This window comes from Suttonella sp. (genome assembly GCF_056855035.1).
The window spans coordinates 1-48,547 of the sequence record NZ_JBXGGR010000007.1 but is presented as its reverse complement, the minus strand read 5'-3'; the positions used below and the strand labels follow the sequence as shown (position 1 = coordinate 48,547).

Annotated in this window: 41 protein-coding genes and 4 pseudogenes; 14 read left to right on the top strand and 31 right to left on the bottom strand. The window is 46.3% G+C overall.

Going from position 1 to position 48,547, the window contains the following annotated elements:
* From ACJHVI_RS00970 to ACJHVI_RS00945, 6 genes and pseudogenes are all read left to right on the top strand, one after another.
* Nucleotides 1-137 (top strand): annotated as a pseudogene (locus tag ACJHVI_RS00970) (IS1595 family transposase); the annotation flags it as partial.
* Between the two features lie 286 nt (nt 138-423).
* Nucleotides 424-1,581: an alpha-hydroxy acid oxidase gene (locus ACJHVI_RS00965; protein WP_483182711.1), complete on the top strand. Its 1,158-nt coding sequence runs from the start codon at nt 424-426 to the stop codon at nt 1,579-1,581.
* Between the two features lie 151 nt (nt 1,582-1,732).
* The gene (locus ACJHVI_RS00960; protein ID WP_483182710.1) at nt 1,733-3,328 is read left to right on the top strand and encodes an L-lactate permease; all 1,596 of its coding nucleotides are present in this window, start codon (nt 1,733-1,735) and stop codon (nt 3,326-3,328) included.
* Nucleotides 3,329-3,532: 204 nt separating this feature from the next.
* Nucleotides 3,533-4,195, top strand: coding sequence for a BON domain-containing protein (locus ACJHVI_RS00955; RefSeq protein ID WP_483182709.1), 663 nt, complete (start codon nt 3,533-3,535; stop codon nt 4,193-4,195).
* Between the two features lie 21 nt (nt 4,196-4,216).
* The gene (gene ilvD, locus ACJHVI_RS00950) at nt 4,217-6,061 is read left to right on the top strand and encodes a dihydroxy-acid dehydratase (protein WP_483182708.1); all 1,845 of its coding nucleotides are present in this window, start codon (nt 4,217-4,219) and stop codon (nt 6,059-6,061) included.
* A 65-nt stretch (nt 6,062-6,126) separates the two neighbouring features.
* The gene (locus ACJHVI_RS00945; RefSeq protein ID WP_483182707.1) at nt 6,127-6,672 is read left to right on the top strand and encodes an NADPH-dependent FMN reductase; all 546 of its coding nucleotides are present in this window, start codon (nt 6,127-6,129) and stop codon (nt 6,670-6,672) included.
* On the opposite strand, the gene ACJHVI_RS00940 is transcribed toward ACJHVI_RS00945, so the two are convergent.
* Genes ACJHVI_RS00940 through ACJHVI_RS00900 form a run of 9 tightly spaced genes read right to left on the bottom strand, consistent with a single transcriptional unit; the run spans nt 6,669 to nt 15,892 of the window.
* Nucleotides 6,669-8,141, bottom strand: coding sequence for a DHA2 family efflux MFS transporter permease subunit (locus ACJHVI_RS00940; RefSeq protein ID WP_483182706.1), 1,473 nt, complete (start codon nt 8,139-8,141; stop codon nt 6,669-6,671). The genes ACJHVI_RS00945 and ACJHVI_RS00940 overlap by 4 nt on opposite strands.
* Complete coding sequence (locus ACJHVI_RS00935) at nt 8,142-9,326, bottom strand: O-succinylhomoserine sulfhydrylase (RefSeq protein ID WP_483182705.1); 1,185 nt, start codon at nt 9,324-9,326, stop codon at nt 8,142-8,144.
* An 8-nt stretch (nt 9,327-9,334) separates the two neighbouring features.
* Nucleotides 9,335-10,165, bottom strand: coding sequence for a CvpA family protein (locus tag ACJHVI_RS00930; protein WP_483182704.1), 831 nt, complete (start codon nt 10,163-10,165; stop codon nt 9,335-9,337).
* Nucleotides 10,166-10,173: 8 nt separating this feature from the next.
* Nucleotides 10,174-10,878, bottom strand: a complete 705-nt coding sequence (locus tag ACJHVI_RS00925) for an SPOR domain-containing protein (RefSeq protein ID WP_483182703.1) — start codon at nt 10,876-10,878, stop codon at nt 10,174-10,176.
* Nucleotides 10,871-12,160: a bifunctional folylpolyglutamate synthase/dihydrofolate synthase gene (locus ACJHVI_RS00920; RefSeq protein WP_483182702.1), complete on the bottom strand. Its 1,290-nt coding sequence runs from the start codon at nt 12,158-12,160 to the stop codon at nt 10,871-10,873. The genes ACJHVI_RS00925 and ACJHVI_RS00920 overlap by 8 nt, the downstream gene beginning before the upstream one ends.
* Complete coding sequence (gene accD / locus ACJHVI_RS00915) at nt 12,157-13,242, bottom strand: acetyl-CoA carboxylase, carboxyltransferase subunit beta (RefSeq protein WP_483182701.1); 1,086 nt, start codon at nt 13,240-13,242, stop codon at nt 12,157-12,159. Before accD ends, ACJHVI_RS00920 begins: the two co-directional genes overlap by 4 nt.
* A gap of 10 nt (nt 13,243-13,252) precedes the next feature.
* Nucleotides 13,253-14,059: a tryptophan synthase subunit alpha gene (trpA, locus tag ACJHVI_RS00910; protein ID WP_483182700.1), complete on the bottom strand. Its 807-nt coding sequence runs from the start codon at nt 14,057-14,059 to the stop codon at nt 13,253-13,255.
* Nucleotides 14,060-14,066: 7 nt separating this feature from the next.
* Nucleotides 14,067-15,272 (bottom strand): tryptophan synthase subunit beta, encoded by a 1,206-nt coding sequence (gene trpB, locus ACJHVI_RS00905; protein ID WP_483182699.1) that lies wholly within the window; start codon nt 15,270-15,272, stop codon nt 14,067-14,069.
* Nucleotides 15,269-15,892, bottom strand: coding sequence for a phosphoribosylanthranilate isomerase (locus ACJHVI_RS00900; RefSeq protein WP_483182698.1), 624 nt, complete (start codon nt 15,890-15,892; stop codon nt 15,269-15,271). The genes trpB and ACJHVI_RS00900 overlap by 4 nt, the downstream gene beginning before the upstream one ends.
* A gap of 142 nt (nt 15,893-16,034) precedes the next feature.
* Here ACJHVI_RS00900 and ACJHVI_RS00895 point away from each other — a divergent pair, with 142 nt between their 5' ends.
* From ACJHVI_RS00895 to ACJHVI_RS00870, 6 genes and pseudogenes are all read left to right on the top strand, one after another.
* Nucleotides 16,035-16,499 carry an invasion associated locus B family protein gene (locus ACJHVI_RS00895; RefSeq protein ID WP_483182697.1) on the top strand — a complete coding sequence of 155 codons (465 nt, stop codon included), beginning with the start codon at nt 16,035-16,037 and terminating at the stop codon, nt 16,497-16,499.
* A gap of 68 nt (nt 16,500-16,567) precedes the next feature.
* A complete protein-coding gene (locus ACJHVI_RS00890) occupies nt 16,568-17,236 on the top strand; it encodes an HAD-IB family phosphatase (RefSeq protein WP_483182696.1) in 669 nt (222 codons plus the stop codon).
* Nucleotides 17,233-17,448, top strand: a pseudogene (locus tag ACJHVI_RS00885) (helicase HerA domain-containing protein); the annotation flags it as partial. The gene ACJHVI_RS00890 and the pseudogene ACJHVI_RS00885, both read left to right, overlap by 4 nt.
* Before the next feature lie 36 nt (nt 17,449-17,484).
* Nucleotides 17,485-17,598 (top strand): annotated as a pseudogene (locus ACJHVI_RS00880) (IS30 family transposase); the annotation flags it as partial.
* 10 nt (nt 17,599-17,608) lie between these two features.
* Complete coding sequence (locus ACJHVI_RS00875; RefSeq protein WP_483182695.1) at nt 17,609-17,992, top strand: hypothetical protein; 384 nt, start codon at nt 17,609-17,611, stop codon at nt 17,990-17,992.
* Between the two features lie 118 nt (nt 17,993-18,110).
* The gene (locus ACJHVI_RS00870) at nt 18,111-19,832 is read left to right on the top strand and encodes an ATP-binding protein (RefSeq protein ID WP_483182694.1); all 1,722 of its coding nucleotides are present in this window, start codon (nt 18,111-18,113) and stop codon (nt 19,830-19,832) included.
* Nucleotides 19,833-20,223: 391 nt separating this feature from the next.
* On the opposite strand, the gene rlmB is transcribed toward ACJHVI_RS00870, so the two are convergent.
* The 20 genes from rlmB to ACJHVI_RS00770 form a co-directional block, all read right to left on the bottom strand.
* The gene (rlmB, locus tag ACJHVI_RS00865; protein ID WP_483182693.1) at nt 20,224-20,955 is read right to left on the bottom strand and encodes a 23S rRNA (guanosine(2251)-2'-O)-methyltransferase RlmB; all 732 of its coding nucleotides are present in this window, start codon (nt 20,953-20,955) and stop codon (nt 20,224-20,226) included.
* A complete protein-coding gene (gene rnr, locus ACJHVI_RS00860; protein WP_483182692.1) occupies nt 20,952-23,315 on the bottom strand; it encodes a ribonuclease R in 2,364 nt (787 codons plus the stop codon). Before rnr ends, rlmB begins: the two co-directional genes overlap by 4 nt.
* A 66-nt stretch (nt 23,316-23,381) precedes the next feature.
* On the bottom strand, nt 23,382-25,265 hold the full coding sequence (locus tag ACJHVI_RS00855; protein WP_483182712.1) for a polysaccharide biosynthesis protein: 1,884 nt from the start codon (nt 25,263-25,265) through the stop codon (nt 23,382-23,384).
* Nucleotides 25,266-25,267: 2 nt separating this feature from the next.
* Nucleotides 25,268-26,449, bottom strand: coding sequence for a DegT/DnrJ/EryC1/StrS family aminotransferase (locus tag ACJHVI_RS00850; protein ID WP_483182691.1), 1,182 nt, complete (start codon nt 26,447-26,449; stop codon nt 25,268-25,270).
* Between the two features lie 17 nt (nt 26,450-26,466).
* Nucleotides 26,467-27,210, bottom strand: coding sequence for a Fic family protein (locus tag ACJHVI_RS00845; protein ID WP_483182690.1), 744 nt, complete (start codon nt 27,208-27,210; stop codon nt 26,467-26,469).
* 24 nt (nt 27,211-27,234) lie between these two features.
* Entirely contained in the window at nt 27,235-28,479 is a 1,245-nt protein-coding gene (locus ACJHVI_RS00840; protein ID WP_483182689.1) for a NeuD/PglB/VioB family sugar acetyltransferase, read from the bottom strand.
* 3 nt (nt 28,480-28,482) lie between these two features.
* Complete coding sequence (locus ACJHVI_RS00835) at nt 28,483-29,625, bottom strand: glycosyltransferase family 4 protein (protein ID WP_483182688.1); 1,143 nt, start codon at nt 29,623-29,625, stop codon at nt 28,483-28,485.
* Nucleotides 29,612-30,685 carry a glycosyltransferase gene (locus tag ACJHVI_RS00830; protein WP_483182687.1) on the bottom strand — a complete coding sequence of 358 codons (1,074 nt, stop codon included), beginning with the start codon at nt 30,683-30,685 and terminating at the stop codon, nt 29,612-29,614. Before ACJHVI_RS00830 ends, ACJHVI_RS00835 begins: the two co-directional genes overlap by 14 nt.
* Nucleotides 30,682-32,058 (bottom strand): O-antigen polysaccharide polymerase Wzy, encoded by a 1,377-nt coding sequence (wzy, locus tag ACJHVI_RS00825; RefSeq protein ID WP_483182686.1) that lies wholly within the window; start codon nt 32,056-32,058, stop codon nt 30,682-30,684. The genes ACJHVI_RS00830 and wzy overlap by 4 nt, the downstream gene beginning before the upstream one ends.
* A 10-nt stretch (nt 32,059-32,068) precedes the next feature.
* A complete protein-coding gene (locus tag ACJHVI_RS00820) occupies nt 32,069-33,142 on the bottom strand; it encodes a glycosyltransferase family 4 protein (RefSeq protein WP_483182685.1) in 1,074 nt (357 codons plus the stop codon).
* 8 nt (nt 33,143-33,150) lie between these two features.
* Complete coding sequence (locus ACJHVI_RS00815; RefSeq protein WP_483182684.1) at nt 33,151-34,431, bottom strand: oligosaccharide flippase family protein; 1,281 nt, start codon at nt 34,429-34,431, stop codon at nt 33,151-33,153.
* A 3-nt stretch (nt 34,432-34,434) separates the two neighbouring features.
* Nucleotides 34,435-35,607, bottom strand: a complete 1,173-nt coding sequence (locus tag ACJHVI_RS00810) for an LPS O-antigen chain length determinant protein WzzB (protein ID WP_483182683.1) — start codon at nt 35,605-35,607, stop codon at nt 34,435-34,437.
* A 15-nt stretch (nt 35,608-35,622) separates the two neighbouring features.
* Entirely contained in the window at nt 35,623-36,915 is a 1,293-nt protein-coding gene (locus ACJHVI_RS00805) for an adenylosuccinate synthase (RefSeq protein WP_483182682.1), read from the bottom strand.
* A complete protein-coding gene (locus ACJHVI_RS00800) occupies nt 36,912-38,012 on the bottom strand; it encodes an ATP phosphoribosyltransferase regulatory subunit (RefSeq protein WP_483182681.1) in 1,101 nt (366 codons plus the stop codon). The genes ACJHVI_RS00805 and ACJHVI_RS00800 overlap by 4 nt, the downstream gene beginning before the upstream one ends.
* A complete protein-coding gene (locus ACJHVI_RS00795) occupies nt 38,009-38,203 on the bottom strand; it encodes a DUF2065 domain-containing protein (RefSeq protein ID WP_483182680.1) in 195 nt (64 codons plus the stop codon). Before ACJHVI_RS00795 ends, ACJHVI_RS00800 begins: the two co-directional genes overlap by 4 nt.
* Nucleotides 38,200-39,087, bottom strand: a complete 888-nt coding sequence (gene hflC / locus ACJHVI_RS00790; RefSeq protein WP_483182679.1) for a protease modulator HflC — start codon at nt 39,085-39,087, stop codon at nt 38,200-38,202. The genes ACJHVI_RS00795 and hflC overlap by 4 nt, the downstream gene beginning before the upstream one ends.
* Before the next feature lie 9 nt (nt 39,088-39,096).
* A complete protein-coding gene (hflK, locus tag ACJHVI_RS00785; RefSeq protein ID WP_483182678.1) occupies nt 39,097-40,428 on the bottom strand; it encodes an FtsH protease activity modulator HflK in 1,332 nt (443 codons plus the stop codon).
* Nucleotides 40,429-40,437: 9 nt separating this feature from the next.
* Entirely contained in the window at nt 40,438-41,727 is a 1,290-nt protein-coding gene (gene hflX, locus ACJHVI_RS00780; RefSeq protein ID WP_115218819.1) for a ribosome rescue GTPase HflX, read from the bottom strand.
* A gap of 67 nt (nt 41,728-41,794) precedes the next feature.
* Nucleotides 41,795-42,094, bottom strand: coding sequence for an RNA chaperone Hfq (gene hfq / locus ACJHVI_RS00775; RefSeq protein WP_115218818.1), 300 nt, complete (start codon nt 42,092-42,094; stop codon nt 41,795-41,797).
* A 147-nt stretch (nt 42,095-42,241) separates the two neighbouring features.
* The gene (locus tag ACJHVI_RS00770) at nt 42,242-43,111 is read right to left on the bottom strand and encodes a prohibitin family protein (RefSeq protein ID WP_483182677.1); all 870 of its coding nucleotides are present in this window, start codon (nt 43,109-43,111) and stop codon (nt 42,242-42,244) included.
* 176 nt (nt 43,112-43,287) lie between these two features.
* On the opposite strand from ACJHVI_RS00770, the gene ACJHVI_RS00765 reads away from it, so the two are divergent.
* Both ACJHVI_RS00765 and ACJHVI_RS00760 read left to right on the top strand, forming a co-directional pair.
* Nucleotides 43,288-43,956: a 4'-phosphopantetheinyl transferase family protein gene (locus ACJHVI_RS00765; protein WP_483182676.1), complete on the top strand. Its 669-nt coding sequence runs from the start codon at nt 43,288-43,290 to the stop codon at nt 43,954-43,956.
* Between the two features lie 48 nt (nt 43,957-44,004).
* On the top strand, nt 44,005-44,391 hold the full coding sequence (locus ACJHVI_RS00760; RefSeq protein ID WP_483182674.1) for a DUF4878 domain-containing protein: 387 nt from the start codon (nt 44,005-44,007) through the stop codon (nt 44,389-44,391).
* A gap of 102 nt (nt 44,392-44,493) precedes the next feature.
* On the opposite strand, the gene putA is transcribed toward ACJHVI_RS00760, so the two are convergent.
* Entirely contained in the window at nt 44,494-48,096 is a 3,603-nt protein-coding gene (putA, locus tag ACJHVI_RS00755; protein WP_483182673.1) for a bifunctional proline dehydrogenase/L-glutamate gamma-semialdehyde dehydrogenase PutA, read from the bottom strand.
* A 178-nt stretch (nt 48,097-48,274) separates the two neighbouring features.
* A pseudogene (locus ACJHVI_RS00750) lies at nt 48,275-48,547 on the bottom strand (IS30 family transposase); the annotation flags it as partial.

Sequence of the window (48,547 nt, the reverse complement as noted above, 5' to 3'; positions counted from 1 at the left end):
GGAGTTTTACCAAAAGAAGACTTGCAAAATTTAACGGTGTAAGCAAAAATTTCGAATGGCATTTGAAAGAATGCGAATGGCGCTGGAAGCAGAGTATTGATGATTTAGAAAAACATTTATGGTCGCTTCTGCAATAAATTACATCAATCGCTCTGCTAGTCTAGAGCCTTATTATAAACCCTATCACATTCTATTTCTTAGTATTCAATTGATTAAAATATATATTTTCATATCGTTATTAACAAATTCAAATAAGTATAAAAAATAGAATAAATAAACACTTATCATGCAATTTAAACAAAACAACATTAATTTGAACAACCTGATCCTACAGATTTTCTGCCAAGCTTATTGTTTTTTCCCAATGATTGCGTAAAAATGAATACTTCTCAAGTTTAACTCAATAACAAAAAAGGAAAAGCAATGGCTAAAGACCTTAGAAAAATCACAAACATAGAAGATTTGCGCCGCATTGCCCGCCGCAAAGTGCCAAAAATGTTTTTCGACTACACGCGCTCAGGCTCATGGACGGAAAACACCCTGCGCCATAACAGCCGCGATTTCGACGAGATTAAATTCCGCCAGAAAATTTTAGTCGATATGACCAACCGCAGCTTGGAAACGACTATGGTCGGTGAAACCGTCAAAATGCCGGTCGCCATTGCGCCGACTGGCTTTACCGGCATGATGCATGCCGACGGCGAAATTCATGCCGCGCGTGCTGCGGAAAAATTCGGCATCCCCTTCTGCTTATCCACCATGTCTATCTGCTCGATTGAAGATGTGGCAGAAAATACGGAGAAACCGTTTTGGTTTCAGCTATATGTTATGAAAGACCGCGAATTCATGCAAAACCTCATCAGCCGCGCCAAAGCCGCGCAGTGCTCGGCTTTGGTCTTAACTGCCGACCTGCAAGTACTCGGACAACGCCACCGCGACATCAAAAACGGTTTATCCGCACCGCCGAAGCCGACTTTGCTCAATATGATGGATTTGGTCCTGCGGCCTGAATGGTGCCTGAAAATGCTCGGTACGCAACGCCGCACATTCCGCAATATTGTCGGGCATGCGAAAAACGTCAGCGATATGTCCTCGCTTTCTTCTTGGACGGCGGAACAATTCGACCCGAAACTCAGCTGGGATGATGTTGCAAGAATCAAAGATTTATGGGGCGGAAAATTAATCATCAAAGGCGTGATGACGGCTGAAGATGCGCAAAAAGCGGCACAAAGCGGAGCGAATGCCTTAATCGTTTCCAACCATGGCGGTCGGCAATTAGACGGCGCACTCTCTTCCATCAAAGCCTTGCCGGAGATTGTTTCCGCCGCCGGCAATGATATAGAAATTTGGCTCGACAGCGGCATTACCAGCGGACAAGATGTGCTGAAAGCCATGGCTTTAGGCGCCAAAGGTACCATGATCGGCAAAGCCTTTTTATACGGCTTAGGCGCCTACGGCGAGGACGGCGTCAGACGCTGTTTGGAAATTATCTACAATGAAATGGATATCACGATGGCATTCTGCGGCCATACGGATATTAAAAAAGTCGGAAAAGAAATTCTCGTCCCCGGTACTTTCTAAACAACAAAAAAGCATTTTATTAGCAACAATAAAATGCTTTCCCAATTTTTCTATGATTTAAAAAAAATAACAGCAAATTATTTTACAAAATAAACACGGTTCAATTTTTTTAAAGCCTAAAAATTTTATATTCTAGCAAAGGATAATTCTCATGGATCTCGCACTCAGTATTTTTCCGATTATACTATTAATTTTTCTGATGATTAAGAAAAATGCAATGCCGTCTTATCATGCGTTGCCCTTAATTGCCGCTTTGGTATTTTTGATTCAGCTCTTATATTTCCAATCCAATTTTATCGAATTAAGCGCTTATGTCGGCGCCGGCATCATTAATGCAGCCACACCGATTACGGTTATTTTCGGCGCGATTTTCTTTAACCGTATGATGGAGGAAACCGGTTGTACCAATAATATCCGCCATTGGCTGAGCAATATCAATCCCAATCCCGTTGCGCAATTAATGATTATCGGCTGGGCATTTGCCTTTATGATTGAAGGCGCTTCCGGATTCGGTACTCCTGCCGCCATCGCCGCACCGATTTTAATCGGTTTAGGCTTTAATCCTTTCAAAGTCGCCGTCTTCGCCCTCGTCATGAACTCCGTGCCGGTATCTTTCGGCGCCGTCGGCACGCCCACATGGTTCGGCATGAAGCCCTTAATGACCGCGCCTTACAGCATCAACATGGAGCACATCCTTGAAATCGGACAAAAAACCGCATTAATTCATTTTGTTGCAGGCTTTATTATTCCTATCATTGCCTTACGCTTTATTGTTTCGGGCAAGCAAATAAAAGAAAACATCGGCTTTATTTATATTTCCATTTTAAGCTGCACCATTCCTTATGTTATTTTGGCGCAATTTAATGAAGAGTTTCCTTCATTGGTTGCCGGTGCTATCGGCTTGGGTATTTCGGTTTTTGTTGCCAATAAAGGCTGGGGATTAAGCAAAGAAGGGCAGGAAAATAAAACCTCTCCTTTGGCATTAAATATTGTCTTAAAAGCGCTGTTTCCTTTGATTATGCTGATGGCAATCTTAATTCTTACCCGTATCAAGCAATTGCCGTTCAAAGATATGCTCAATGACAATACGCCGATTTGGGGATTTTCTATTAACGGTTTATTTGATTTCCAATTAAGTCAGGCGCTGATTTTCAATTTCAACAATCTGTTCGGCACCAATATCAGTGAAAGCTATAAATTCTTATACGTTCCCGCCTTTATTCCGTTTGTCGTTACTGTCTGGGCATCTTTGCTTTTCTTCAGAACTAATATGAAAAGAAGTTTTCATGTCTATATCGGCACCTTGTTCCAAACCTTCAAACCCTTGATTGCATTAATCGGCGCATTAATCATGGTCAAGCTGATGATGGCGGGCGGGGATAAATCGATGGTTAAAGTCATCGGCAGAGAGTTCGCCGAATTGACAAAAGACAATTGGATATATTTCGCCTCTTATCTGGGCGCTATCGGCGCGTTTTTCTCCGGCTCGAATACGGTATCCAATTTAACCTTCGGCACGATTCAATATGAAATCGCCCAACAGACCGGTCTGAATCCGACGACCGTTCTTGCGGCGCAATCCGTGGGCGGAGCGATGGGCAATATGGTCTGCATCAATAATATCGTTGCGGTTTGCTCGGTATCGAACGTCCAAAATCAAGAAGGCGCAATCATCAAGAAAACCATGATTCCAATGCTGCTCTACGGCATCATTACCGCTATTTTCGCTTATCTCTTTTTAACTTAATTTAAATCTCATCGATTGCAAACCGGCTGCTTTTAACAGCCGGTTTTTTAATATCACTGATGAACTCATCTCAGGTATCATGTCTTAAAAATCATATTTTGCTGTTATCATTTAAAAAAACCTGCAATGTGTTTAAAAAATGTTAAATACACATACAGCCTGCAAAATCGTTATAATGCGGACTTTTGGCTTTAGGAGAATGAAATGAAAAATATCGCTTTATTTGCTGCGCTGGCGGCAGCGCTTTTGCAAGGCTGCGCTCCTTTGGTCGTGGGCGGAGCAGCAACCGGTGTCGCAATTGCCGACGATCGCCGCAGCACCGGCACAGTCATTGACGACAAAACCTTGCAGCTTTCTATCGGCAACCGTATCGGCAGCATTCCGCGCCTTTCTGAAAACAGCCATGTGAATGTGAATACTTTCAACGGATTGGTTTTGCTTACCGGCGAAGCGGCAAATGAAACCATTCGCCAAGATATTGAAACAGTAGCGCGGGCAATGGAAGGCACGGTCAATGTAAACAATCATATTATTATCGGTCCGAGAAGCAGCTTCATTAACCGCAGCTATGATACCGCGCAAACGGCTAAGGTTAAGACCGTGATGTTGGATGTCAAAATTGCCGGCTTTAATCCCAACCGCGTCAAAGTCGTTACCGAACATGGAGTTACTTATTTAATGGGCATTGTAACCCAGCAAGAAGCGGCGGCAATTGCCAATGTCGCCAGCCGCGTTTCAGGTGTAGCGCAAGTGGTGACGATGTTTGAAATCAATAATCAAATCAATCATCCCAATCAGCCTTTTGCCAATGAGCAAATCTCTAATGTGCGTCGCTACGACAGCCAACATCTTCAAAATCAACCATAAATCATAAAGTAAGGATACATCATGAGTCGCAAAATTCCTCTCCGCTCGCTCACTTCCACCGGCGGACGCAATATGGCAGGTGCACGCGCCCTATGGCGCGCCACCGGCATGAAGGACGAAGACTTTAAAAAACCCATCATTGCGGTAGTCAACAGCTTTACCCAATTCGTTCCCGGTCATGTGCATTTGAAAGACATGGGACAGCTGGTTGCCAGAGAAATCGAGGCGGCAGGCGCGGTAGCAAAAGAATTCAATACTATCGCGGTAGATGACGGCATCGCCATGGGACATGACGGCATGCTGTATTCCCTGCCCAGCCGCGATATTATCGCCGACAGCGTGGAATATATGGTCAATGCGCATTGCGCCGATGCCATGGTCTGCATCTCTAACTGCGACAAAATCACCCCCGGCATGCTGATGGCGGCAATGCGCTTAAATATTCCCACCATTTTCGTCTCTGGCGGCCCGATGGAAGCCGGCAAAACCAAATTATCCGAGCATAAACTCGATCTAGTCGATGCTATGGTTTATGCCGCCGATCCCAATGCCGATGATGCGGTAGTGGACGAATTTGAGAAAAACGCCTGCCCGACCTGCGGCTCCTGCTCGGGCATGTTTACCGCCAATTCCATGAACTGCCTTACCGAAGCCATGGGCTTATCCCTGCCCGGCAACGGCACGGTGCTCGCCACCCACGCCGATCGCAAGCAATTGTTCCTACAAGCGGCACGCCAAATCGTCGCCCTCTGCAAACGCTATTATGATGAAGACGACGAGAGCATCCTGCCGCGTAGCATCGCCACATACGAAGCCTTCAAAAATGCGATGACACTCGACATCGCCATGGGTGGCTCCACCAATACCATTTTGCATTTACTCGCCGCCGCGCAAGAAGCGCAAGTGCCTTATACCATGCAAGATATTGACGCCCTGTCGCGCAAAATTCCGCAACTGTGCAAAGTCGCGCCCAATGTGCCGGACTACCATATTGAAGACGTACATCGCGCCGGCGGCATCATGAACATTCTCGCCGAACTCAACCGCGCCGGTCTGATTCATGCCGATTTGCCGACCGTACACAGCCGCAGCCTAGGCGAAGCCATTGCGCATTATGATTTGAAAAACCAACCTAGCGCAGAAGTAGTCGAATTTTATAAAGCAGGACCGGCGGGGTTGCGCTCACAAACCGCCTTCTCGCAGAACTGCCGCTACGACAGCGTCGATGACGACCGCGCGCAAGGCTGCATCCGCAGCATCGAACATGCCTATTCCCAAGAAGGCGGGCTGGCAGTGCTCTACGGCAATATTGCCGAAAACGGCTGTGTGGTCAAAACCGCAGGCGTGGACGAAAGCATCCACCGCTTTAGCGGCAAAGCCATTGTTTTTGAGAGCCAAGACGATGCCGTGCAAGGCATCTTAAAACGCAAAGTCCAAGCCGGCGATGTCGTCATTATCCGCTACGAAGGACCGCGCGGCGGGCCGGGCATGCAGGAAATGCTCTACCCAACCAGCTACCTGAAATCCATGGGACTAGGCAAAGACTGCGCACTGCTGACCGACGGACGATTCTCGGGTGGCACCAGCGGACTCTCCATCGGACACGCCTCCCCCGAAGCCGCAGCAGGCGGCGCCATCGGCTTGGTACGCGACGGCGACACCATTCACATCAACATTCCCGAACGCAGCATCCATTTGGACATCAGCGAAGAAGAAATGGCGGCGCGCCGTGCCGAACAAGACGCCAAAGGCTGGCAACCCGCCGCGCCACGTCCGCGCAAAGTCTCCACCGCATTGAAAATCTACGGACACTTCGCCACCAGCGCCGATAAAGGCGCAGTACGCGATCTCAGCCGGCTTAAATAAACGCCGAGCAGCTGCGCCTCATCGGGCAGCTGCCTCATTTTTAACCCTAAACAAGAGAGAAAACTATGACTAAGCACATTGCGGTTCTGATTGGCTCGACCAGTAAGACTTCTTTTAACCATCTGGCAGTCAAGCATCTACAAAAAATCGCACCGGAAAATCTAGAGCTTAATATCGTGGAAATCGGTGATTTACCGCTTTATGACCGCGATTCGGACGAGCAGGAAGTACCGGTCTATACGCGCGTACGCGAAGCGATCAAAGCCGCCGATGCCGTGATTTGGGTCAGCCCCGAGCATAATGGCAGCTATTCTGCGATGATCAAAAACGCTATTGATGTGGTCTCACGTCCGGCAGGACAAAGCCTGTGGATCGGCAAACCTTTAGGGCTGATGAGCGTCAATGCCGGCGGCAGCAATCGCGCCGTCGACGCCCTGCGTACCATTGCTGCCAGCACCTATGTCAATATGCCGGTTGCGCCCTTTGCCGCCGCAATCGGCGACATCTTCGCCGGCGCGTTCGATGAAAAGGGCGAATTGGTCAGCGAAGCGGCAAAAGCCACTTTGCAGGGTTTTATCAATGCCTATGCGGAATTCATCGCAAAATTCTAATTTTTAGTCTTTCCCAGCCTTTCATTGCAAATTTGTTTTGCAATGAAAGGCTGCCGCCATTTCGCCCCTACCAAACTCGAACCGTCGCGCGGATGCAAAGCGCGGAAGACCCAGCTGGAAAGAAAGGTAACGCCGCCTAAAATCATAAAGGTATAGCGAAAAGCCTGCGGCAAATTATCCTGAAAAGACGCATGCGCGCTTAACTGATTCAATAACATCGCACCAAAGGCGATGCCGAAAGCAATCGATAATTGCTGATTGACCGCCAAAAGGCTGTTGCCGCTGCCGGTTTGCCAAGCGCGCAAATTGGATAAGGCAATGGTATTCATGGAAGTAAATTGAATGGAGTTAGAAGCGCCCATGATAAAAAGCAATATGATTGCCGGCACGATCGGCGTATCCGCATCCAAAAATGCCAGCAATGCGATAAGCAGACCCAATAAACGGGTATTCATAACCAAGACGCGACGGTAGCCGAAACGCCGCATTAAGGGCTTAATCAGCGGTTTTGTCAACATGGTGGCAATCGCCATCGGCGCCAACATCCAACCGGAGGCGGAGGCGCTATAAGCAAAGGCGACTTGAAACAGCAGGGGTAATAAAAAAGGAATGGCGCTTATGCCCAAGCGGCTGAGCATATTGCCCAATAAGCCGAGGCGATAGGTGCGTACTTGCAGTAAATTCAGATGATAGAGCGGCTCGGGATCGTGATGCGCGTGCCGCCAATAGGCATATAAACTGGCAATGCCGAGCACAAACAGTATCAAAGCGTACATTCTAAACATCGGGTATATGAAGATTTCCGCAGCAAAAGTCAGTCCGGCAGCAGCAAAAGCAAAGAGCAGGAAGCCGCTGATATCTAAGGGATGAATCCGCCCGACGACATAGAAATCTGGCATGATTTTAAAAGTCAGGAACAGTCCGAACAGCCCTATCGGCACATTAATCAGAAAAATCCAATGCCAGCTGGCGTAATCGACCAAATAGCCGCCGACCAAAGGTCCGAGAATAGGCCCGACCAAAGCCGGCATAAGCATAATATTGAGAATATTCAGCAATCTGTCTTTACTATAGGCACGCATCATAATCATGCGCGGCACAGGCAGAAGCATCGCGCCGCCAATGCCCTGTATGACGCGGGCGCCGACCAGCATAGCCAGATTCTGCGCCGCCGCACAAAGCAAGGAGCCTAAAACAAAGACGAATATCGCGCCGCCGAAAATGCGCTTTGTGCCGAAGCGATCGCATAAATAACCCGAAAGCGGCATGATAAGCGCCAAGGTCAAGGCATAGGAAATCACGGCGGATTGCATGCGCAGGGGCGATTCCTGCAAATCCGCGGCAATGCTGGGTAAGGCGGTATTGAGAATGGTGGCATCCAACATCTGCATAAATGCCGACACCGCTAAGAGATATGGCAGAAAGCGGTGCGGCGCCGACGGATTTGATGCAGAGGCTTTAGCCGGCATTTAGGCGAGCAGTCCTTGGCTGAGTGCGGCTTGAATGTCTTCGACATGCTCTAAGCCGATCGATAAGCGGATAATGCCGCCGGTGATGCCGACACGGTCTTTTTCTTCTTGGGCAACACGAAAATGCGTGGTGGTGTCGGGATGGGTAATTGTGGTACGGGTATCGCCCAAATTACCCGTAATCGACAACCATTGGCTGTTGTCAATCAGATGCCAAGCGGCTTCTTTGCCGCCTTGCAACTCAAAGCTGACCATGCCGCCAAAACCGCGCGGCATTTGCGCTTTGGCTAATTGATGCTGCGGATGGCTGGGCAAGCCCGGATAGAAGACGCGCTTCACCGCCGTCTGCTCTTCCAGCCATTGGGCAATTTGCAAAGCATTGTGGCTGTGTTTGTCCATACGCAGCGCCAAGGTTTCCAAACTTTTGACGAATAACCATGCCTCAAATGCGCCCATCGTAGTGCCGCAGCTACGCATGAGTTGATAAATCTTTTCGCCGTCTTCTTCGGTTTTGCTGATAATGCAGCCGCCTAAGGCACGCCCCTGCCCGTCAATGTATTTGGTGGCGGAATGCACAGAATAATCCGCCCCTAATGCCAAGGGCTGCTGCAAATAAGGCGTTGCCAAGCAATTATCCACTACGACTTTAATCCCATGCTGATGCGCCAATGCGCTTAATGCGGCAATATCGCCGATATCCAACAAGGGATTGGCAGGAGTTTCTAAGAAAAACAGTTTGGTATTGGGGCGAATCGCTGCCTGCCATTCCTCAAGGCTCTGCAAGTCCACCAAGGTGCTTTCCACGCCGAATTTGGCAAAGGTTTTTCCAATCATGTTTAAGGTCGAACCAAAGCAATTGCGCGAACAGACCACATGATCGCCGGCGGATAATTCCGCCATCAGCAAGGTTAAAATCGCGCCCATGCCGGTTGAAGTGGCGGTGGCCCTTGCGCCGCCTTCCAGCAAAGCCATTTTTTCTTCGAACATGCTGACGGTCGGATTGGCAAAACGGCTGTAGCTGAAGGTGCGGATACGTTCTGCAAAAATATCAGCGGCATTTTCCGCATCGCTGAACACATAAGACGAGGTCAGATGCAGGGCGGGCGAATGCTCGTTAAAAGCGCCGCGCTGCTCGGCTTCTCGAATGGCGCGGGTTTCAAATCGGGCTTTGTTCAGTTTGCTCATAAGATTTCCTAAGGTTGCAGCGATTCTAATTGCAGCGGTGCGATGCCGCTTTCGGCTTCTTCAGGCACTTCTTCAATCTCGCCTTCATAATTCTGATCTTGCAGGGATTCCAAACGCAGACCTGCGTTTTCCGCTGCGGGACCGGCAATATTGGACAAAGCATTGCTTTGCGCGCTTTGCTGACGGGCTTGCTCGGCACTCAATTGAGGACGCGCCGCCTGAGAATTTTCAACGGCATTAAGCGAAGAGAGTTCGATCGTCGCAGGATGATTTTGTCTCTCTGTGTTCGGCGTTTGCGCAGGTAAAATCACTACTTCATTCGGATTCATCCATGAGTCGGCATAGGCGCGCACATGTTCGGGAATGCGCTTAATCCCCCAATTGGCAAGATTGGAAAAACCCGGCACCAATTGCGATTGCTGCCAAGAAGGCAATTTTTCAATCCCGGGATATAAACGCGCGAAAAAGATTAGCACCGCGCCGATAATCGCCCCGCGCGCCAAGCCGAAGAGCATACCGAGCAGACGGTCGAAACCGCCTAAACCTGTGGCTTTGAACAAGGAAGTGATGAATAAATTCAACAGCCCGATTAAAAATAAAGCCACTAAAAATACGGTGCCGAAAGAAGCGATATAGGCAATATGTTTATCGCTAATGACTTGCTGCACGAACTGCTGCGAGACCGTTTCCGAAAAAGTAAACGCCGCCCATAAAGCCACCACCCATGCGATTAAGGACAACATTTCGCGCAGCAAGCCGCGTGCCAGTCCGATGATGGCGGAAATAACGACGATTCCGCCTAAAACGACATCAAATACATTTAAACTTTGTAAATCCATAATGTTCCCTAACGATTAATCTGTCGCGCATTCACACCCATCGCCGATAAGCTGCTCAAGGTATCAGATACGCGGTTGCTGGCAATCGGTCCGACATAGACGCGATGATAGGTTTTGCCGTTAACCGTCGCCGCTTCGACAACGGCAGGCAAACTCTTACCGCGAATATTGGCTGCTAAACGGTCGGCATTGGCTTTTTCGCCGAAAGAGCCGGCTTGAATCCATGTCGAACCCTGTGCTTGCGCAGACGGAGCGGCAGTTGGCTTGGCGGGAGCCGTTGCAGGCGGTGTTGCCGCCCTATTATTGCTTTGAGCATTCGCCAAGCTTTCTAATTGAATATTGTTATTTTGCGCTGTCGGTGCGCTTTGATTGCTCTGTGCTGTCAGCGGCGGCGCATGAGTTTCGGGCACATTCGAGCTGCTATCCGTGCTTTGATTCGGACTTGCCAAGACCGGCGGCGCACCTCTATCGCTTTCCATATCCTGCAAAGAAGTCAGGGAAATCTCGGGCTGCGGCGGCTGAGCGGTTTCGGAAGGGCCTTTTTGTTCCGCTGGGGTTTTGCGTCCCTCAGGCGTCAAGGCGATTACCTCTTCGTTTTTTTTACCCTCCAATATTGCAGGCGGCACTTTCGGATGAAACCAGCCGTCGAAAAAAAACACACCTATAACCGCGAGAATTATCACGCCTAAAACGCGTGCCAACCAGTTATTCATTGCTCTCCCATTGAGTTAAGACTTCAGTTACCGTCACAAAAGACCCCATTATCACAATCGCATCATTCTTTGCCGCCTGCTGCTGCGCCGCCGCCAATGCGCCTTGCACATCCTCATATGCCGCGACGGTTTTGCCGATTAAGAGCGACGCGACTTGCGCGGCAATTTCCGCCGCATCGCTGCCGCGCGCGCCTTGCAAAGAGGCAAAATACCAAGCATCGCCGACTTCTGCAAGATGCGCCACAATCGCGGCATGATCCTTATCTGCCAACATACCGCAGACGATATGAAAACGCTCCTGCGGACGGCGGATACTGCGTAAAAAAGCTGCCAATACTTCGGCGCTGTCCTGATTATGCGCCACATCAATCACATAACGCGGACGCCCATCTTTAAGCATCAGACGCGCGGGATTATACGCCTGTCTTAATGTCTGACTCAGCACCGCCCGATTCAGCGGCAGGCGGTCTGCCAAAGCGCTCGCAACCGCGGCAAAATGTCCGTATTGATGCACCCCTTGCAATAAAGCCGGCAAGGGCAAATCTGCAAATACCGCCTGCGGCAAATGCAAAGACAGACTATCTGCCGCCGCTTGCACGCTGAAATCGCGCCCGTATTGCATGACCGGCGTATGCAAGGCTTGCGCGGCATCAAACAAAGCAGCAGGCGCATTGTCATCGGCAAAGAAGATTTTTTGTCCCCGCCGCATAATGCCGGCTTTTTCGGCGGCGATTTCCGCCACCGTTTCACCCAGCCATTGCTGATGATCCAAGCCGATCCGCGTAAACACGGCGGCATCCGCATCAATCAAATTGACCGCGTCCAAACGCCCGCCTAAGCCGACTTCCAAAATTGCGACTTGCGGTCGCTTTTGCGCCATCAAATAAAAGGCTGCCAAGGCAGACCATTCGAAATAGGTTAAAGAAATCTCGCCGCGCGCAATATCGACCGCGTCAAAGGCGGCACAGAGTTCCGCCGCATCGACCATTTGTCCGTCAAAACGAATCCGCTCGCGATAATCAAGCAAATGCGGCGAGGTAAAACTCGCCGTAGAAACGCCTGCCGCTTGGCAGAGCGCCTCCGCCCACGCCACACAGGAACCTTTGCCGTTCGTGCCAGAAACACTGAGGATATAATCGGCTAGACGCGGCGCGCCCAAAGCCTGCCAGACCGCCCCAATTCTGGTTAATCCCAAATCCCAGCTTTTCGGATGCGCCTGTTCCTGCCAAGCCAGCCAAGCCGCCAAATCATTTTGTCCGCGCGGTGCGGCTACTGTGCTCATGATCTCTCTTCTGTACCGTTCTCATTGCCAGATGCAGCTGCTTCTTGGCTGTGCTGCTGCGCAGCGGCTTCTGCCGCCTCTTCGCGTACAGGATGGGCAATGCCGCCGCTGTCTGCCGCCGTTTCCTGCAAATCATTCGGCGCGCTTTCCGCCGCAGCATTGTCTGCTACAGCTTCGACAATCGTTTCTGTCGTACTGACCGGCTCCGGCTCAGAGACATATTCCGGCGCCGCCTCATTAAGCAACATAGCACAGATGCTTGCCAATTCTTCGCGCATGCGGCGACGGTCGACAATCATGTCAATCGCGCCTTTTTCAAGTAAAAATTCGCTGCGCTGGAAGCCTTCGGGCAAGGTTTCGCGCACCGTTTGCTCAATCACGCGCGGACCGGCAAAGCCGATTAAGGCGCCCGGCTCGGCGATAATCAAATCGCCCAACATGGCAAAAGAAGCGGACACCCCGCCCATCGTAGGGTCGGTTAAGACCGAGATAAAGGGCAATCCCGCCTTATGCAGCTGCGTTAATGCGGCGGAGGTTTTCGCCATTTGCATCAAAGAGGTCAATCCCTCCTGCATCCGCGCGCCGCCGCTGGCGGCAAAGCAGACAAAGGGCGTTTTATGTGCAATGGCATGTTCCACCGCGCGCACAAAGCGTTCGCCCACCACAGAGCCCATCGAACCGCCCATATAGGAAAATTCAAAAGCCGCCGCCGTGAAATCTCGCCCTAAAATTTTACCTGCCATGGCAATCAGCGCATCGCTTTCGCCGCTGGCCTTATTGGCTTGGCTAATCCGATCTTTGTAGCGTTTGCTGTCTTTGAATTTCAAAAAATCAATCGGCTGCAATTCTTTGGCAATTTCTTGGATTTCCGTATCCGCATCAAAGAGATTCTGCAAACGCTCGCGCGCGCTGATGCGCATATGATGCCCGCATTCGGGGCAGACATATTGCGCGTTTTTCACATCTTGCCGATACAAGGTGCGGCTGCAACTGCTGCACTTCAGCCATAAACCGTCTGGAATTTGCTGATTTTTATTTTTGGTTTTGATGCGCGAGGGCATCAAATTATCAAACCAACCCATGTTTTTCCTCTCAATTATCCAGAGCTTGTCGGATAGTTTCTACAAATGTTCTTGCCGCCTGCGGCACATCCTGCCCCTCTTGCGCGGCCTGCCATAATTTGGCGACCAAAGCCGAGCCGATAATCACACCGTCGGCAAATGCCGCCATTGCCTTGGCGGTTGCGCCGTCGCGAATACCGAAGCCAATGCAGACAGGCGTTTTTGTTTGGGTTTTGATGTCTTCTACCGCATGACGAATCGCTTCCGCCTGTGCTTCCTGTTTGCCCGTTACCCCGCGCAAAGACACATAGTAAATAAAGCCTTCTGCGGCGGCGATAATTTTATGTTGCCGCTCGGCGCCGGTGGTAGGCGCCAGCAATTGAATCGCGGTCATATTATTCGCGCTCAAGTCCGCCGCATAATCCGGCAAAGCCTCAATCGGGCAATCGACCAAAATGACCGCATCCACGCCGCTTTGCGCCGCCGCCTGCATACTCTGGGCAAAGCCGCGGCGCTCAAAACTGTTCAAATAACCCATTAAAACAATCGGCGTTGCACTATCTTGCTGACGAAATTCCGCCGCCATCGCCAAAACATCCGGCAGACTCACGCCGCGCGCCAAAGCACGCTCATTGGCTAATTGAATCGTTTCGCCGTCTGCGGCAGGGTCGGAGAAAGGAATGCCCAATTCCAGAATATTCGCTCCGCCCGCCACCAAGGCATGCATCACGTTCACGCATTGTTCCGGCAGCGGATCGCCGGCAGAAATATAAGGAATCAATGCTTTGCAGCCGTTTTCTGCCAAAGCGGCGAAAACCGCTTCCATTCTCTTACTCATGCTTACCTCACAAAGTGATGCCGTCTAAGGCGGCAATCGTATTAATGTCTTTGTCGCCGCGCCCTGAGAGATTGACCACAATGCGCTTACCCTTGCCCAATTCTTTTGCCAATTTCATCGCATGCGCCAAGGCGTGCGAGGATTCTAAAGCAGGGATAATCCCTTCCAAATGACATAAATCATGGAAGGCCGCCAAGGCTTCCTCATCTGTCGCCGCCACATATTCAGCACGACCGCTGGCTTGCAAAAAGGCATGCTCGGGTCCAACGCCGGGATAGTCCAAACCGGCAGAAATCGAATGCGTTGCGGCGATTTGTCCGTCTTCATTGCTCATAATCCGCGTGCGGTTGCCGTGCAGCACCCCAATGGGCGCGCCGACGCTTAAAGGCGCGGCATGTTCGTCCGTATGCAAACCGCGTCCCCCTGCTTCCACGCCGACAATGCGCACGCCGGCATCGTCATAGAAAGGATAGAACAGCCCGATCGCATTCGAGCCACCGCCTACGCAAGCCACTACCGCATCGGGCAAAGCACCGAATTGTTCTTGACATTGCGCTTTGGCTTCCTCGCCGATAACCTTTTGAAAATCGCGCACCAACATCGGATAAGGATGCGGGCCTGCCACCGTGCCGATGATGTAAAACGTGTCGTCAATGTGGGCGACCCAATCGCGCATCGCCTCGTTCATCGCATCTTTGAGCGTCCGCGAGCCGGATTTCACCGCCACCACTTCCGCACCGAGCAATTTCATGCGATAGACATTCGGCGCTTGACGCTGTACGTCATCAGCGCCCATATAGACCACGCATTCCAAGCCCAAACGCGCGGCGACCGTCGCCGTTGCCACGCCGTGCTGCCCCGCACCGGTTTCGGCAATCACGCGCCGTTTTGCCAAACGTTCCGCCAACAAGGCTTGCCCAATGGTATTATTGACCTTATGCGCGCCCGTATGATTCAAATCCTCGCGTTTGAGCCAAATTTCCGCACCGTCTACGCGTTCGCTCAAACGTTTGGCGAAATACAAAGGCGAGGGACGCCCGACATAATGGCGCAATTCCTCGCGATAACGCTGCCAAAAAGCCGGCTCATTGCGCGCGCTTTCATAAGCGTCCTGCAATTCCAAGACGGCCTGCATTAAGGTTTCGGCAACAAATTGCCCACCGAATTGGGCAAAATAACCGCGTGCATCAGGATATTGATAATAATCTGTCATAAAGCTGCTGCTCTTGCTTGAGAAATAAAAGCCTGCATTTTAGCAAATGATTTCCGTGCCGGCGCACTTTCCACACCCGAAGACACATCGACCGCCCAAGGGCGCACCGCTTTTACCGCCGCCGCCACATTCTCGACATCCAAGCCGCCCGCCAAAATCAGCGGTTTAGACATCTCAGGAATCTTCTCCCAATCAAATACTTTCCCGCTACCGCCGCTGGATTGCGCCCCGAAAGCATCCAATAAAAAACCGTCCGCCTGCGCATAAGTGCTGCAATACTGCGCGACCGCGGCGCTGTCGGGCAAATCCTGCATCGGCACCGCCTTAATCCAACGCCGCCCGAAACCGGCGCAAAACGCCGCTTCTTCCTGACCGTGAAATTGCAAGACCTCCAGCGGCACTTTATCTAATACCGCCTGCACAAATGCCGCTTCAGGATTTACGAATAAGCCCACGCTTTGCACAAAAGGCGGCACCGCCGATAACAATGCCGCCGCCTGTTCAATCGAAACCGCGCGTTTTGAAGGCGGATAAAAGACAAAGCCCAAAGCATCCGCCCCCGCCGCTGCCGCTGCCTGCACATCTTCCGCGCAGCTTAAACCGCAAATTTTTATCCGCATGAAGCCCCCTGAAAATGGCATATCTTAGCATAGGCGCAGTGCCCCGCCGGGCTGTCGAAAACATTGCGAAATGAAAATCTGCTTGCCTAAGACAATATACTTGCTAAACTGATACAAATTTTCATTTATATGGAGAGGAACCATGAAATTCAAACAACTCTTGATTGCCGCCGTTTTAGGCACCGGTCTTGCCGCCCAAGCCGCCGTTACTAACGGACAAAAATACGGCGACTGGCAAGGCGTTTGCCAAGAAGGCATGTGCGGCATCATGCAAGAAGCGAAAAACCAAGCCGGTACCGTTGTCGGCTTATTAGCGATTAGAAAAGTGCCTGAAGCCAATAATCAGGCGGTTTTATTCATTACCGTGCCTTTAGGCGTAGTCCTACATGCCGGCATCGGCATTGCCGTTGATACGAAAGAAGTGAAAAGTGTCCCCTTGGATTACTGCTCGCCGGGCGGCTGCCATGTTGCCGTTCCTTTAGAAAGCGATATATTAAATAAAATCAAAGCAGGTAATAAATTGCAAATCGCCACCTTCGCCGGCGGTCAGCAGCAAACCGTAGAATTTTCCTTAAAAGGCGTTACTTCAGGCATTAACGCACTCTAATGCCATCATAAAAAGCCGGATAAAACCGGCTTTTTTATTGTCCGCTTTTCTCTCACACAGGATTGACCATGCCCCTTTTTCCCCTGCCGCAAGCCCTTATTTTTGATTGCGATTCCACCCTAAGCACGATTGAAGGCATTGACGAACTGGCGGCGGCAAAAAATTGTCGTGCCGAAATCGCCGCCCTTACTGACCGTGCCATGAACGGCGAAGTGCCGCTAGAAGCCGTTTATGCCAAAAGGCTGGAGATTATCCGCCCGAGCCGCAGCGACGTGCGGGCAATTGCGGATTTATATGTCGCCAATCCCTGTCTGCATACGCAAGAAATTGTGCGGCATTTGCAGAACAAAGGCGTACGGATCGGCATTGTCAGCGGCGGTTTGCTGGACGCGGTGCTGCCCTTCGGACAATCGCTGGGCATTGCCGAGGAAGATATTTTCGCCGTTGCCTTGGATTATGATGCGCAGGGCAATTATCGCAGCGTGCCGCCCAGCCCCTTAACGACCGCCGCCGGCAAATTCGAGGTCGTAGCGCAATGGAAAGCCCGTCATCAATTCAAAAGTCTGCATTTGGTCGGCGACGGCATGAGCGATGTTGCCGCGCTCGGAAAAGCGGCGGCAGATGTGGTTATCGGCTACGGCGGCGTCATTGCCCGCCCCGCCGTACGCGAACAAGCCAGCATTTTTATCGAGCAGGCGGATTTGCTCGCATTACTCGCCTTATGGGAGGACGCATGAATCAAATTCCTGAAAACATCGGACAATTTTATCTGGGCAATGAAATTAAGCCGGAGCAACGCCCCCTGCTCTACGATGCCGCGGATTTATGCACTCATGCCGTGATTATCGGCATGACCGGTTCGGGCAAAACCGGATTGGGCATCAGCCTCTTGGAAGAAGCGGCATTAGACAATATCCCCGTCATCGCCATTGACCCCAAAGGCGATTTATAATCAAGGAATCCAAAAAAGGTTACACTAAAACTTATGGCATATAGTCGGAGAAGTGAAAAAGTAGTACATGGCGGCGAGCCGCAGACAGTACAAGAGCGTACGGCAAGGCGAGCCAACGCCGTAATACTTTTTCTATTCTTTGACTATAGGCAATCTCTTGCTCAATTTTCCCCGTTTGCAGGCAGAAGATTTTCTGCCTTATGCCGATGCCGACGTCTTAGCCCAACAAGGCATCGATGCGCCGATATGGGCGGAAAATACCGCCAAGCAATGGCGGCAAGGTATTGAACAATCAGGACAAAGCAGCGAACGCATGCAAATGCTCAAAGCCGGCAATCCCGTGCATCTCTACACACCGGGCAGCAGCCTTGGTCTGCCGCTGGCACTAATCGGTGATTTCCCGCCGCCGCCCGCCGAAATTCAAGCCAATCGCGAAGCCTATGCCGACTATCTTGACAGCAGCGCGGCAAGCCTGCTTGCCTTGCTCAAGCAAGACAATGACAGTCTGTCGCCGGCGCATGTCTTTCTCACGCACATATAGTCAAAGATTTCAAAAAGAGTTACAGTTTTGATTCATTTTGCTGTACTCTCTATAACGCTCGCAGCTTGATATTTTGTGTCACTTTTTCAGTTCTTCGACTATATTCAATCATTTCTGGATGCAGCAGCAAAGCATCGACTTGGGTGGTTTGATTGCCGCCATCAGCCGACCGCCTTTTGAAAAAATCGGCATCTTGCCGCTTTCGCAAGTCTTTCCGGAAAAATCGCGCCAATCCCTTGCCTTGGGACTGAACAACCTTCTTGCCGCGCCGGGCTTCGCCCAATGGCGCAGCGGCAAAACGCTGGATTGCGAAAGCCTGTTTTACAGCCCTAAAAAACGCGCCCAAACCAGCATTTTAAACATCGCGCATTTAAGCGACAGCGAAAGAATGTATTTTGTCAGCCTGCTGCTGGCGAAACTGATTGCCTGGATGCGCCGCCAACAAGGCACTTCCACCCTGCGCGCCATTCTCTATATGGACGAAATCGCCGGCTATCTGCTGCCGCCTAACAGCAATCCCGCCAGCAAAGCTGCCTTCCTGACCTTGCTCAAACAGGCGCGCGCCTTTGGTCTCGGACTCGTTCTGTCCACGCAAAACCCGATTGATTTGGACTACAAAGCCCTTTCCAATGCCAGCACATGGTTTATCGGACGCCTGCAAACCGCGCAAGACCGCAAGCGTCTGCGCGAAGGTCTGCTCAGCGCGGGCGAAGCCGGCTTAAATGCCGCAGAACTCGACCAATGGTTCGACCAACTGGGCAAACGTCAATTCCTCATGAAAAACATTCATGAAAATACGCCCTGCATCCTGCAAACCCGCTGGGCAATGAGCTATCTGGCAGGACCGCTCGGCGCCGAACATATCCGCCGACTCAGCCAAAATACCGATGGCGCCGATAAGACTTCAAAAGACAAACATCCTCATTCGGCGCATCAGCATCCCGCCCTGCTGCCCAATGGGATTGCCACCTATTATGTGCCCGGCGGCAAAAACGACGCGCCGGCGCATTATTTTCCGATCCTGCTTGCCGCCGCCAGCTTGTTCTATCAAGACGCCAAAGCCGATATCCGCACTGAAAATAAAATCTTACTCAATGTCGCCCTAGAGGAAAATGGCGATATCGATTGGACGCAAGCCGCTCCTCTGGCGCTCAATCTCGAGCAATTGCAAAGCAGCCCGACACAGCCGGCACATTTCCACCCTGCACCGCCAAGCCTAGGCGACAGCAAATGCTGGACGGCATGGGAACGTAGCCTCAAAACCGCTTTGCGCCAATTCAACAGTCTGGAAATTTTCTATGCGCCGGATTTTAAAATTTACAGCGAAGCTGGCGAAAGCGAACAGACCTTCCGCAACCGCCTCAGCACTGCCGCGCACGAACAACGCGACCAAGCCGTGCAAAAACTGCGCCAAAGCTATAACAGCAAGCAAATGCGATTAGCGCGCCAGCAAATCAGCGCCGAACAAGCCCTTGAAAGAGAAAATGCGCAAGCCTCAAACAGCCTGCTCAGCACAGGCATTGCCATCGGTGGCGCCTTGCTGGGCGCATTCACAGGACGCAAAGTGCTGTCGCAAAGCAATATCAACCGTGCCGCCAGCGCCATACGCAAAGCCGGCAATATCGGCAAGGAGCGCCAAGACCTTGCCGCGGCAAAAGAAAAAGCTGCCTTGATTGAGCAGGAAATTGCCGCCGTAGAACAGGAATTGGCGCAAGCCCTTGCCGACATCGAATACCGCTACCGCGTGGAAAATCTCAATATTGAACGCAAAAGCATTCATGCCAAAGCCGCCGATATTCGGATTGATTTCTTAGCGCTCTTATATCAGCCTTTGGTTTAAACACAGTCAATTCATGACAAATACGAACATTATATTTTTAACCTTAGCTTAGGCGTTTATGCCAGAAAGCACTCGCATGACAAATTGTGATGGATATAAATATCTAAACTACTAATTTATAAAGAAGTATGTCGGATTCTTGAATCCGACAAATTGATATTTCAAGCAATGTCGGATACAAGTAGCTAACCTAACCATCAAAAAGTGATTGATTTTGCTATGTTTCAACACGTAGAGCGACACATAAAGCGTCGCTCTACGTGTTGTCCTGAATTGGAAGAGATTACACCTCTCCCACAAAATTATCCTCCCTAAAGGGAGGGGCTTCAACCAGTAAGGAAATTTTGATGAATTTACTATATTTGTCATGCTTGTGTGAGTTCAAATACACTTAGGCACCCGACAAACGCTGCCTTCTCGCTTCAAACAGCATCACGCCGCAAGCAACCGATACATTCAGACTTTCCATGCCCTCCGCCATCGGAATGGCGGCGAGATAATCGCAGCACTCCCGCAATCCGAAACGGATGCCCTCGCCTTCATTGCCGACAATCATTACCAGTCCGCCGCGCAAATCAAGACTGTAGAGGGAAACGCTTTCTTCGCCGGCGCCGCCGACAACCCACAGCCCTTTTTCCTTCATCGCCTCGACTTCGCGCTTGAGATTGGCAACGCGGAAAATCGGCAACACTTCCGATGCACCGCAGGAAACTTTATGCACGACCGGCGTAATATCCGCCGAACGACTGTTGGGCAGCAATACGGCATCCACGCCCGCTGCCAAAGCGCTGCGCAGACAAGCACCGAGATTATGCGGATCTTGAATGCCGTCCAAGACCAATATCAGCGGCTGCTCGATACCGGCGATTGCCGCCTGCCAATTCGCCGCCTGCTCCGCCACAAGACATTCCGCGGCAATACCCTGATGGCGCACGTCGGGCAGACGCATATCAATGCCGTAAAGCGGCACGCGTTCAATCGCAATACCCTGCGCCAGCATATCTTCCAGCAATACAGCCAAATTCTTGCTTTTTTTGCCTTCGACGATTTCCGCCCGCAGAATGCGTTTATCCATCAAGGCTTGGCGGACGGCATGTATGCCGCCAATCCATTGTGTTTTCATTTGATTTTCCTTTTCTTCTTCGTCGCTTTTTTCTCAACAGCAGGTTTTTTGGTTTCTACGCGCTGATGCTTGCTGCTTTTGACTTTCTTTTTCGCGCGCTTCTCCGCTTTGGTCGCCTCATGGCTGGGTGCGGAAGCAGCGGTTTTATGGCGTTTGCCCGCATGATTGAGCAAAGCGAAATCGATTTTGCGGTCGTCGATATCGACTTTTGCCACGCGCACCCGCACTTGGTCAAGCATGCGGAATACATGTCCGCTACGCTCGCCCGTCAGCGAAACCGTGTCCGCATCATAATGATAATAGTCGTTGGTCAGACTGGAAACATGCACAAGCCCGTCAATGAAATAATCGTCCAAAGTAATGAATAGACCGAAGCTGGTAATATTGGAAATCTGGCCGCCGAATTCTTCGCCGATGCGATGGCTCATAAATTCGCATTTCAGGAAATCCATCGCCTCGCGCGTAGCATCGTCGGCGCGGCGTTCGGTCATGGAAGTATGTATCGCCAATTCCGTCATTTGCTCGCCGTTGTAAGCATAATTTTCCGCTGTACCGCCGCGCAAAATATGGCGAATGGCGCGATGGACGAGCAAATCGGGATAGCGGCGGATAGGAGAAGTAAAATGGGCGTAGTTTTCCAAAGCCAAGCCGAAATGCCCGCGGTTTTTGGGCGAATATACCGCCTGCTCCATTGTGCGCAACAGCATTTTCTCAATCAAGGCATAATCGGGTCGCCCTTGCGCCAAAGCCAAGACTTGCGCCAATTGCTGTGGGCTGACGCTGTCGCCGATGCGGATTTTGCCGCCCAGACCAATCCGCGACAGGTATTGCTTGAGCTTGCCTAAACGGTCAATCTCTGGCGTGTCATGCACGCGGTAAAGCGCAGGAATCTTGTGTTTGCTTAAAAATTTTGCCGCCGCAATATTCGCCACAATCATACATTCTTCAATCAATTTATGCGCTTCCAGACGTTCGCGCGCCTTAATGCTTTCGATTTTGCCTTCGCTGTCATATTCAAACTCCGCTTCCGCAAACTCGAAATTAATCGTATGCCGCGCTTCACGCGCCGCTTTTAAAATCTCATACACCGCCGCAAGCGTGTCCAAGGGGCGCAGCAATTGAGCAAAACTTTCGCGCAATAAGGCATCGCGGTCAAAAATGATTTTCTGCGCCGTTTCATAAGTCAGCCGCGCATGAGAATGCATCACCGCCTCATGAAATTTGCTCCGCTTAATGCTGCCGTCGGGTGCCAACGTGATTTCGCAGACCATACATAATCTGTCCACATGCGGATTGAGCGAACACAATCCATTGGATAATTTCTCCGGCAACATCGGAATCACGCGGTCAGGAAAATAAACGGAAGTGCCGCGCAAATGCGCCTCTTCATCCAAAGAACTGCCCATCTTCACATAATGCGACACATCGGCAATCGCCACATACAGGCAATAATTCGCGCCGCGCTTCTCTGCAAACACCGCATCGTCAAAATCGCGCGCACTAATGCCGTCAATGGTAACAAAAGGCAAATGGCGCAAATCCAGCCGATTTTCATAATCTTGCGCACGCAAAGCCTCCGGCACGGCTGCCGTTTCCTGCTGCACCGCCTCGGGAAACTCCCGCGGAATATTATGATTTTCCAAGGCGATTTCCACTTCCATGCCGGCAGCGCGCTCTTCGCCCAGAACGTGCAAAATTTTCGCCACCGCCTGGCTGTGGCGTGTGGGATATTCCACAATTTCAGCCACTACGATTTCGCCGTTTTTCGCCCCGTTGCGCTTATCGTCAGGAATGAAAAACTGCCGATTTAAACGGCGGTTCTCAGGCAAAACAAACCACAAACCCTGCAAATGGCTTAATTTGCCCACAATCCGCGCCTGACCGCGCTCCAAAATTTCTACAGGTGCATAATCCTTGCGCCCCTGCCGATCGATATCGCTGACGCGTGCTAGGATTTTGTCATCATGCATCAGCTCATTCATATACTTAGGCGGAATAAAGCCATCAGGCTCATCGCCTTCAAAATGCAGAAAACCATAACCTTCAGGATGCGCAATCACGCGCCCCGCCACTAAATCCATTTTGCGCGACAAACCGATTTGACCCTGCCGGTTCGACATCAACTGCCCCGCCCGAATCATAGCCTTTAAACGATGGCCGAATAATTCCGCCCGCGCCTCATCAAGCTGGAAAATATTGATAATCTCAGCAAAACTTAATAAACGCCCCTCTTTTTCCAAGGACTGCATAATGAACTCACGGCTCGGCAAAGGATTCTCGCCGTATTTTTCAATTTCGCGCTGATAATACGGATCCTGCCGTTGCCAATGATGCAAGGATTGAATTTTTTTCTTTGCCATCTCTATTTCTCCAAATATTATTATAAAAAATATTAGAACAGCATCCCAACTTGAAATAAAAATATTTTATGCCGAATAATTGCGTACATCTTGACTACGCTTATAACCGTCAACATAATATTCTAACTGTTCCAATACCCATTCTAAATCATTTTCCGATTCTTCTAATATTGCCATGCGTTCAATCACAGTAACAATTTCATCATAAGGAAAAAACTTCTCTCTTGCTAAAAAAATAGAATCATGTAGGGTTTTTTGGGCATTTTCTTTATCAATGAGTAATTCTTCATATAATTTTTCACCTGCACGCAATCCTGAATACTGGATTTCAATATCGCCTTCTTGATTAGCTTGCTCTTTAAATGTTAAACCGCTTAACTTGATCATTTGACGAGCTAAATCTTGAATCCGAACAGGTTCTCCCATATCTAATAAAAACACATCGCCTCCCGTCCCCAAAGCTCCGGCCTGAATGACCAACTGCGAAGCCTCTGGGATAGTCATAAAATAGCGAGTAACATCAGGATGGGTAACCGTAATTGGTCCGCCTTTGGCAATTTGCTGTTTAAACAAAGGTACAACCGAACCGGAAGAGCCCAATACATTGCCAAAACGTACCATGCTAATTTGAGTTTGATGTGGCTTTTCTGCCATTGCCTGACAATACAGCTCCGCCATACGCTTGGATGCGCCCATCACATTAGTAGGTCGAACAGCTTTATCTGTTGAAATCAAAACAAATGTTTCAACACCTTTGTTGACAGATGCATTGACACTGAAAGCCGTACCAACCGCATTGTTTTTCAAGCCTGCAATCGGATTAGCCTCTACTAAAGGAACATGTTTGTATGCAGCCGCATGATAAACCGTTTGCACTTGATATTGCTCAATAATACGTTCCAATTTAACTTGTTCTAACACTGTACCTAAAATAGGAATAAGGTTACATTGAGCAGACTGTTGCAATTCTTTTTCTATGGCATACAAAGCAAATTCTGTTAATTCATATAAAATTAATAATCTTGGCTGATTTTTAATGATTTGGCGACACAATTCCGAACCGATTGAACCGCCTGCACCTGTTACCATCACCACTTTATTTTTAATATTCTTAGACAATAACTCTGGAATAGGAGCCACAGGATTTCTTCCTAGCAAATCAACAATATCGATATCTTGAATATCGGAAATACGAATATTCCCATCAACTAAGCGAGTTAAACCCGGTAACTCAGTAATTTTTATTGAAGAATCTTCTAAAAATTTAACAATTGCTTGTTTACGCTCACGGCTGACTGAAGGTAAAGCAATTAAAACTTCATCAATCTGATATCTTGCAAAACGTTGTTTAGCTTGCTCAGCGGAATAAACTTTCAATCCACCTAAAATACGACCATTTAAAGCAGGATTATCATCAATAAAATATAAGGGCAAATGATCTTCGGAGCGAATTAAAATACCTGCAACTTGTTGCCCTGCCGCTCCTGCTCCATAAATCACCATACGTTTACGCAATTTATGAGTTTGCAGAAATAATATCCTAATAAAGAAACGAATTACACTTCGACTAAACCAGACCCAAGCAAACATAGTAAAGCCAAACATCAACGGAATACTATTAGGAATAAAAGCAGATGTGGTACGAGCCAATAAATACAACACGATAACGGTTAGAATAGTTGCCATAGCTAAGCGACCAATCATCATCTCATTGAAACTACGCACAATAAAACGATATACACCTGTTAAGAACAAACTGAAAACCGCAACTAACGAGACCAACCATTCTCCCAACATTAAATTGGGAACAGCATCCACTGATAAATCAAACAGACGTATTACATAGCAGCCCCATAATAATAATGGAAATACAAAAAAATCAAGAAGGCTCAAAAAACTTTGTTTTAGCCTTCTTGATGCAGCAGTTAATGGGAAAATGATTGCTTTAATATTCATAACAATCCATCTATTTTTTCACATATAAAAGAAATTGCTTCTTGAGTTTTTTGTATATTTTCTTTGCTTAAGGTCGGATGCACTAAGAACATCAAACTGCTTTCGCCTAACTGTTTTGCATTCGCCAAACGCTCTTTAGGAATCCAAGGAGTACCTTCAAATGCTTTTTCTAAATAGACTTCTGAGCAAGAACCGCTATAACAAGGAACACCAAAATCATTAATTTCTTGCATAATACGGTCTCTTGACCAACCATCTGGCAATTTATTCAAATTAACTTGCACATAACATCTATAAGCAGCATGCAGATAATCATCAGTCGGTTTAAATACGGTAAAATAAGGACTATTGCTAAAAACAGATGAAATTGCATTCATATTTTCATTGCGTTTCTTCGTCCATTCAGGCATTCGTTTAAGCTGAATGCGCCCAATAACGGCCTGTACTTCCATCATGCGCCAATTTGTTCCGAAAGACTCGTGCAACCAACGAAAGCCGACAGGATGTTGCCGATTATATACTGCGTCAAAACTTTTACCATGATCTTTATACGACCACATTTTGTTCCACAAGCTCTCATCATTGGTCGTTACCATGCCACCTTCGCCACCAGTCGTTATAATTTTATCTTGACAGAAAGACCAAGCACCAATATGCCCAATAGAACCGGCTGAACGACCTTTATACATTGCACCGTGAGCTTGGGCACAATCTTCAATGACATATAAGTTTTTTTCTTGTGCCAATGCCATTATCGGATCCATATCGCACATTAAACCGGCAAGATGTACACAAATAATCGCTTTTGTATTTGGCGTTAAAACCGCTTCTATCGTACGGCGAGAAATATTTTGCGAGTCTAATTCTACATCAGCAAATACCGGATTTGCCCCTGCGGTAACAATGGAGCTTGCAGATGCTAAAAATGTACGAGAAGTTACGATCACATCATCGCCATCACCAATGCCTAGTGCCTTTAAAGCAACATCAAGTGCTAAGGTACCATTAGCTAGTGCCACAGCATATTTAGTTTGAGTATAATCCGCGAATTCTTTTTCAAATTCACGACATTCTTGTCCTGTCCAGTAATTGACTTTGTTGGAAAGAATTGTTTTTGATACCGCATCCGCTTCTTCTTGCGTAAATGACGGCCAAGGTTCAAAAGGCGTATTTAGCATAAGTTATCCTCTTTTTGTCAATAATTTTCTAATGTTTTTAATATGACACCAAGCATAAATTCAATAAATACAGTTGAATCGTTTTCTTTATCCGCTTGTGCCAAGACTTGGTAATATTCTGCTTGATAAGCGTATATAATCGTTTCAATAGGGATCCAAGCAAAAATGGGATTAGCACGACTCAGAATAACACTCTGCCATAATCGACCTATTCGACCGTTTCCATCATTAAAAGGATGAATCATTTCAATTTCATAATGGACAACCGCACTTTTAATCAAATCTGGTGTATCATCATACTTTGCCCAAGTAAATAAATCACTAATCAGCTTTTCAACAAACTGCGGTCTCGCTCCCATATGGACTAATTGTCCGGAGGCATTATAAATACCGACATCTTTACTTCTAAAATTCCCTGATTCATCAAATATTGTTTGAGTTAATAAATAATGAGCTTTTAGAAAATCCTGTACGGAATAAGGATCGTAACTAAGTATTTCATCATAAGCATCATAGGCATTTTTAACTTCTTGAATTTCTTTTGGGTGCCCTAACACTCGTTTACCGTTAAGCACCGCTGTCACTTGCTCAAAGGTCAGACTATTATTTTCAATCGCTAACGATGAATGAATAGAACGAATACGATTTTCTTTACGCAAATGTAAATTCCGCTCATACTCAATCTGTAAGGTGCCTAATTTATGGGATATTTTTACCATAAGATTAAGCATTTTATTTGTAATGGAAAATGGTGGTTTCATCTAAAATTTTCAAACAACAAAATCTTATTTCTTTAAAATTCTAGCGGGGTTGCCAACAACAGTAACATCATCAGGAATATTGTTAAGCACAACAGCTCCCATTCCTATTACAACATTTTTACCAATTTTAAGCGGTTTATCAGGTGTTCCTTGCTTAATCATTGCTCCAGATCCAATATAAGTATGATTGCCGATATGCACATTACCATTACATTTTACGCCCGGAGCAAAAGTAACATAATCGCCAATAACACAATCATGTTCTACATAACTATAAAGATTAGCGTGAAAAGATTTCCCTATTTGCACATTTGATCCTAATGTAACAAAAGGACTGATCGCACAGCCCTTTTCAACTGAAACTGAATCCATAATAATCGCACTTTGTGAAATAATCGACCACAATTTAATGCCATCAGCGGTTAATTTATTGCAAATTTTTTCACGAATTTGACCGCTTGCAATCGCTATTAAGACTGCTTTTTTTGCATATTCTTGTTGTTTAAAAGCCTCATAATTCATTGCTCGATATCCGTTTATGTTTACTTCTTCAGATAAACTATCATCAATGAAACATAATTCAGCTTGTTTATCTTGTTTTTCGAGATATTCTTTGGCAACAGGCATTAAACTACGCCCACAACCGGAAGCTCCATAAACGGCAAAAATTTTGTCTGATTTTGTGCCGGTAAATTTAGAAATTGTGGCTTCTCCTGCCGCACTAATATCTTCTTTAAAAGAGACTTTTTTTACTGTTTTAAATAAAATTTTAATATCCAGCCAAAATGATTGATTTTCAACATACCAAGTATCTAGTGCAAATTTCTGCTCCCAGCTAATTGCATTTCGTCCATTTACTTGAGCATAGCCGGTAATACCCGGGCGAACATTATGCCGTTTCGCTTGCTCTTCGTTATATAGTGGTAAATATTCCATTAACAACGGACGAGGACCAACTAAACTCATATCCCCTTTTAACACATTCCAAAGTTCTGGCAATTCATCAAGACTGGTAGCACGCAACATTTTTCCAAATGATGTTAAACGCTCACTATCCGACAATGAATTCCCATGAACATCAACAGCATCTTTCATTGTTCGAAATTTAATCATCTCAAAAGGTTTACCGTTTAATCCCGGGCGAATTTGACGGAATAAAACTGGAGAGCCTAGATTTTTCTTTACTTTATAAGCAACAATCACATAAATCGGTAAAAGTAAAATCAACGCAAAAACTGAAACTGTAATATCAAATAGGCGTTTTAGCATATATTATAACTCCAAAATCCTAATCAATTTCTGATTAACTTTTTTGGCATCAAATTTTTCTCTAGCAATATGGTAACTTTCATTTCCCATAATGCCGATTTGTTTAGGATTCTCAATAAAATAAATCATTCTTTCTGCTAGTTCATCAACTTTCCAAGGTTTTACTAAAAAGCCATTTTTCCCATCTACGACAGTCTCTCGACAACCTGGTACATCTGTCGTGATTACTGCTCGCCCTACAGCCATAGCTTCTTGGGTACTTCTTGGTACACCTTCACGATAATAAGAGGGTAAAACAAAAATATGGCTTTTTGCAATCCACTCAGATATATTTAATACCTGACCAGGGTATTCAATGACTCCTGTTTGAATATAGTTCTCTAGCTCTGTTTGAGACAATGCCCCTAAGTTCATATCATCCACAGCACCAAGTACAGTAAAAATTGTATTTGGGTATTGTGCCTTAATAATTTTTGCTGCTGCAATAAACTCGTGTATTCCTTTTTCTTTTAACAAACGACCAATAAAGAGAAAACGAATGTGCTCACTTTGAGGAATAGGCTGATAAGGATAATCGGATAAGTTTAAACCTATACCACCTAGAATTTCCACCTGTTTGGTTTTAATTTGATATTTTTCTAATAAGTCTTTTGGATCATTTGGGTTTAAGAAAATAACTTTATCAGCTAATGGTAAAGATAATTTATATAAGAAAACTTGAATAATACGAATTAGTTTAGTTTTAACAGAAGTACCTTCAGGTTGTTCAGTAAAAGTAAATCCTAGTCCTTCCAACATTGCAAATATTTTTGGAACTTGAGCTAATTTAGATGCTAAAGTTCCAAAAATTACCGGTTTAGCAAAATAACTGAACACTAAATCAGGATGAATAGCTTTTATTTTTTTTATTAATTTACAAGTTGAAATAATATCCGCCAACGGATTTAAACCGCCACGATTTAATTCGTATGGAATAGCCGTAACGCCGATTGCTTGAATCCTATCTAGTTCAGCTTCAGTGTATTCTGATACAAAAGCATAAACTTGACACCCTTGTTTCAGCAACTCCTCAATTAAAGGTTTCCTAAAACCGTAAATACTTGAGGCGACTGTAGTGATAAAAACAATCTTGCTAGTTTTTTTCATAAATATTCAACCAGATTTGAACGGATTTTTCTAAAGAAAATAATTTCTCAACTCTTTTTCTGGCATTTTGATTATTTTCTTGAACATATTCTTTAGGCAGCTTAATTGCTTTCAAAATAGCTTGCGCCAATTTTTCTGAACATTGCGGCTCAACTAAAAAACCTGTATCCCCCATAATTTCAGCACTACCACCACAATCAGTAGCAATTACAAAGCATTGAGTAGCCATTGCTTCAATGACAACTGTTGGCAATCCTTCATATTTCGAAGATAGAATGAAAAAATCAGCTTCATTAAGCAATTCTAGAATATCTGATCTTGCGCCTAAAAGAATAATATCATTTTGCAAATTCAATTCTTTAATTAGCTGCTCTAGCTGTGGACGCAATTCACCATCACCGGCAATATAAAATTTAACTGCTTGAGTTGTTTGTTGTTTGACTTGAAAAACAGCATAAATCAAATTAGGATAATCTTTTTGATCATTAAATCTGCCTACAGAAATAAAATTTACATCATGAAAATCAAAAACATTATTTAAATTAATATTTTTTTTGAATTTTTCTAAATCAATTCCATTATATACAGTATGAATATTTTTATCTGTAAAAGCTTTAGATTTAATGAAAGCATTCGTAGCTTCCTGACTGACATTTGTATTGTAATCTGACAAAAAATTAGTATATTTATATGCTAACATTCTAACTTTACCACCTTCATTTGAATTATGAGCAGTGCAGATTAATTTAGCTATACTAAGAAAAAAACGATTCAAACGTGTAAAAATATTTGCATGCACCATATGTGAATGCACAACATCAGGCTGATATTCTTTTACTAATTTTCTATATTTTAGACTAGCAGGCAATAAAGAAGCAAAACTTTCTAAGCCCAAATAAATGACTTCAATTTCTGATAATTGTGGCTTAATTTTTACTGCGCCTGTTAAATAAGCTATCTTTACTTGATGCCCTTGCTGATACATTTGCTCTGCTAAATTGATAACCACTCTCTCAGCCCCGCCTAAGCCTAGTCCTGTGATAACATAAAGAATTTTCATAAAATGTTTTTCTGTTTTATTCTGCGAGAAAATAATAAAAATAAAAATGTATAAATAAAAAAAGTAAAAATCAGCGGTGATATACTTGCACGTGAAATAGAAAAAACATATAAGATGAAAATGAACAATAAACCCTTGCCATATGAACTACGGCTTAAAGATATTTTTTTCAAAATCCATCCCCATAAAATAATAAAAATAATATATAGTGGCATAAATTTTCCAGCTAATAAATACAAATCTGCAAATAAACTCCATCCTAAGCCAAATCCTGCATTATATAATTCGCTATCATTCTGATATGCAAGATAAGAAGACCAGTCAAATTCATAGCGATCAATTATTCCAAAATGATTAAAAAATATTTGTATTCCAGGTAGAATAGTTTTCAAATAACCTAAAGCAGGTGGGTTTTCAAGATTTAATGCAAAATTCATGATCATCACTGTTCCCCCCTGCGAGTAAATTGTATGTGTTAATTGTTCAAAAAATTTAGCTCTATCTCCCATAGCTCTAGCACCACTTAAACCTGCAATAGTATCCATAATAATAATTAAAGCGACACAACCTATGAAAAAAATAAGATATTTTGACATGCTTATTTTGGCATTCCTATATTTAAGCCATATAAAAAGCAATAATCCAGTAACAAAATTTGTACGCGCTCCTGTAAATATACCTGATATTAATATAATTATTAAAACAAGCACTAAGATTTTAAAATTGAATACCATTATTTTTTTACCAGTATCAACAGTAGAAAATAATAAAGCAATATAAGAAATAAAAAATGAATAAACAACTAATTCAACTGGAGTTTGATATGTTTCTGATTGACTAGCATATAGAGCCAAATATCCTTGATTTACTGTTAAAATAATCTTATAAAATGAAGTGTATAATATATAAAAACTTGAAATATAAACTATAGGTGCTAATATAATAACATCTCTTGATATTACTCTAATATTTTTTTGAGTTTTCTTAATAGCAAATGATGAAGAGAAAATAAAAGGAAAAGAAAATCCTACAATAGTAATGTTTATAAAATTCAGTAAGAATATTTGTTCGTTATAGGTTGCACAATGATTAATGAAAAAATCAAAGCAATAAATTTCATCAAGAATAACCTCTTGAAAATTTGAAGAAATTAAATATGCAAAAAAACGCCCTAAAATAAATAAAGAAAAACCGAATAAAAAGAAAGTATTCAAATTGATAAAGTTCTGTCTTCTTATATTAACAATAAAAAAACTAATTAGAAAATTAATAATAGTTAAATAAATTAAATAATGTGTATCATCTAATTCATAACCTAATAATAAAGATAAAACAAAAAGAATCAACTGAAATGACCATAATATTATTTTCAAACTAATCTCCTTAAATTATTTTCATCCATTTTAGTAAAACATTTTCAATGTCAAATCTACCAAATCTAACGTTGCTTTCTTTAATGTATATATCATATTCACTTTGCTTGAGATTCATCATTTTTAATAGAGAAAATGATAATGCTTTTATGTTCAAAAGTTCAACAAGTAAGCCATTTTTGCCATGTTCAATAATATCTGAAGGTCCCGTATCATAATCAAAAGCTATAATTGGCAAATTATGAGTTTGCGCATCCAACAATACCATAGGAAATCCTTCGTTCCTTGAACTCATGCAATATATCAATGCTTTTTTGTAATAATATATAACATCCTGAGTAGTAGGTATAAATTTAATAAATTTCTCTAATTGATAATCTTTTACTTTTTGTTTGAGAATATTTTCATCTTCACTATTACCCACAATAAATAGTATCCAATCTTTTTTTTGATTACATACTAATTTCCAAGCATCAATTAGCAAATCGAAACCTTTTTGTTCAGTTAATCTACCTACCGCCAAAACAATCTTATTATTTATAGAAGAGGTATGTTCTATATCGAAAAAAGGTGAAGGATTGACAATCGCAATAATTTTAGCATGGATATTTTTCAAACCATTTTCCCATAATTCTTTATCTCTTTGAGTAAGGGTAAAAATATAATCACAATATTTTGCTGCCCATCTTCTACCAACATCCCTTAATCTGACATCTGAATTAGAATTAAAATTGAAATGCTCCCAACAAATATGATTTGTTTTCAATCCTAATAAAGCCAGAATTGTAAATACGCAAGAAATACTATCTACGAAAATTAAAGTATTAATATTGTTTTTTTCAACGAATTTTTCAATTTTCAACACAGCAGAAATATAATTTATTTTCATAGAAATTCGCTTTGAAAATAGAGAATCTGTTTTTACTAGAGTATTTAAAGAAAAAAAAGGTTTATCACCACCCCATAGACTAAGGATATAGATTCGAAAATCCTTTTCAGATAAACTATTCGCAATAAGTGAAGTTACTCGCTCTGTGCCACTAGAATGATTTAAATTACCAATTGAAAAACATATTTTTTTCATTCTAAACTCTAATTTCTATATGTTGATGAACTGAAGATCTTTTTATGTATATCCCATATAACAACAATCCCATTAAATTTGAAAAAATAGTTAAATATTGTTGCTGTAAAAATTTCCGTGATTAAAATTGCACTTACCGCTCCATATAGACCATAAAAATTTACCATAAAAAAAGTTATAATTATATTAAAAACTAATAATAAATTAATTTTCTTTTGCAAATAGTTATAAGCATTGAATTTAAACATATATTTTTCTGCTATAGTAGATAGACTGGAGAATAAACATACCAAAACCATTATCCATAAAATCTCATTAACGGCTAAATATTCATAGCCATATAACCACAAAACAATCCATTCTCCCATTATCAATAAAAAAAATAGACTCATCATACAAAAAACTATTGCGATTGCATTTAATTGTGCAACTTTTTTTTGGCTTAATTCGAAATCAGGTTCTACATAAATCTGAACCATCATAGATGATATTAATGCTCCAACAACGAATGAAAATCCAGAACCTAAAGTCATTGCTACAGTATAGACGCCTAAATCATACTGAGAGCTTATCCCTAAAAATAATTGTGAGGTCTTTGTAAAAATAGCCACCGACAAACTGTATAGAAATAATTTTTTCCCTATTTCTAACATATGATTACGGATTAATTTAGTTTTTGTTTTATAGCTGTCTAAATTACTCAATTTCATTTTTTTGTAAAAATACATCCGCATCAAGAAAGGAATCAGCGTTACTGTAATTATTGGCACAGACAACCATAGCATATCTAGTTGAAAATAGAGAATAAGATAACGGATAGCGAATGCAAGAAGCAATCCAATTGTGTTACAAATTGCATTTATTTTAGACATCAAAATGGCATTAAAATAAATGCCATAGACATCATGCAAGGCAAAAAATGCACTGATACAAGATGCAATAGAAAAAATAAAAACAACTTTATCTGTATAAAAATAAATCAACACAAGAACAATCAGGGAGATTAAAAAAAATAATATATTTCTAACAAGAGCCATTGAATATATTATCTTTTCCCCTAATTTTCTATTTCTACTAGTTCTTTGAAAAATTACATCACTTAAGCCAAACATGGATATAGTTTGAACAATTGTAAAAATAGATGCAGCAAAAGTTAATTTACCAAAATTTTCTGGACCAATATATTTAGCCACAAATGCAGTAACAAAAATTACCCCGAAAATGGAAATAATTTTTTCTATTATCATCCATAGAGAATTAGATAATACTGTTCTATTTATAATATTCATATATCAATAACGTGTATGACTCTTCCCTTTAATATAAGATATTTTAAAAACACATTTCAATATAACAAAACTAAAAGAAAGAATCAGTCCTATCATAATACCAATAGCTAAAACAATCGCCCTTCTCGGCTTATCTTTTCTCACAGGATAATCAGGTGAAGCATGATAATGATAAGCTTGTGTCTTCATTTGCTCAGCTTGTTCCAACAATGGTTCCAGTTGTTCAATTTGAGAGTCGATTTGGTAATATCGAGTAGGATAAATTTTCCCTTTTTCAGTTAATGCTTCAATTTGTGCTCTTAAATATTTTTTACCAAGCATAAATAGATAATTACTATTGAATAATTGAGAATCTGCTAATAATATTTGCGCTTGTGTTTGTGCTTGAGTTTGCACTTGTGCTATATTCTGAGAAATCTTAGAAATATTTTCATCAAAGAAAAATCTATAATAATCTTCAATCCCTGCTCTATTAGCGGTTTCATAGGCTTTATTCAAATAAGCTAATTGAACTTTTTGTAGCAATTCTACATTTTCATTATGTACTAATTTTTCATATTTAAGTGATTGTAATACATTCTCAAAATCAATTAAATAATTATTCAATTCCATTCTAAAAACTTTAGCATTGACAAAATCTACAAAAGATTTTAGCGTTTTTTGTGCTTCTGCTGGCGTTTCAGCGAAGAAAGAGATTTGATAACCAACGGCATTAGGTTCTTTCTTAGCGTCTGGAATAATAAATTGAGTTGCCTTATTACTTAAATCAGATAAAACTTTAATTTTTCCAAACTCATCTTTACCTTCTGTGAGTTGTTTGTAAATATCAGATTGAGCAAAAAATTCGTTTCTAATATCTGTTGAGCGTGCTAATTGGCTAAAATTGGCAAATAAATTAGCTGACAATGCATTAGGATCGATAGCTTCCGTTTGCAATATGCGATTATATTCACGGCGAATAGCAAGATATTCACCCATATCGCTTAGTCTGGGAGCAACGACTGTTGCTTTTGATGTCCATTGCTGCTTGGCAGTAAAAGCATAAGCCGCGGCTAACATTGTTGTAATCGCTGTAATGGCGATAATTTGCAGTTTGTTTTTCCACAAAACGCGGATAAGTTCAATCAGGTCAATTTCGTCATCTGCTTGATGATATTGCTGAATATTGTTTGTCATATAATTTACCTCTTTTTATTTTAATAAAGATTTTCGAATAATCGTATGTTGTCTGTCTGGTCCAGTGGAAACAATCACGATTGGCAGTCCTAACCATTGTTCTAATGCGGCAAGGTAATCGCGCGCTTTCTGCGGCAATTCCGCTTCGTTACGCAAGCCGAAAGTATTAGATTGCCAACCTGGCACGCTTTCATATACCGGCTCGCAGGCGGCTAAATCATCTGCGCCCAGAGGAGCAATGCTTAATAATTCGCCGCGTAAACGGTAATGGGTGCAGACTTGCACGGTTTCCAATTCATCTAAAACATCTAATTTTGTAATGCACAGTCCGTCAAAAGAAGAATTCAGATGCGCGCGGCGCAAAGCAGGTAAATCAATCCAGCCGCAACGACGTTTGCGCCCTGTGGATGCGCCAATTTCCTGTCCGACTTTACCTAAATGTTCACCAATGTCATTCAATTGTTCAGTAGGGAAAGGCCCGCTACCGACGCGCGTGGTATAGGCTTTGGTAATTGCCAAGATATAGTCTAGCGCATGCACGCCAACGCCGCTGCCTGATGCCGCACCACCAGAAGAAGTGGTAGAAGAGGTCACATAGGGATATGTGCCGTGGTCGATATCGAGCATCGCACCTTGAGCACCCTCAAAAATCACATGTTTGCCTGCTTGATGATGCCGCTCAATTTCAATGCTGACATCGGCAATCATAGGCAGAACGGTTTCCGCATAAGTCAACCATTCTTCAATCACCGGCTCAACGGCTACTGTTTCCGCCTGCAAATAATGCTCCAACAAGAAATTATGATAAGCCATCAATTCTGTGGTACGGCGGCGGAATAAGTCAGGGTTGTGCAAATCCGCCAAACGCAGACCGCGTCTTGCCACTTTATCTTCATAGCAAGGCCCGATGCCGCGTCCTGTCGTGCCGATTTTTCCTTCGCTGCGCGCTGCCTCACGCGCCTGATCCAAAGCAATATGGCTAGGCAAAATCAAAGCACAGGCGGGAGAGATGCGCAATCGCTCGCTGACAGGCACTCCTTCCGCTTGCAAAGCCTGCATTTCTTTGATTAAAGCACGCAAGCATAAAACGATGCCATTGCCAATATAACTAACGACGCCCTCATGTAAAATTCCGGAGGGAATCAGATGCAGTACCGTTTTTTTGCCATTCATGACCAGCGTATGCCCTGCATTATGACCGCCTTGAAAACGCACCACTGCTGCGGCTTTCTCCGTCAGCAAATCAACAATTTTTCCCTTACCTTCATCGCCCCATTGCGCGCCGATAACGACCAAATTGGTACTCATGATTCTCCCTCATGTTCAAAAATGACTGCAATACCGCTTCGTCTTTTTGACAAAGCATCTTGAAAAATCTTGCTATCTTGCGACCAAGCCTGTTTTTCGGCTGTTTGTGCAGATGCCGGCAAAGGCAATAACTGTCCTAACGTCAGCAAATCAATACTAAAACCTGTAGCAGGACGGGCTTTGCCATAAACTTCGCCCAAGCCGTCATAACGACCGCCGCGCGCCAAAGCATCATAATGCCCCTGCGCATAAAGGGCGAAGACCAAGCCCGAATGATAGCCATAAGTACCGATGCTACTCACATCCACTACTATTTCCTGCTGCGGAAATGCCGCGCGCAACATAGCTTCCGCCGCTTCTAAATCGGCAATTGCCTGATCGAACAAAGCATGGCGACCACCGAACTGCTGTGTTAAATCCGCCAACCCCGCTCTATGCAAAGGCGCATCTAATAAAAAAGCAATATCCGCCAAACAGGCGGCACTAAAGCGTTGCGCTACTTGCCATTGCGACAAAGCCGGACGCTGCACGCCGCTAATCGCTTCTTTTACCATGCGGCTGTCCTCGGCGCTTAATCCATGCACAGCCACTAATCCCGCAAAAATAGCGGAATGCCCGATATCCAAAACGCTTTGCTCCATACCGCAGGCGCTCATGCAATCCAATAATAAGCCCATCACTTCCACATCGCCGGACACATTTGCCACGCCGTATAATTCCGCGCCGGCAATCAAAGGATTACGCCGTGGCTGCGTACTTTCGCTGCGCGTACGCAGAACATCGCCACAATAAGCAAAACGGCGCGTGCCCGTGCCTGCCATACGGTGCGCATCAATCCGCGCAATTTGCGGCGTTAAGTCCGCCCGCACGCCCATGAGACGCCCGCTGGCTTGATCCGTGATTTTAAAGGTTTGAATATCTAAATTTTCACTACCTGCGAGCAAAGAATCTAAAAATTCCACCAAAGGCGGCTTGACCAATTCATAGCCCCATAAAGCCATATTATCGAGCAATTTACGCCTCAAGCCTTCAATATGCAAGGCTTCCTGCGGCAATAATTCAATCACGTCTTCAGGCAGCATCCAATAACGCGTCATGACTGCGTCCACCGCAATAAAAACAGCAAAAGGAATGCGCAGGCGACTAAAATGCAGCCGACTTTACGCAAAACAGCGGGCGGCAATTGCGTAATTTGCCGCATGGTCTGCTGCCATTTTTCCGGCGCAATCGCGATAATCGCGCCTTCAAAAAAGAGAATAATCACTGCCGCCAATAGCCAAGGACTCACTCTGCCGCCTCGTCTGCTTTCGATGCCGGCGCAAAATATTTAAGAAAATCATTATTAGGGTCAAGCACTAAGACATTATTCCCTTTACCGACGAAACCTTCACGATAAGCATTCATGCTGCGCCAAAACTCGTAAAACTCTAAATCTTTGCCGTAAGCATCCGCATAAATTTTTGCCGCCTGCGCATCGGCATGACCGCGGATGACCTGTGCCTCTGCATCTGCCTTAGCTAAAATCTCCGCAGCTTCGCGCTCGGCATTGGCACGGATGCCCTGTGATTTTTCCTGCCCTTGGGCGCGTAAATTGCGTGATACGCGTTCACGTTCGGCGCGCATCCGCTCAAAGACGCGATCGCGGATATCATCAGAGAAATCCACGCGTTTCAAACGTACGCCGACAATTTCCACGCCGTAACGTTCGCTGTCTTTGCTCAGCTCATTATTCAAATGGCTCATAATCGCATTGCGGTCTTGCGAAATCACTTCCGATACCGAACGACGGGCAAATTCATTGCGCAAACCGTCTTTGACCAATTGATCGAGCAAAGTTGCCGCGCGTTGGAAATTGCCTTGTGTTGTGGTGTAAAAACGGCGGATATCGCCTACTTTCCATTCCACATAATAATCGACGATCAGATATTTCTTTTCATTTGTCAAAAACAATTCGGGATCGACGTTCAGGCGCTGAATCCGCTTGTCAAAAAATTCCACATGCTGAATAAAGGGGATTTTCATCTTCAATCCTGCGGTTTCCGTCGTGCCAACCAAACGCGAGAACTGCGTGGTAACCGCCAATTGTCGCTCATTGACGACATAAAAAGCGCCACTAAAGACCAAAGCCGCTAAGATTGCCGCCGGAATTCCAATAACTTTTAATCCTTTCATACTTTCTCCTTAGCGACCGCGGCTGCGCAAACGGCTGCGTTCGTCTTGAGCGGCGGCATTGCCGGATGCAGACGTGCTACTGCTGTTTTGCGGATTAACATTCGAATTTGCGCTGTGATTGCCTGTTTGCTGCTCCGCCTGTTGATGCGCGGCGGCGATTTGCTCCAGCAATTTCTGCCCTGTTTGATCGTTTGCCATGCCGTTCATATTGATAATCGGCGTCGCATCGCCTTCCAGCACCACTTTCGGATTATCCGCATAGACCGCGCTCATGGTTTCCAAATACAATCGACTGCGCAATGCTGCTTTATCCTGCTGATAGGCATTGAGCAAAGCCGTAAAACGCGTCGCATCCGCCGCCGCGCGCGCTTCAATTTGCGCCGCATAAGCCTTAGCGGCCTGCACCTGCTGCTCGGCATGACCGCGGGCAATCGGCAAACGCTCATTGGCAAAGGCTTCGGCTTGCAAACGCAAGCGTTCTTCATCTTCACGGGCACGTACCGCATCTTCAAAAGCATCCTGCACTTCCACCGGTACCCGCGCATCTTGCAATTCTAGGGCGACGACTTCAATCCCCAAACCATAGGCAGCAATCGTTTCTTCGATAATTTTGCGCGCCTGCTGCGGCCATTCGTTGCGGCGGTCGGTTAAAATATCGTCCACCGTATTGGCGCCCACTACTTCGCGAATCGCACTGGTTACCACATCGCCCAAGACCTCCACCGGATCGGCGGCATTGAATTGGAAAGCGCGGGCATCGCTAATGCGGTATTGCACCGCCGCGCCAATCTCAACGATATTTTCGTCTTTAGTCAGCATTTGTCCTACGCGCTGGTCTTGGGTACTCACACTGCCTTTCTGCGTTTTAAACTCGCCGACGCGCATAGTGGAAATCGATTGCACATCCACAATTTCCACGCGTCCGAAAGGATAAGGCACCCGCCAATTCAAGCCGGATTTAGAGGTACTGCTGTATTTGCCTAATACGGTTTCTACGCCGTTTTCACGCTCTTTAACCGTATAAATGCCGGAACCCAACCATAATGCCAACAGCACTGCACCGGCCAAGCCTGCCAATTTGCCGTTAAACTGAAAATTCATCGGCGGCAAAGCACCTCCGCCGCGGCGATTGTCGCCATTATCTCCGTTACCGCCGCCATTGCTATTGCGCCGTCCAATCAATTTATTGAACAATTCATCCAAATCCGGCGGCTGATCGCGACTTTTCGAATCATTCTGCTGATTGTCCTGCCGACCGCCCCAAGGGTCTTGCGCCATTTGCAAGCCCCGCGCGGCGCGCTGCTGCGCAATATATTGACTTAACGTTAATATCGTAAACATACTCACCTATTAGCTATTTGGTTGCGACTGTAATTCTATGGCGCGATTATACTGGGATTGCAAACGCCGCCTATCTTTTTCTGCAAGGCGAAGCTGCAAAGCCATGCCGCCGTCTGCCAAAAACGTCTCGTTTTCGACGCTTTGCAAGGCAAACAATTCCGCCCGCAAAGCCCCTTCTTGCGGCGACAGCAACAGCCATCCCCGCTGCTCTTGTCCGCCGAAATGACTTTGCAAAGCCTCGATTAACAAATCCATGCCCGCCCCTGTCAAAGCCGACACAAAAACCGTATGCGCATTGCCTTTCTCATCGCGCAAAACGCGCGCGGACTCGTCTTTCAAATCAATTTTATTAAACACGCGAATCATCGGCACATCGCCTGCGCCGATTTCCTCTAATACGCTTTCCACCACCGCTTCGCGATCAATATGGTCTTCATCATGATAATCCACCACGTTTAAAATCAAATCGGCAAAAGCGGTTTCTTCCAGCGTTGATTTAAATGCCGCCACCAATTCATGCGGCAAATCGCTGACAAAACCCACCGTATCGGCAAGCAAAATCGTTTGCCGCCCCTCATGCACCAATTTGCGCCAAGTCGGGTCTAGGGTGGCGAACAATTGATCCTTTGCCAAAACCGCCGAATCCGTCAGGCGGTTGAATAAGGTCGATTTCCCCGAATTGGTATAACCCGCTAAAGCAACGGTCGGCATATCGCGGCGATGACGGCTTTTGCGCGTTTCAAAACGCTGCCGCTCCACCTTTTCTAATTTTTTCTGCAACTGTTTAATCCGAATGGCGAGCAAACGGCGATCGGTCTCTAACTGCGTTTCGCCGGGACCGCGTAAACCGATACCGCCTTTTTGCCGCTCCAAATGCGTCCAACCGCGCACCAAGCGCGTGGATAAATGGTTCAGCTGCGCCAATTCCACCTGCAATTTTCCCTCATGACTGCGCGCTCTTTGGGCAAAAATATCCAAGACCAAACCGCTGCGATCTAAAACGCGCGCGGAAAACAACTTCTCTAAATTGCGCTCCTGCGAAGGAGATAATGCCGCATTAAAAATAACCAGCTCAATGCCATGAGCCTTTACCGCCTCTGCAATCATTTCCGCCTGACCTTTGCCAATCAGATATTTTGGCTCGGGTTCGGTACGGGAAAACTGCGCCGTCCACAGCGCCTGCGCGCCCGCAGAAGCCGCCAGCAAATGAAATTCTTCTTCCACCGCCGCCTCATAAGGCCGATTAATATCAACCTGAATCAATGCGGCTTTTTCTCCTGTTTGCGGACGCTCAAACAAAAATTTTCTCTCCTGAATACGCAATAAAGCCGGCAAGCGGCACTGCGCTTACCGGCATAAGAATAAATTAATACAAAGGATCGCTATGCGCTGCCGGAGCCGCTGCCGCATTGCCGATTTCAGGCTCTGCGCTTTCTTCTTGCTCCGCCTCGTCGCCGAAACGCACATTGCGCGAAGGCACGATAGTAGAAATCGCGTGTTTATACACCATTTGAGAAATATTATTGCGCAGCAACAAGACAAAGGCATCGAAAGACTCGATTTGTCCCTGCAATTTAATGCCGTTAACCAAATACACCGATACAGGTACGCGCTCGCGGCGCAAAGCATTCAAATACGGATCTTGCAGTGATTGGGATTTGCTCATTCTTATTAGACTCCTTATTAATAGATAAATTCACTAGCTATATGCCAAGGCATCACCAAAGCCAGCGCATCATATCACGGCAAGCCCAAAGGGCAAGGAAAAATGCGCTTAAGAGCAGGATTCCCGCCGCCTTTCGCTGCGCGCAAATTATTGCTTAGGCACCGTCAACATCGGCACCGCGCCATTAGGCAGCATCGTGCTCGGCAGTTGTCCGTTCCATTTTTCCGCCTGCATCAAAGCGATAATATTCGGATTTTCCTTCAATGCCTCCGATTTCTCGCGAATCGCCTGCGCTTCCGCTTGAGCGCGTAAAGCAATCGCCTTTGCCTCGCCTTCGGCAAATTTCACTTTCGCCGCCGCTTCTGCTTCCGCACGCGTAATCGCGATTTGCGCCTCCACTTTCTCACGCTCCAAATTCTGCTTATAACGCTCGACTTCCACTTCCGCCTTCATGCGGTCTTCAATCGTCTGTTCATAAGCCTTGGAATAATCGATGTTTTCAATCTGTACGCCGCGCAAAATCAGATAGGGATAAGGCTGAAGAATTTTCTCCACCGCCACCTCAACATCAATATTAAGCTTCTCACGCTGCTGCACCGCCCGCAAAGCCGTATATTGCCCAAACACCGTCTTTAATTCCTGCTTCACTAAAGGCACGACTGCCAGCTGATAAGCATTATCCAAATTTTTGAATTGCTGATACAGCTCCCCCACGCCGCTCTCCGATACCGCTAAAGTAATAGATACCGTAATATCGGCAGGCTGCTGATCGGAAGAATAGGCAAGCACTTTATCCAAAGTTCCCGTTGTCGTGCGCACAGGAATTTTTACCACCTTATTGACCATGGGAATTTTAAAATGCAAACCGGCATCGGCAATTTTTTCAAACTTGCCATAAGACAGCACTACGCCTCTCTCGCCCTCATCAATCGTATAAAAAGTCCCCATCAGCAAAGCAAAGCTAAAAAATCCGATCATCGACCATAAAACCAAACCGAATACAGAACGTAAGTTCATCGCCACTCCTTTTCCTATCAAGTCATTTTCCTACAGATGCTGTTTTACCCTTATCTTCAGGCATAGGCCATAGATATCTGAAAACCGTCTTAAGATAGCACAAATGCAGAACGCGAAAAATCCGCGCTTGCCTTCGCCTGCAAAAGCGCCTACTCTGCGCTTTTTTACCCTTAACCATGACCGCCGCCCTATTTTATTGCCCGCCGCAACTTGCGGCATATTACCGCCACTGCCGACTGGACGAACAAGACCAAGCGCGCCTAATACAAAGCCCGCAACTCGCCAAAAGCATTAGCTGGCAAACCTCGCGCGTCGGCAAACACATCGCCAGACAGCACTATCCAAACGCCAAACTCTGCCTCAGCCATAAAAACGGACACAGCCTGATTGCCGTCGGCGCCAGCAAAACAGGCATAGATTTGGAACATCTCCGCCAACGCGACTACCTTGCGCTGGCAGAAAAAACCTGCTCGGCAGAAGAAATCCAACGCCTGCGTCATCTCGAAACAAAGGCGCAGCAAGAATTGTTTTACCGCCTATGGACAGTCAAAGAAGCGCTCATCAAAGGACAGGATTTGCGCTTCCCAAGCGATATGCCCGCCATCGGCTTTACTTGGGAAACACAAGAATCCTTCGCCGAAGGTATCGCCATTCGCAGTCCGTCGCCGCGCCTTGTCCGCACTTGGCTCAGCGCTGCTTTAGCCCCTGATTGGTATTTTGCCGCACTATGGTTTGAGCCGGTCGGCGAAATCGCGCTTTACAGCCCTGTTGATTTGAACATTCACGACATAATCAGTTCTGCGCCGCTTCTCATCACATCCTCCCGCTTAATACTTGATTTTTAATCGCCATAATTTATAGTAAACCGCTTCATTCATCACATAGGAAAAATCATGAAAAAGCTCCTTGCCTTATCCGCATTAAGCCTGATGCTTTTAACCGCCTGCGGCAAAGAAGCCCCTGCCGAAGCGGCGGAAACCTTCTTTACCGAACTCTCTCAAGGCGATGTTAAAAAAGCCCTTTCCATCGCTTATCTGCCTGCGGAAGTCAATAATCCTTTTGGTCTGAGCTTATTGGAACAAGTCTTTAATGCCATGCAGGAAGAACTGAAAAAACAAGGCGGAATCAAAAAAATCACAGCGGAAAAAGTGACTTACAACAGCGATAAGACTCAGGCAAGCGTTGTGCTGAAAATCGAAACTAATGACGGTAAAGTAAAAAGCGGCAAGCCGATTGATGTCGTTAAAGATAACGGTGTATGGAAAGTAAAAATGCAATAAAGCAAAGGATTATTATCGTATTGCATCAGGCGGTGGCATTTTGCCGCTTGAAATATCCAGAACATCAGGCTGCTCTTTAAGCAGCCTGATTTTTTAAGCATGTTAATCCTCCATCGCCATCAGGCTGGCATTGCCGCCGGCGGCGGTGGTGTTGATGCTGCATGAGATTTCTTCAAATAGTTGCAACACGTCCACGCCTTGTTCGGAAGGCAGGATTTTCACCAAGGCGCCGTCGCTGCCGGCAAGCTGCTGTTTGATGGCAAGCGGCAGGTTTTCCAAGGCAATCACATGGCTGATGCCTTCTGCCGGCGGATTGGCGCTGATGCGGATTAGGCCTTCCAAGCCGGCTTGGTGGGCGGCTAAGGGGGAATCGGCGGCAACAATCGCTTCCATGCCCGAAGCGGCCAATACGGTCAATGCGGCAAAGGCCTGCTGTAAATCGCCGCCGTAGAGCCATACTTTTTTCGGGGCATGCCAGCTGAGCACATTACGCTCGCCGGTCGGGCCGGTGAGTACGCTTTCTGCTCCGCGCAGGGTTTGCAGGCGGGCTTGTCCGGAGATGCCGGCCAAGGCCAGTTTTTGTTCTTGCGTTAGCGGCAATTGGTGCAATTGGGCCTGAATGCGTGCCAAGCCGGTTTCGTCGGCGCTGCCGATGCGGCTGAGGGTCGGCTGTTTCCAGTGCGTGATGCCGCTGAGTTTTTGCAAGTAGAACGGGCCGCCGGCTTTCGGACCGGTGCCTGACAGACCGTGTCCGCCGAAGGGTTGCACACCGACCACTGCGCCGACGATGTTGCGGTTGATGTACACGTTGCCGGCTTCGATGCGCGATCTGATGTGTTCCACCGTGCCGTCGATGCGGCTGTGTACGCCGTGGGTCAGCGCGTAGCCTTTGCCGTTGATTTGATCGATGATGCTGTCCAGTTCGTCGGCGCGGTAGCGCACCACGTGCAGCACGGGGCCGAACACTTCGCGCTGCAATTCGTTTAAATTGTTCAGTTCAAACAAAATCGGGGCGATAAAGGTGGCATTGTCGGCGTATTCAGGCAGCTTAATCTGATGATAAGACTTGGCGACCGTTTTCATTTTGTCGATGTGGTTTTGCAGGTTTTGCTGCGCTTCGGCATCAATGACGGGGCCGATATCGGTGTTCAGGCGCATCGGGTTGCCGACACGCAATTCGTTCATCGCGCCTTTAATCATGCCGATCATATGCTCGGCCACGTCTTCCTGCACGCACAAAATACGCAGCGCCGAGCAGCGTTGGCCGGCCGAATCGAAGGCGGAATTGAGCACATCGGCGCAGACTTGTTCGGCCAAGGCGGTGGAATCGACAATCATGGCATTTTGGCCGCCGGTTTCGGCAATCAGCACGGGGTTGTCCTCGCGTTTGGCCAAGCTTTGGTTAATCAGGCGCGCCACTTCGGTCGAGCCGGTGAAAATCACGCCGCCGATACGCGCATCTTGCGTGAGTGCCGCACCCACTTCGCCTGCGCCCAATACCAGCTGCAAGGCTTCGGACGGCACACCTGCCTGATGCAGTAGCTGCACAGCATAATGGGCAATCAGGCTGGTCTGTTCGGCAGGTTTGGCGACCACGGTATTACCGGCAGCCAATGCCGCCGCCACTTCGCCGACAAAAATCGCCAGCGGGAAGTTCCAAGGGCTAATGGCGACAATCGTGCCGACACCTTTTGCACTTTCAGGCAGCGTTTGCTCGGCTTCGTCGGCATAGTAGCGGCAGAAATCCACCGCTTCGCGCACTTCGGCAATCGCATTTTGCAGGGTTTTGCCGGCTTCGCGCACCGCCAGCATCATCAATGCAGGCGTGTGCTGTTCCATCAAATCGGCAAAACGGCGCAGGCAGGCAGCGCGTTCGGCAGCCGGCGTTTGGCGCCAAGCCGTTTGCGCCGCCACCGCTGCGGCAATCGCTTCTTGCGCCAAGGCGGCATCGGCAAAGGCGGACGTACCGACCACGTCATTATGGTCGGCAGGATTTTTAACCGCTTGCGGCGCAGTCGCTTCACGCGGTTTGCCGTTTACAATCGAGGCTGCCTGAAAACTGTGCGCGGCGGCTTGGTTCATTTGCTGCTGCAAATCCTGCAACACATGTTCATTGCTCAAATCCACACCTTGCGAATTTTGGCGGCCTTTGCCGTACAAATCGCGCGGCAGCGGCAAAGCGGGATGCAGATGGATGCCTTGTTCGGCGATGGTGTCGAAGGGGCTGCGGATCAGTTCGTGAATGCTGATTTTTTCATCGACGATTTGGTTCACAAACGATGAATTGGCACCGTTTTCTAGCAGACGGCGCACCAAATACGCCAGCAACGTTTCGTGCGTACCCACCGGCGCGTAAATGCGCACGCGGCGGCCCAAGTTTTGCGGACCGACCACTTGGTCATACAGGGTTTCGCCCATGCCGTGCAGGCATTGGTGTTCAAAATCCTTGCCCTTGCCCATTTCGTAAATCGCCGCCAGTGTGTAGGCATTATGGGTGGCAAATTGCGGGAACACGGCATCTTGCGCGTCCAGCAGTTTGCGCGCGCAAGCCAGATAGGAAATGTCGGTATGCACTTTGCGGGTATAGACAGGATAGCCGTTGAGACCGTCCACCTGCGCCCATTTGATTTCGCTGTCCCAATACGCGCCTTTTACCAAGCGAATCATCAATTTCTGATTATTGCGGCGCGCCAAATCCACTAAATAATCAATCACAAAGGGGCAGCGTTTTTGGTAGGCCTGCACCACAAAACCGATGCCGTTGTAGCCGGCCAAATCGGGATCGGACACCAAAGCTTCCATCAAATCCAGCGACAATTCCAAACGGTTGGCTTCTTCGGCATCGATATTCAGGCCGATATTGTATTGTTTTGCCAATAAAAACAGTTGCTTCAATTTCGGCAGCAGTTCGATCATCACGCGCTCGTGTTGGACGCGGAAATAGCGCGGATGAATCGCCGACAATTTCACCGAAATGCCGTTGCCTTCATACACGCCTTGCCCTGCCGCGTCCTTGCCGATGGCGTGAATCGCGGTAACGTAATCCTGATAATAGCGGTCGGCATCGGCTTGGGTAAACGCCGCTTCGCCCAGCATATCGAATGAGAAACGGTAGTCCAGTTTTTCGCGTTCTTTGCCGTTTTTCAAGGCTTCTTCAATGGTTTGCCCGGTCACAAACTGCTTGCCCAGCATGCGCATGGCATAGTCCACGCCTTTGCGGATTAAGGGCGCACCGCCTTTGTTCAACATGTTTTTCAGGCTGCCTGAAAGCGATTCGCTGCTGGGTGCATTGGTCAGTTTGCCGGTAATCAGCAAGCCCCAAGCGGCGGCGTTCACAAACAGGCTCGGGCTGTTGTTCAAATGGCTTTGCCAATCGCCGTCCGCAAGCTTGTCGGCAATCAGTTTATTGCGCGTGGCATTATCGGGAATGCGCAGCAGGGCTTCTGCCAAGCACATCAGCGCCACCCCTTCTTCGCTGGACAGCGAAAATTCGTGCATCAGCGCATCCACGCCGCTGGCTTTGCGGCGGCTGGCGCGCACTTGGGTAACCAAACGGCGTGCCAAATCATCGGCGGCACGGCGCTCTTCATCACTCATCTGCGCCTGTTGCAGCATATCCTGCACGGCTTCGATTTCATCGCGGCGGTAAGCCTCGGTCACTGCTTGGCGCAAGGGCGTTTGTTCGGGGTGGGCAAATCGGAACATGGTGATTTCTCCTTAGTTTCTCCTGAAAAACAGATGACATTCAATCATAGGCTAGAAAAACATCATTCGTAAAACATGATGCCTTAACAGCTTTCAATATTAAGCATTGCTTAAATTAATTTACACTTAAATATTGACAGCTTTTATTCTACAAGATAAGTTTTCAGGCCTTGAATTGTCAAACCAAGTGCAATAGTTTTTTAAAGTAAACTTCATAAGGTGTTTTCCAGCCTAACACTTTCTCGGTCGTAGATTTAATTTATCAACGACCGATTGAATATAATCATCGCTCCACCGGTTTATATCCTGTTGCTTGGGGAAATACTCCCTGAGCAACCCGTTTGTATTTTCATTTGTCCCCCTTTGCCACGGCTGATGCGGCTCAGGAAAATAAAAGGCTGCGCCTAATGTTTGTGTTTGGCAAATTCCTTGCCTCTGTCCGGCGTAATTG

What these genes read in the sequence shown, in the direction of transcription:
- ACJHVI_RS00965 (WP_483182711.1), top strand. Translation starts at nt 424, where the DNA reads ATGGCTAAAGACCTTAGAAAAATCACAAACATAGAAGATTTGCGCCGC.
- ACJHVI_RS00960 (WP_483182710.1), top strand. Translation starts at nt 1,733, where the DNA reads ATGGATCTCGCACTCAGTATTTTTCCGATTATACTATTAATTTTTCTG.
- ACJHVI_RS00955 (WP_483182709.1), top strand. Translation starts at nt 3,533, where the DNA reads ATGAAAAATATCGCTTTATTTGCTGCGCTGGCGGCAGCGCTTTTGCAA.
- ilvD (WP_483182708.1), top strand. Translation starts at nt 4,217, where the DNA reads ATGAGTCGCAAAATTCCTCTCCGCTCGCTCACTTCCACCGGCGGACGC.
- ACJHVI_RS00945 (WP_483182707.1), top strand. Translation starts at nt 6,127, where the DNA reads ATGACTAAGCACATTGCGGTTCTGATTGGCTCGACCAGTAAGACTTCT.
- ACJHVI_RS00940 (WP_483182706.1), bottom strand. Translation starts at nt 8,141, where the DNA reads ATGCCGGCTAAAGCCTCTGCATCAAATCCGTCGGCGCCGCACCGCTTT.
- ACJHVI_RS00935 (WP_483182705.1), bottom strand. Translation starts at nt 9,326, where the DNA reads ATGAGCAAACTGAACAAAGCCCGATTTGAAACCCGCGCCATTCGAGAA.
- ACJHVI_RS00930 (WP_483182704.1), bottom strand. Translation starts at nt 10,165, where the DNA reads ATGGATTTACAAAGTTTAAATGTATTTGATGTCGTTTTAGGCGGAATC.
- ACJHVI_RS00925 (WP_483182703.1), bottom strand. Translation starts at nt 10,878, where the DNA reads ATGAATAACTGGTTGGCACGCGTTTTAGGCGTGATAATTCTCGCGGTT.
- ACJHVI_RS00920 (WP_483182702.1), bottom strand. Translation starts at nt 12,160, where the DNA reads ATGAGCACAGTAGCCGCACCGCGCGGACAAAATGATTTGGCGGCTTGG.
- accD (WP_483182701.1), bottom strand. Translation starts at nt 13,242, where the DNA reads ATGGGTTGGTTTGATAATTTGATGCCCTCGCGCATCAAAACCAAAAAT.
- trpA (WP_483182700.1), bottom strand. Translation starts at nt 14,059, where the DNA reads ATGAGTAAGAGAATGGAAGCGGTTTTCGCCGCTTTGGCAGAAAACGGC.
- trpB (WP_483182699.1), bottom strand. Translation starts at nt 15,272, where the DNA reads ATGACAGATTATTATCAATATCCTGATGCACGCGGTTATTTTGCCCAA.
- ACJHVI_RS00900 (WP_483182698.1), bottom strand. Translation starts at nt 15,892, where the DNA reads ATGCGGATAAAAATTTGCGGTTTAAGCTGCGCGGAAGATGTGCAGGCA.
- ACJHVI_RS00895 (WP_483182697.1), top strand. Translation starts at nt 16,035, where the DNA reads ATGAAATTCAAACAACTCTTGATTGCCGCCGTTTTAGGCACCGGTCTT.
- ACJHVI_RS00890 (WP_483182696.1), top strand. Translation starts at nt 16,568, where the DNA reads ATGCCCCTTTTTCCCCTGCCGCAAGCCCTTATTTTTGATTGCGATTCC.
- ACJHVI_RS00870 (WP_483182694.1), top strand. Translation starts at nt 18,111, where the DNA reads ATGCAGCAGCAAAGCATCGACTTGGGTGGTTTGATTGCCGCCATCAGC.
- rlmB (WP_483182693.1), bottom strand. Translation starts at nt 20,955, where the DNA reads ATGAAAACACAATGGATTGGCGGCATACATGCCGTCCGCCAAGCCTTG.
- rnr (WP_483182692.1), bottom strand. Translation starts at nt 23,315, where the DNA reads ATGGCAAAGAAAAAAATTCAATCCTTGCATCATTGGCAACGGCAGGAT.
- ACJHVI_RS00850 (WP_483182691.1), bottom strand. Translation starts at nt 26,449, where the DNA reads ATGCTAAATACGCCTTTTGAACCTTGGCCGTCATTTACGCAAGAAGAA.
- ACJHVI_RS00845 (WP_483182690.1), bottom strand. Translation starts at nt 27,210, where the DNA reads ATGAAACCACCATTTTCCATTACAAATAAAATGCTTAATCTTATGGTA.
- ACJHVI_RS00840 (WP_483182689.1), bottom strand. Translation starts at nt 28,479, where the DNA reads ATGCTAAAACGCCTATTTGATATTACAGTTTCAGTTTTTGCGTTGATT.
- ACJHVI_RS00835 (WP_483182688.1), bottom strand. Translation starts at nt 29,625, where the DNA reads ATGAAAAAAACTAGCAAGATTGTTTTTATCACTACAGTCGCCTCAAGT.
- ACJHVI_RS00830 (WP_483182687.1), bottom strand. Translation starts at nt 30,685, where the DNA reads ATGAAAATTCTTTATGTTATCACAGGACTAGGCTTAGGCGGGGCTGAG.
- ACJHVI_RS00820 (WP_483182685.1), bottom strand. Translation starts at nt 33,142, where the DNA reads ATGAAAAAAATATGTTTTTCAATTGGTAATTTAAATCATTCTAGTGGC.
- ACJHVI_RS00815 (WP_483182684.1), bottom strand. Translation starts at nt 34,431, where the DNA reads ATGAATATTATAAATAGAACAGTATTATCTAATTCTCTATGGATGATA.
- ACJHVI_RS00810 (WP_483182683.1), bottom strand. Translation starts at nt 35,607, where the DNA reads ATGACAAACAATATTCAGCAATATCATCAAGCAGATGACGAAATTGAC.
- ACJHVI_RS00805 (WP_483182682.1), bottom strand. Translation starts at nt 36,915, where the DNA reads ATGAGTACCAATTTGGTCGTTATCGGCGCGCAATGGGGCGATGAAGGT.
- ACJHVI_RS00800 (WP_483182681.1), bottom strand. Translation starts at nt 38,012, where the DNA reads ATGACGCGTTATTGGATGCTGCCTGAAGACGTGATTGAATTATTGCCG.
- hflC (WP_483182679.1), bottom strand. Translation starts at nt 39,087, where the DNA reads ATGAAAGGATTAAAAGTTATTGGAATTCCGGCGGCAATCTTAGCGGCT.
- hflK (WP_483182678.1), bottom strand. Translation starts at nt 40,428, where the DNA reads ATGTTTACGATATTAACGTTAAGTCAATATATTGCGCAGCAGCGCGCC.
- hfq (WP_115218818.1), bottom strand. Translation starts at nt 42,094, where the DNA reads ATGAGCAAATCCCAATCACTGCAAGATCCGTATTTGAATGCTTTGCGC.
- ACJHVI_RS00770 (WP_483182677.1), bottom strand. Translation starts at nt 43,111, where the DNA reads ATGAACTTACGTTCTGTATTCGGTTTGGTTTTATGGTCGATGATCGGA.
- ACJHVI_RS00765 (WP_483182676.1), top strand. Translation starts at nt 43,288, where the DNA reads ATGACCGCCGCCCTATTTTATTGCCCGCCGCAACTTGCGGCATATTAC.
- ACJHVI_RS00760 (WP_483182674.1), top strand. Translation starts at nt 44,005, where the DNA reads ATGAAAAAGCTCCTTGCCTTATCCGCATTAAGCCTGATGCTTTTAACC.
- putA (WP_483182673.1), bottom strand. Translation starts at nt 48,096, where the DNA reads ATGTTCCGATTTGCCCACCCCGAACAAACGCCCTTGCGCCAAGCAGTG.